This window comes from Acinetobacter sp. UBA801 (genome assembly GCA_002296655.1).
Taxonomy (GTDB): domain Bacteria; phylum Pseudomonadota; class Gammaproteobacteria; order Pseudomonadales; family Moraxellaceae; genus Acinetobacter.
On sequence record DBIN01000008.1, the window covers coordinates 1 to 57,671 of the forward strand.

Sequence of the window (57,671 nt, forward strand, 5' to 3'; positions counted from 1 at the left end):
CATTCACCCTGGCAAAAAGGCACATGCGAAAATATGAATGGTTTAATTAGGCAATATTTACCTAAAGGGATTGATTTAAATCAGGCAGATCAGCATTATTTAAATCAAGTTGCCATGTCACTGAATACTCGTCCTAGAAAAGCGTTAGATTGGCTTACACCATTAGAGAAATTTGCTCAGCTTGTTGATTATCATAAGACTTTTCAAACTCTCCCACCTCATGTTTGAATTCGCCCAGTATCCGGTTGCTATCTTTAAACTTGCAGCAGTATTTTTTGTTCTCTTGCCGCTCTTGGTAACTTCAGTTATCTTCTATATCGGGCGGAGCAACAATAAGACTTATGTAGAAATCTGGACGCTATTCATTGAGCTGGAACTGACCATGCTCTTATACAATCTAGGCTGTATTGCCATCGCAGTGGTCTTATGGAAATTTACGTTTAATCATTACACCACAGAAAATTTATTATAGGGTTTGGAACATTCCCATTACTTTAGGCATTCAAAAACATGAAATTTATGATTGCCGGATTAATCATCAGTTTGATGCACCACTTACTTGGATGTTAAGGCAAGTAAAAACTTTCGATTCAACGAGTGATCTAGATGCATTTGACAGAAAAATGGGAACCATAGAGTTTGTTTTTATTCATCAACAACCCATCAATTGGCTGAGACATAAATTCAGCCTGATGTATTTACTCAGTTTTTCCAAACAGCATCGTCATGCGATTGTTCAAATGCTTCAAGACCATTGGAATTTAAAATTCCATCGAGACTCATAAAACCAGCATCAAAAAGCCCTGCGATTGCAGGGCTTTTTAGACTCAATAAGTGCTTACTTTTTCTTTTTAGGACCAAGCAGCATTCCCATTTGACGACCTTCCATTTTTGGTGCTTGTTCAACTACACCATATTCAACTACGTCAGCTTCAACTTTTTGTAATTGAGCCAAACCTAACTGTTGGTGAGCCATTTCACGACCACGGAAGCGTAAAGTGATTTTTACCTTGTTTCCTTCTTCAAGGAATTTGATAATTGCACGTAATTTTACGTTGTAATCGCCAACATCAGTCGCAGGGCGCAGCTTGATTTCTTTCACCTGTACTTGATGCTGTTTTTTCTTCGCTTCTTTCTGCTTTTGCTTTAGATCAAACAAATGCTTGTTAAAGTCCATGATTTTGCATACTGGTGGTTCAGCATTTGCCACAATTTCCACCAAATCAAGGTCTACGCTTTCTGCTGCGCGTAATGCATCAGCCAAGCTGACAATACCTTTTTGCTCACCATTTTCGTCTACAAGACGGACTTCTTTTGCACGAATTTCATCATTCAAAGCAGGACGGTTAGATTTTCCGCCCTGTTGATTACGGTCAGGCTGTTTAATCGCTGTTACTCCACAATATACCGGCCGCGTTCTGCGACGGCTGTTTTCACTAGGTCAATGAAAGCATCAATTGACATAGTACCCAAATTTGTTCCTGAGCGAGTACGGACGTTTACCGTTCCTTCTTCCACTTCACGGTCCCCAAGTACCAATAAGTATGGAATACGCTCTAATGTACGCTCACGAATCTTAAAGCCGATTTTCTCATTTCTCAAGTCAGAAATAGCACGAATACCGTTTTCTTTAAGTTTTGCGACGACCTGTTCACTTGCAGCAGCTTGTGAGTCGGTAATATTCATAACACAAGCTTGCACTGGCGCTAACCATGGTGGCATAAAGCCTGCATAGTGCTCAATAAGTATACCAATAAATCGTTCAAAGCTGCCAAGAATTGCACGGTGCAACATTACAGGCTGATCACGATCATTGTCTTCAGTGACATAAGATGCCTCTAAACGTTCAGGCAAGTTAAAGTCACACTGAATTGTACCACATTGCCACACACGACCTAAGCAGTCTTTCAGTGAGAATTCAATTTTCGGGCCGTAGAACGCGCCTTCACCCGGTTGTAACTCCCAATCTAGACCTGCAGCATCCAGAGCATCTGCCAAAGATTTTTCTGCAATATCCCAAAGTGCATCATCTCCCACACGTTTTTCAGGACGTGTAGACAGCTTCATTTGCACCTCTTCAAAACCGAAATCTTTATAAACATCTAAAGTCAGTTTGATGAAGTCTGCAACTTCAGGCCCAATTTGCTCTTTGGTACAAAAAATGTGAGCATCGTCTTGTGTAAAGCCACGCACGCGCATAATGCCGTGCAATGAACCCGATGGCTCATTACGGTGACATGAACCAAATTCTGCCAGACGAATTGGCAAATCACGATACGACTTTAGCCCTTGGTTAAAAACTTGTACGTGACATGGGCAGTTCATTGGTTTTACTGCATAATTACGATTTTCAGAATGGGTAGTGAACATATTGTCTGCATAGTTGGCAGCATGTCCTGATTTTTCCCATAGCGTAAAATCGACCACTTGCGGGGTACGAATTTCCAAGTAACCGTGGTCTTGTTGTACTTTACGCATGTATTGCTCAAGTACTTGGTAAATCGTCCAGCCATTTGGATGCCAGAACACCATGCCTGGCGCTTCTTCCTGCATGTGGAACAAGTCCAAAGCTTTACCAATTTTACGATGGTCACGTTTTTCTGCTTCTTCTATACGTTTGATATACGCCGCGAGTTGCTTTTTATCTGCCCAAGCCGTACCATAAATACGTTGTAACTGTTCGTTTTTGGCATCACCGCGCCAGTAAGCGCCAGAAATTTTGGTGAGTTTGAACGACTTTAAGAATTTAGTGTTTGGAACGTGTGGACCGCGGCACATATCCAAATAGTCTTGGTGATAGTACAAGCCCATTTGAGTTTCGTTTGGCATGTCTGCAATCAAACGTAATTTATATTCTTCGCCACGTGCTGTGAATTCTGCAATCACCTCATCACGCGGGGTCATTTTTTTCACAACATCATAATCTTGGTCGATGAGCTTTTTCATACGCTCTTCGATTGCTGCCAAGTCATCTAACGTAAATGGGCGTGGCATCCAGATGTCATAGTAGAAACCTTCTTCAATGACAGGGCCTATCACCATTTTCGCTTCAGGGAAAAGCTGTTTTACCGCATGCCCTACTAAGTGCGCACATGAGTGACGGATAATTTCTACACCTTCTTCATCTTTAGGCGTAATAATTTGTACGGTTGCATCTTCAGTAATTAAATCGCAAGCATCGACCAAACGATCATTCACACGTCCAGCAACTGTATTTTTGGCAAGACCTGGACCGATGCTTTGAGCAACTTCCATCACAGATACGGCTTGATCAAACTGTTTTTGATCGCCATTTGGCAAAGTGATAATAGGCATAGATAAAAATCCTTAAGGAGTGATGCCCCGTACCATGGAGCATATCACCGCGAGATTATGATTAAGGGAGACCCTCAAAAGATAAAAACGGTGTATAAATAAAAAGCGCCTTAAATTTTACACGGCTTGCGTTCAGGTTTAAACCTTTGTGTACTAAAAAAGCCAAAGAATCGGTATTTCAGCTGTTTTTATTCCCTGCAGGTTACCCACAGCGTGAATTGTCCATGCTGATAGGCATACACCTCGGCAAACTGTGGTAACACCGCCTCACTCTACTGCGGGCGTAAAAACACGTAATCATCTATTTGAATGCAATGCTGTTTGGGCAATTGAATCAACCCTTGATTGCTGTTACGTCCATATAAGGCATGTGGATGACTACCCTCAGGATAAATATAATCTCCCATCCAAAAATAATTACTTTGCATATCACGCTCCCCTGTTCAATGCGCTTACTTTGACGATTGCTTGAGTTGTTTATTGAACATCACGCTGCACTCAAACTTGGAGTCGTGAAAATATGACTTAAAATGGATTAACCCATTTTTGCTGTGGATCAAGCTGCTCATGAAGTTGCGTAAAAGTAAGCGTGCACTGAATAGACCTTATGAATTCATTCTATAAGCCTTAATTTAGTCCCTACTTAAAAACAAGTGGGGGACTTAAATTTATAACTACAAATAACCAGACGTAGATTACATCGCGCCTATGAGCATGACTGAAATTAGCCAACCACTTGGCTTTAGTGAATTACGGAAATTTTGACGTGCATTTAAGCGTTGGATAGGACTCAACCCATCACTCTATAAAGCCAAATAACAAAATAAGTGATTTTTTTTATTGAGTAAAAAAGCTGCTAATTTTTACTGAAACTAATTTTTAAATATACTTACAAGTGATTCAAAATAAAAACAACAGATTTTCGACTAAAGCATAAATGCAAAGCTGCCATAAAATCCCTATCGTTTTAAGTTGGATAAAATAACGACACATATATGGAGAATAACAATGGTCAGCGCATACGATGAACTACCGCGTACCCCTGCGAACTTTGTCGCCTTGTCCCCGTTACGTTACTTAGAGCGGGCAGCTTATATTTACCCTCACCAAAACGCGATTATTCACGGTTCACGTCAAATTACCTGGCGCGAAACTTATTTGCGCTGCTGCCAATTTGCGCATCAACTTCAAAATTTAGGCATCAGCAAAAATGATACTGTTTCGGTGCTGCTCCCAAATGTTCCCGCCATGCTAGAAGCACACTTTGCCGTACCAATGTCAGGTGCAGTGCTGAATACCTTAAACACTCGTCTGGATGCTAAAACACTGGCATTTATGCTCGATCATGCAGAATCCAAAGTGCTTTTGGTGGACCCTGAATTTGCGGCTTTAGCACAAGAAGCGTTGCAGATGGTCAATCATGAAATTTACGTGATTGATGTCAGCGATGCAGAATATGAGCATGCTGCCAATGCTCTTAGCATCGGACAGATTGAATACGAAACTTGGCTGGCTGCAGGTGACCCCAATTTTGAATGGCATTTACCTCAAGATGAATGGGATGCAATTAGCCTGAACTATACTTCGGGCACGACAGGCAACCCGAAAGGCGTGGTCTATCATCATCGTGGTGCTTACATTAATGCAGCCAGCAATATTATTGCCTGCGGGATGACCCCACGTGCAACCTACCTATGGACATTGCCCCTATTCCACTGTAATGGCTGGTGCTTTGCATGGACAATGGCGGCCAACGGTGGCACCAATATCTGCTTGCGAAAAGTCGACCCTGAACTGATTTTTAAATTAATCGCAGAGCACAAAGTCGATTATTTCTGCGGTGCACCAATTGTCTTGTCGATGCTCATCAATACCCCAGAACAGAAAAAAACCCAGTTTGATCACCGTGTTGAAGTGATGGTTGCTGGTGCTGCACCACCAGCAGCAATTATTGAGGGCATGCGCAATATTGGCATTAATGTGACTCACGTTTATGGCTTAACTGAAACCTATGGCCCATCTGCATTGTGTGCTTCTCAAGCTGGTTGGAGCGACCTATCCATTCAGGAACAGTCACAATTACATTCGCGTCAAGGCGTTCCTTACCCATTGCAAGATGGCATGAAAGTTTTAGACCCTGAAACCATGCAACCCGTGCCAAAAGACGGCAAAACCATGGGCGAAATTATGTTCCGTGGCAATATCGTGATGAAAGGCTATTTGAAAAACCCAGAAGCTACCGCAGAAGCATTTGCAGGCGGTTGGTTCCATACGGGCGATTTAGCTGTCTGCCAACCTGATGGCTACGCCAAAATTACTGACCGTTCTAAAGATGTGATTATTTCAGGTGGTGAAAATATTTCTTCACTCGAAGTGGAAGAAGTGTTGTATCAACATCCTGCAGTTTTGACCGCCGCAGTGGTGGCAAAACCAGACCCACGTTGGCAAGAAGTCCCGTGTGCCTTTATTGAACTGAAAGAAGGTAAACAGGTCAGCCCTGAAGAAATTATTGCCTATTGCAGTCAACATTTAGCGCGTTTTAAAGTGCCAAAGGATGTGGTGATTACTGAAATTCCCAAAACGTCGACAGGTAAGCTACAAAAATTTGTACTGCGCGAATGGGCCAAAGAGCGTTCAGTCGGTGAGTGTGGCTAAAATTTGAAAAATCCCTACACATAACAGGCCAAATAAAAAACGACTCGGCATGAGTCGTTTTTTTGTGCAATCATCAGCTCACGCTATCTATCTTCTTAGATAAGGAACACTAATTTAGCTTTCTGACAATAAAGCGACTTGCTGCACATAGTTAAACAACTTGAGTTTAGATGCTTCAAGTTCTTCTACAGACATTTCTTGCTTCATATCACGATGGATACGCAACACATGCTGACGCAGCGTATGACGCTCAGCCGCTTTATAGGTTTTACTAAAATCATTAATTACAGGGTCGCCATCTTTAATGATTCGCTCCACCCAACGCTGTAACTGTGCGGTTTTTTTCGCACCTTGTTGCGGGGTCAAATAAGACAAAATTACGCTTTCATCTTCATTACGCAACAATTTACCAATACGCTGACACTGACGACGACGTGCTTCATGTGAAGTAATACTTTGCAATTCCAGTAAAGCATCAATTAAACGCTCTTCTACTGGAAGTTTTTGAATTTGTTTGGTGCTTAACTGCGCCAATTGTTCGCCTAGCGCAGCCATACGTTGTACGGCTTTTTTCTGTTCGGTTTTACTTGCACGCCCTTCTAAAGATTCAAAGTCATCTTCGGTAAAACGTTGCGGTCGACGTGCCACGATTAATCTGCCTCGTAAAATTTTGCTGCAAACAGTGCTTGAATATCAGATAAAGCTTTTTCTTCATCTGCACCATCAATCACCAAGCGTAAAGTAGTTCCCTTGCCTGCACCTAACATGAGCAAGGACATAATATTTTTAGCATCAACCAATTTGTCGCCTTTACCAATTTGGATTGACGAACGAAATTTAGTGGTCACTTCAATCAGCTTCCCAGATGCCCGTGCATGTAAACCTAGTTTATTAATTACGTCAACAGTTGTGTCAATCATGACCAGTGCTTCATTTCTCGGTGTAAGACTTGAATAGACCATTGTGCCTCAAGTGCTTTCTTTAGTCTATCAACGATATAGACAGAACGGTGTTGCCCACCCGTACAGCCAATTGAAATGGTAATGTAGTGGCGATGCCCTTCGGCAAACGCTGGCAACCATTTTTCTAAAAACTGCTGAATGTCATGAATCATTTCATGAGTTTGTGGACTTTGTTGCAAAAATTCCTGCACAGGTGCATCTAAGCCTGAATATTTCCTGAGCTCCAAATCCCAATGTGGATTGGGTAAATGGCGTACATCAAAGACATAATCGGCATCTAAGGGAATTCCGTGCTTATAGCCAAAGGATTGTAAAATTACAATGAGATTGTCAGTTTGCCCAAGCTTAGACAACAACACGTGTTTTAAATCATGCACACTTTTGTCGGTAGTATCAATATGCACCGAAGAGCGAAACTGAATGGGCATCAACAAGTTTTTTTCTTCTTGAATACATTCATTCAAGCTTTTAAAACGATTAGAGAGTGGATGCGGACGGCGTGATGCGCTAAAACGGGCAATCAATTCCTGATCTTGCGTGGTCAGATAAATAATATCGACTGAACCATGCTTTTGCAGTTGCTCAAATACCAAATCAAACTCTTGCAAGTCGGCACGGGTACTGCGTACATCTACCCCCAATGCCAACTGTTCCAAGTTATTTTCCTGATCCAGTTTATCCACAATTTCGGGAAGCAATGCCAAAGGTAAATTATCAATACAATAATAACCCAAATCTTCCAACACTTGTAATGCCGAAGATTTTCCAGAACCCGATTGACCTGTTACGATCAAAATACGTTTCATGGCATGCAACCCTTCTCTTGTCAGCTATGCAGAATGTTTGACCTGCAAATTATCAATTAAACGTGTATTGCCCAATTTTGCCGCAACGAACAACACTAAATCTTCACTAAACGCTTCAATTTTCTGCAGTTCTGTTGTACGCGCCTCTACATAGTCCACAACAAAGCCTGCTGCTGTCAATGTTGCTTTAATATTCGCTAACACTTGTGACAAAGTTTCACCTTGCTGTAATGCTTGTGCAGCTGTTTTTAAACTTTGATAAATTGTCGGTGCAATTTGACGCTGTTCCACACTCAAATACCCATTGCGTGAACTAAGTGCCAAACCATCAGCTGCACGTACAATTGGTATACCAATCACTTCTAGCGGAATATTCAAGTCGCGTACAAACTGACGAATGACTGCCAATTGTTGATAGTCTTTTTCACCAAAGAAAGCATAGTTTGGCTGTACCATGTTGAATAATTTGGTCACGACCACCGCAACACCATCAAAGTGTCCAGGACGCTGCAAACCACACAAGTCTGCCGTAATCTGGCTGACTGAAATATTGGTCAAACGTGGTTTGTTACCATACATTTGCTCAACTGAAGGTGCAAAAATAATGTCGCAGCCAACCTCTGCTAACAATTGACTGTCTTGGTCTAAAGTTCGTGGATAACTATCAAAGTCTTCATTAGGCCCAAATTGAATTGGATTGACAAAAATACTAACCACCACCACATCACATATTTTTTTCGCTTCGCGCACTAAAGTTAAATGCCCTTCGTGCAAATTGCCCATGGTCGGAACAAAACCAATGCTTTTTCGTGCAGCGCGTGCAGGCTGTAACGAAGCCGCTAAGCCTTGAATTGTGGTTTCAGTTTTCATATTACAACTCGACTTGGAAAGTTTGTTCACGTGCTGGGAAAGAGCCATCTTGAACTGCAGCATGATAGGCTTTAAACGCATCTAAAATGGCAGTTTCACCCGCTTGTTCTTTCATAAAATTACGCACGAATTTTGCGACACGGCCAAAAGTCAACCCCAGCATGTCTTGCACCACCAATACCTGACCGTCAGTGTCTGCGCCCGCACCAATTCCAATAACGGGAACTTCAGGGAACAAGGCAGAAATTTCTTGACCTAGCTGTGCTGGCACACATTCTAATAATAGAATCGCAGCGCCAGCTTCTACAACAGCTTTACAATCAGCAATTAGTTTATCTGCAGCTTCACGGGTACGTGCCTGTAATTTATAACCGCCAAATACATGCACCGATTGTGGCGTTAAACCTAAATGCACACAGACAGGAATACCATTACGGGTCAGTGTTGCAACGGTTTCACAGAGCCATGCACCACCTTCCATTTTGACCATTTGCGCACCCGCCTGCATCACTTCTTTCGAGCTTTGCAATGCATCATTTAAGGTGGCATAACTCATAAATGGCAAGTCAGTCAAAATAAAAGCATGTTGATTACCACGACGCACCGCCGCAGTGTGATAAGCCATATCCGCCACGCTTACAGGCAAGGTTGAGTCACGTCCCTGAATAGACATACCCAAAGAATCACCAATTAAAATCGTATCAATTTCAGCAATTTCCATTGCTTTCGCCATGCTTGCATCATAGCAAGTCAGGCAGGAGAATTTTCGACCTTCCGCTTTAAATTTTCTTAGGTCACTTAAACTAATCATGAAATATTCCTCTATGGAAAAAGCATCACGCATGCTTAATTTAAAACTTTATAGCCCTGCCCAATTGCCTGCATCCACAACAGTTAAGCTCGGATGTTCAAGCAATGGCGAGTGTTTTAATAATTGTCCTTTGACGCTTAAGTTAGCATCCAAATCTAACAGCGGGATGACGACAAAATCGCGTTCTAACACCCCCACATGCGGTACAGTCAGACGTTCATTTTGAATACTAGCATCAGCATAAATCAACAAGTCTAAATCTAGCGTACGCTCACCCCAATGACGTAAACGTACCCGACCTGACTCATGTTCAAGACGCTGCAATTCATCTAACAATGCCAGGGCTTCAAGCTCGGTATCTAAACGTACCACAGCATTCAAATAATTAGGCTGATCTTGTGGTCCCATTGGTGGGCTTTGATACAGTTTAGATGTCTGCACCTGCCCCAGTGTTGCCAGTTTTTGCACCGCTTCAGTCAAAATTTGACGCGAATCGCCTAAATTACTGCCTAAACCAATATAGGTGATGTTGCTCATTGTGTTGGCCCAAAAATCACTTGGCCTAAATCACGTTGCACACGTTTACGTTTTAAAATTGGATGATCTGCACCAATACCTGAACTGCTTGCTGTAGCAGTCAATTGCGCTCGATTTTCTTCATATTGTTTCGCTTTACGCGCACGACGACTTCGAGGCTCAGGCTCATTCACCAAGGGTTCAATCTGCATATCAGCAGCATGTGTTACTGGTGTCACATCAACAGGCTCTTGCGCTGTTTTACGGCGACTCTTGGCACGAAGTCGATTGTATTGGGCAATCGCACGTTCTTTTTCATCGGTGCTCATGAGCTGGTAGGCATCCCACCACTGTCCCATCCCTAAAGTCGAGCTATCACCTGCTTTTTCACGCAGTAATAAAAAGTCAAACCCTGCACGGAAACGTGCATGCCCAGACAATGCTTCAATTTGCTGTGGTTTCGGTTGCAATAAACGGGTTTGCATTTCCCAAACTTCACGAATAAAAGTTTCAGCAAAGCGCGGGATAATGGTACGTGTCGCCTGACGTTTCAGCACATCTAAACCAGCTTGCGCTCGCGCTTCGGCTGCCACCACACCTTTAGAAAGATAAAAGTCACAACGCTCTAAAAACGGTTGCCACAACAGCACAGCATAGAAAAATGCAGGGTTGATGGTTTTACCAATTGCAATTCGTTGATCGGTATTTTTTGCTGCACGCTCAATAAAAGAGTTGATGTCAGGCTTGATGTCGGCAAATAACTGACGCCAAATACCAAACTCAATCAACATAGGCAGGACTTTGCTTAAATGTCCCATCGTAAAGAGTTTTTGCGACTCATCATATAAACGGTGTGGTGAAACATCACGCAATAACTGCGTCATTTCAGGCGTAAAAATTTTAAGAATTTTTGGATCAATATTGAAATTTAATTTGGCAGCGAAACGCAAAGTACGCAGCATACGCACTGGGTCTTCTTCAAAACGCAAGGTTGGGTCACCCAATAAGCGCAAGTTTCTGTGCTTAATATCATCTACCGCATTGCAAAAATCGAGTACGATGCCTTTGCGTGGCTGGTAATACAATGCGTTGATTGAAAAGTCACGACGAGCAAAATCTTCCTCTATTGTACCCCAGTTATTATCGCGCAGAATCATCCCTGCGGCAGACGTCACAGCTTTTTTGGGTGGTGCTCGGAAAGTGGCTACTTCAATCAATTCACGTCCTGCATAGACATGCGCCAACTCAAAACGTCGTCCAATAATTCGGCAACGTCGTCCGAAAACTTCTTTCACTTGTGAGGGGGTAGCATTGGTTACGGCATCAAAATCCTTCGGATTTAGCCCTAACATTAAGTCACGAACTCCACCACCGACTATATAGGCTTCATAGCCTGCTTTGGTTAAAGCATCTAGAACATCTAAAATGGAAGAAGGTAATTGAGCGGTAGATAAACCACATTTTGACGCGCGCAAAGTTTGCAAAAGACGCTGTCTCCTACGTCTGAACGTAAAACAGATAAGATGTCGCTAATCATATCTCTAACACAATCAAAGGGCAATTTGATTCACACGCTAATTTTGCAATGTGCGGTGCTAAAATTCTGCTTGCAGCTACAATGCCAACTTGTGTTTATTCTTGGCAAATAAGGCAGGCCCAATCCCTTTGACTTGCTGAAGTTCTTCAATACTTTGGAATTTTCCATTTTGTTTTCGATATTCCACAATCGCTTGTGCTTTTTTCATACCCACCCCAGACAATTGCTGCAATTGTTCTAATGAAGCACTATTTAAACGCACCTGGTTTGAATGCGCACTTTGCTGGGTAGGACGCGCTAAATAATGTTCTGCGGTTGCTGAGGCTTGAGTCGCACTTAAACGCTGATCTTGCGCAGCTTGCTGCGCTTTCCATTTTAAATAATTTTGATCATAGCTGTGTCCATTCACCTGAGTAGACTTGGACTGCACATTTTGTGCTGTAGTCCATGCGCTGATACTACATAACAGCAATGCAAGCCAGTACTGCCATCCGAAAGAAAAAAAGCGAAAAGAAACTTTTAATTGCTGCGATATATTCATGTTGCTGCAAAACCTGTCATTTTAATTGTTGTTTTGCCTGCTCCCAAAGTTGATCCATTTCTTCTAAAGTCATATCTTCTATTGTTTTTTGTTGTAATTCGGCCTGATCTTCAATGTAAGCAAAGCGTGTTCTAAATTTATGAATCGTGCCCAATAATGCCATCTCACTGGACACGCCAAGTTTACGCCCAACATTGATTAAAGAAAACAAACAATCCCCAAATTCATCCACTATTTCGTCGGATTGTTGCTGCTGAATCGCATTTTGTAGTTCTTGCAATTCTTCTTCTAACTTACCATAGGCATCTTGCACAGTATGAAAGTCAAAGCCCAACTGTGCCGCATGCTGTTGAATTTGCTGTGCTTGCACCAATGCGGGTGCATGTTTCACCGCATCTAAACGGGACTTTGCTTTACCCTGTTTTTCTTGTTGTTTGATGGTTTTCCATAAGGCAGCAACATCTTCTGCGCTAAGCTGTGTAAACTGTTCTGCATGAAACACGTGTGGATGCCGACGGATCAATTTATCGCAAATGGCTTGTACCACATCCTGAAAATCAAATGCACCTTCCTCGCTATACATTTGTGCCTGAAACACCACTTGCAACAACAAATCACCTAGCTCATCACGTACATCATCCACCTTGCCTGAACGCACTGCCGCTTCAACTTCATAAGCTTCTTCAATCGCATATTGAGTCAAACTTTCTGGGGTTTGTTTTTGATCCCACGGGCATTGTTGACGTAATTGTTGCATGATGGAAAGCAATTGCTGCATGGGTTGTTCCTTATTTCAATTTATTGCACGAATGTAGCTATTTTTTTGTTATGCTCAGACAGCAAGGACGATATGCACAACAAAAATAACATCAGGGAGCAAGTTCAAATGCACAGTATCTTGATTAGTGGCGCTGCACAAGGCATTGGTGCGGCGATCGCACAATTGTTTTATCAACAAGGTTACCGTGTCGGTATTTATGATATTCATCTCGCACAAGCGCAGCAATTGGCAGAACAATTGGGTGAGCGTGCACATGCAGGTTTACTTGATGTGGCGGACTATGCCAGTTGGCAAGCTGCATTATCTGATTTTTGCCAATGGGCAGGTGAATTGAATATTTTGGTGAATAATGCTGGAATCCTCTACTCAGGCGCATTTGAGAACACCCCTATAGAAGCGCATCATCGAACTATGGCGGTGAATGTAAATGGTGTGTTGAACGGCTGTCATGCGGCTTTTCCTTATTTAAAACAAGCCAGTTTTGCGCGGGTGATTAACCTATCTTCTGCATCTGCGATTTATGGACAAGCCGATTTAATTTCTTATTCTGCTTCCAAGTTTGCAGTGCGTGGCATTACGGAAGGTTTAGATATAGAGTGGCAAAAATACGGCATTCGGGTCTTAGATGTCATGCCGCTATTTGTACAAACCGCAATGGTTAAAGATATGGATGCAGCCACCATTCAAAACATGGGTGTGCATTTATCAACAGAAGATGTTGCACAGGTGGTGTATCAACAAGCGACGGTTAAAGATTCGATTCTGACCAATACGCATCGTGCAGTCGGTTTAAAAGCCAAAACCCTGATGCAACTTTCAAGTATTAGCCCGCAATGGTTAAATCGTTTGTCGAATAGCTTGTTAGCGAAGCGGCATTAATTCTACATCTATCATATTTAGATTAAGTCACTCAAAAAAAATCCCGAATTCACATTCGGGATTTTTTAATCAAACTCGTCAAAGTTTAAGCCTTAGCCTCGCTTAAACTTCTTCTCGGCTTTCTTAAACTTCTGCACATAACGGCGACGACGTGCCGCTGTGCGTTCATCCACTTGTGACTTACGTCCTTCAAACGGGTTTTCAGAGGTCTTAAATTCAATTTTTACAGGTGTACCTTCTAGTTTATAGACTTTACGGAACACGTTTTCTAAATAGCGACGATAATCTGCAGGAGTTTTGTCTACCTTATTACCATGAATCACAATGGTTGGCGGGTTCTGTCCACCCATGTGTGCATAACGCATTTTGATGGCACGACCTTGCACTTTAGGTGGATGGTGTGCATCTGTTGCATCATTCAAAATTTGGGTCAGTTTCGCAGGTGACACTTTTAAGCGTGATGATTCATAAGCACGGTGAATTGAAGGATATAAATCGCCCACACCTGTACCATGCAAGGCAGAAATTAAATGAATTTTTGCCCATGGAATAAAGTCAAAACGACGCTCAACATCTAACTTACATTGTTTGCGATCATATTCGGACATATTGTCCCATTTGTTAATCGCAATCACCATGGCACGCCCTGCTTCAAGCGCATAACCAATTAAGTGTAAATCTTGCTCGACAATGCCATCTCGTGCATCCACCACAATCACCACCACGTGTGCATCTTTCATCGCTTGCAAGGTTTTGACAATCGAGAATTTCTCGATCATTTCATCGACCTTACCTTTACGACGCACACCTGCAGTATCAATCAAGGTGTATTTACGTTCATTGCGCTCAAACGGAATATAGACAGAGTCACGTGTCGTACCCGGCTGATCATATGCCACCACACGTTCTTCGCCCAATAAACGGTTAACCAGTGTCGATTTACCTACGTTTGGACGCCCAATAATAGCTAAACGCAAACCTGTATCTTGATCATGTGCATCTGGGTTTTCATCTTCAGGAACATCCGCCAAAACGTCTTCCAGCATTTGCTGAACGCCTCGACCATGACTAGCGGCCACTTGCAATGGCTCACCCATTCCCAATTTAAAGAATTCAACCAAAGCGGCTTCGGCATGTACGCCATCTACTTTGTTCGCCACCAAGAATACTTTTTTGCCCAAAGTACGCAATTCACGCGCAATTTGCTCGTCCGATGCTAACAAGCCTGCACGTGCATCGACCACAAAAATGATCATATCGGCTTCGTGGATGGCTGTTTTAGATTGTTCAGCCATATAAGAGTCGATGCCACCTTCACTTTCGCCAATACCGCCAGTATCAACCACAATGAAAGATTTATTTTGATAGGTTGCATCACCATATTTGCGGTCACGTGTCAGACCTGCAAAGTCGGCAACAAGTGCATCACGGCTCTTGGTAATCTGGTTAAACAGCGTTGATTTTCCGACGTTCGGACGACCAATGAGCGCAATTACGGGTTTCATAGATTAACCTTTATTCAAGATCAGTCAGTTTCAATGGTCTGTACATCCGAAACTGTGGAAGAAAGAACAGAGTATGGATGTTGGGTTCAGCGTTGCGACCACGCAAACGACAAAGAGAACATCGACCACTCTATTAAATAAAAACACGGGGCATTGATGATTCAATTACCCCGCGTAAAAATACGGACAACTATTTTAGCATAAAAGTCAGAACAAAATTAGCGGTTCTGCCAAACGCTTAATGCGCCCTTTTGCGTTGCGACATAGAGTTGATTGTCAATTACACGCAATGAACGGACTTCGCCATTGGTTTTTGAACGTCCAACCAGTTGCCCTGAGCTTGGATCAATGAGGTGTAAAACACCATCTAAATCACCGACCACCAAATATTTTCCAAACAATACAGGATTAGATAAACGACGGTTCAGTAAACTGTCATTTTCCCAAAGTAATTGCCCAGATGTGATTTCGTAAGCTGCAATTTTGCCATCTGTAGTGCTGACAAATACACCATTCCCCGCAACTTCTGGGCGTTTGGTACTGCTTGCATCTTCACTCCAAATCACTTGTTGTGAAGCCAAGTCCAATACTGTGACCTGACCTTGGTAACTTGTAGTCACCAAGAATTGACCCGCAACCACAGGGTCACCATCAATGTCATTTAAGCGTTGAATGTCTGAACGGCCTTCACTAATAGCAACACGGCGCTGCATACGTGGTACGCCTGTAACAATATCTAGCGCATACACATAGGCATTTGCTGAAGCAATCAGCACAGTACGTGAATCGAGCGCAACGGGTGCCGCCATGCCACGTAAGCTAAATTGCACGTTTGGCAAATTGTAAGTCCAAACCAATTGCCCTGTTTCGGCATTGTGTGCATATACCGTGCCGTCATTGCTGACAGTGACCACACGACCTGCCTGAATTAACGATGGCGCAAGAATTGCACCTGTTAACTTTGCAACCCACTTTTGTTCGCCTGTTTGCTGATCTAGGGCGAACAATTGTCCTTTGCTGTTGCCTGCAACCACTATTCCTTCTGCAGCATTGACACCTGCCGTTAAGCCTTGCTTAGACACTTGTTTTTGCCAAAGGCGCTGTTTGCCTTGATAGGCGGCCATTTCACCTTTAGGATCAACGGTATAAACCACCCCATTTTCTGCATCTAATTGCAGACGCAATGGATCGGCTGCTGTAGTCGATGCAACGCTTTGTGAAAACACAGGAACTAAACTTTGTGCTTGCTCAAGTTTTGGTAGTGGATTAGGCTTAACTTCTGCAACTTTAATTTTATTGGTGGAACACCCCACCAAAGCAAGGGTTAAAACGGTCAGTGCAAACGGTGTTTTATACTTTCTATTCATTAGCTCTCATCCACTTGTGTTTCTAATACTGGGCGTTCAATTTCAGGATCATCCACCAAAACACCAACACTTTCGAGTTTTATTTGTAAAATTTGACGCTCTTGTTTACGTTCCGCCAAAGTATCCCATGCACTTTGATACGCTTTTTTGGCATTTTCACGGTCATTTTTCGCGACATAAACATCGCCACGCGCTTCATCTGCAGTCGCTTTAAATGCAGGATCAGTCACCGCTGCCAAACTTTGAATAGCTTCATCGTATTTCTTTTGCGCCAACTGTGCATAAGCCAAACGCAACTTAACCAATTGCAGCAAGCCTTGGTCTTTCACTTTAGAGTTTTCAACTTTCTTTAAGGCTTTTTCTGCAGCAGCAAAATCTTGCTGATCGTAAGCGAGTTTTGCCATTAAGAATTGGGTTTGAATGGCTTGCACAGAATCTGGAGCTTCTTTCACAATTTTATCGGCAGTTGCAGACAATTGACTAAAGGCATCTGGATTGCCTTCCGCTGTACGTGCATCATCCATCAGTTGTTGCACTTTAGCTGTATTCATTTGCTGCTCTGCCAAGGTTTTTTTCTGCCAATATTGCCATCCGAAAAAGGCAATCAACGCAATTAAAATCCCGCTAATCATGGCTGAACCATATTTTTTCGCAAACGATTTTAAACTATCAAGTTGTTCGTCATCACTCAATGCGCTCATTGGATTACCCTTTTCCTTATGTTATTTGGCTTATTGTGAAGAAAATTTTTCAATGATGAAAGGTACAATTTCAGCAACAGCAACTGCAGTTTGCTCGGCAGTTGCCAAAGTTTTGACTGCCAATTGCTGTGCTTCTGCTTCGCGCTCACCAAAAATCAAGGCGTAGATTGCACCTGATTGATCGGCTTTTTTCATTTGGCTTTTCATTGAGCCTTGTGAACCTACTTTTAAGCGAATCTGGCTGCCCGCTTGTTCCAATTGGTCACGAATTTGCTCAGCTAAAACCAACGCTTTGCCTTGAGTTGTTGGGTCTGCCAACAAGAACACTTCACAATCACGTACAGCTGTATTGTCTTCAACCTGTTCAAGCAATAACAATAAACGCTCAATACCCATTGCAAAGCCCACGGCAGGTACAGACTGATCTGCTTTACCTTTCAACTGCCCCACCAAACCATCATAGCGTCCGCCTGCACAAACTGTGCCTTGCGAACCTAAATGCGTGGTTGTCCATTCAAAAACGGTTTTGTTGTAATAATCTAAACCGCGTACCAGTTTTTGATTAATCACAAACTCAATGCCAGCATCGGTTAAATATTGCTGTAATTGGGCAAAATGATTCAGGGTGTCTTCACCCATAAAATCATGCAATTTAGGTGCATTTTCTAGAATGCTTTGGGTTTTAGCATCTTTCGAGTCCAAAATACGCAATGGATTGGTACTTAAACGACGCTGTGAATCTTCATCTAAATCGGCTTTGTGCGCTTGCAAAAATTCAACCAAAGCGGCACGATAGGCTGCACGCTCATCCGACTCACCCAAGGTATTTAACTCTAAGCGAACTTTATCGGCAACGCCCATGCGTTTCCATAAACGCGCAGTCATTAAAATAAGTTCGGCATCCATATCGGGTGTGGCAACACCAAAAGTTTCGACACCAAATTGATGGAATTGACGATAACGACCTTTTTGCGGTTTTTCATAACGGAACATCGGACCGATATACCATACACGCGGTGTCGCACCACGTAGCAAATTGTGCTCTAACATGGCACGTACACAACCTGCAGTTCCTTCTGGACGTAAAGTCAAAGACTCTGGCGGATTACCCTTATCTAGGAATGTGTACATTTCTTTTTCGACGATGTCTGTGGCATCACCAATTGAACGCTTAAACAAATTGGTTTGCTCGACCATTGGCAAACGAATTTGTTGATAACCATAAGCATCCATTAAAGATGCTAAATGTTGCTCTAGACGTCTCCACGCTGGTGTTTGCGTTGGAAGAATGTCATTAAAACCTTTGATTGCAACAATTGAACTCATGTCTTACTCAGAAAAGTTTGTACGAATAATCTCTTTAGATTTAGCTTCTTCAAGCTCTGTCACACGTTGACGAACCATGCTTTCGATTTCATCAACAAGTTGGTTGGTATCAATTAAATGGCTTTTTTCACCATTTCGATATACCAACGAACGTGGACTTGCACCCACCACACCAATATCCGCCTCTTTGGCTTCACCTGGGCCATTCACTTTACATCCAATAACCGATACATCCATAGGCGTGCGGATATCTTCCAAACGCTCTTCCAAAGCCTGCATCACAGAAATCACATTAAATTCCTGACGTGAACAGCTTGGGCAAGCAATGAAGTTAATGCCGTTTGAGCGTAAGCTTAAAGATTTAAGAATATCAAAACCAATTTTGACTTCATCTTCAGGTTCTGCCGCAAGCGAAATACGCATGGTATCGCCAATGCCTTCCATGAGCAGACCACCCAAGGCAATTGCAGACTTTACGGTACCAGTACGATAAATTCCTGCTTCAGTCACGCCCAAATGTAATGGATTATCAATTTTTTGTGACAATAAACGATAAGCATCCATCGTTAAAAACACGTTCGATGCTTTGACTGAAACTTTAAATTCCTGAAAATCTAGACGGTCTAATATATCAATATGACGCATGGCAGATTCTAGCAATGCAGCCCCTGTTGGCTCACCATATTTTTTCTGAATATCTTTTTCCAGCGATCCAGCGTTCACACCAATTCGCATAGAAATGTCATGATGTTTGGCTGCAGCCACCACTTCACGAATCTTGGCTTCCGAACCAATATTGCCTGGGTTAATCCGTAAACAGTCCGCACCCGCATCGGCAACCGCCAACGCAATTTTATAATCAAAGTGAATGTCTGCCACCAACGGCACAGACACTTGCTTACGAATTTCACCAAATGCAGCTGCGGATTCCATTGTCGGTACAGAAACACGCATGATGTCTACACCTGCATCTACACAACGCTGAATTTGTGCCACAGTTGCAGCAACATCGCAGGTTTCCGTATTGGTCATACTTTGGATGCTGATGGGCGCATCCCCACCCACATAAACAGAACCCACACGAATTTTACGGGTCGGACGGCGTTGAATTGGATTTACAATCATGATATCGCTCTACCTTGCTGTATTATCGAGATAAACGGAATTCTGCTTTTCCGTTCACCGTGTATGGCGATAATGAAATCGACTCATTATTCAAACTTAATGACACAGCAGTCGCATCATCTAAGCGAATTTGAAATGGAGCTTCGCCTTGTAAATTTAACGTAGAGGCTTGACGTCCTGTCGCCAAAACATTGCCAGCAGCGTCAACAATATGCACTGAAGTTGGACGAGAAAATTGCAAATTCAGCTGATCGCCTGAAGCAAGAGCAGTCGTGCTGCCTGTCGCATTGTCTGAAATAATTTGCACATCGGATTGCAGTACTGCAATTTCAGGTTCTGCACCCTCTTGACCAGATGACATCCAGTTTTGAATTAGCGCGACCAATGCCCACAACAACAGCAATACCGCCACAATTATGGCGATACGAGTGAGCCACTTTTTATTGCGATCACGGTTAGAGCCAGGCAGTTTTCCCATAATTTTAATGGGTGAATTGTTCAAGGCGTGATTTGGCAACAACCCTGTATCGTTGGCATAAATTTCATCAAAACGCTGAATAATGACTGAAGCATCGACCTGTAAATATTTAGCATAGGTACGATAATAGCCTTTAATAAAGGTCGCTTCAGGCAAAGCGGTATATTCGTCTTGCTCTAGCGCCATCAGCGTTTTTAATGGAATTTTCAAATCTTTTGAAACATCATCCAGCTCGCGTTTTTGATTGACGCGAATTTGACGAAGGTACTCACCTGGACGTTGAACATTTCCTAATGCATGGGATACAGGCGTGGTCCCCTGTGTGGGTTGCGGTGAATTAGGATTTACTTCCATACGGCCTCAGTACTGTACTGTAATTGCAAATAACGTTGGTATTCTTGGCTATTGGGAAATAATGCACGCAGCTGGTTCACTAAAACCTGAGTTCCCAATTGATCGCCATTGGCACGTGCTAAACGAATCCCGATCCATAAGGCACGTGCACCTTGATTTGTTTGCCCCACTGCACGTACAAATTGTTCATACAGTTGTCGTGCGGGTGCAAATTGTTGTCTTAAATATAAAATTTCCGACAACTCTAACATTGAAACATAAGAATCGCGATTGGCTTGCAAGGCTTGTTTGAATGACTTTTCGGCATTCTCTATATCGCCTAGTTTCAAGTAAATACGACCTACATTTTCCAATGCTCTAAAGCGTTGATCATAACCTAGCGTTGCACCTGCAATACTGAGCTGCTCAATCGCATCATTATAGCGTTCTACTTGATATAAATACGTACCATAGTTGTTACGCGCTTGTGCATTTTTTGGGTCAGCGGCAATGGCTCGCTTAAAATAAGCATCGGCTTTTTCTAAATTCAGCTTGCTGCCTTCTTGTTGCAGCAACACGCCCATCATCATATTGGCAGCGGAATCACGTGAATCGCTTTCCAAAGCTTGATCAAGTGCGCGTTTGGCTGAATCTAAATCACCATTTTTTAAGTATTCTGCTGCCAACTGGGTACGTACTTGCACCGCTTTTTCAGGGTCTTTTTGCCCTAAGGTTGGAGCTGTGGTTTGACAAGCTGCAGCAAAAATTGCCGAAATACAAACAGTTGTAATTTGTGCGATTTTAAATACAGGCTTATTCAATGGACATCCCCTTTGCGTCTTCGTTCGATGCAAGTTACTTATCTATACAAGTCATTATCCTTGCGAGCGTATGATTTCATTTTGCGCTGCAACTTTCTTTTTCCACTGTTCGGCACGGCGGGTGCGGTCTGCCACTTGTCCGACCAATTGCCCACACGCGGCATCAATATCATCACCACGTGTCTGACGAATCGTACACACAAAACCAGCATCAGACAAAGTTTTTTGGAAAGAAATTATTCGATTTCGGCTTGAACGTCCATACGGCGCATGTGGAAATGGGTTAAATGGAATCAAATTAATCTTGCTTGGCAGGTTCTTGAGTAGTTTAATCATTTGCTGCGCATGTTCAGGATGGTCATTTACGCCATCTAACATCACATATTCAATGGTCACGTGTTTACGTGCGCTTTCGTTGCCATCTTTACCAATATAACGCTGACAAGCTGCGATTAATTGTTCCAACGGATATTTTTTATTAATAGGAACCAGTTCATCACGCAGTTGGTTATTGGTTGCATGTAAAGAAATTGCCAAAGCCACGTCAATATCTTGTGCCAATTGGTCAATTTTAGGTACAACACCCGAAGTAGATAAAGTCACACGACGCTTAGACATACCATAAGCAAAGTCGTCCAACATAATGCGCATGGAATTCAAGACGGCATCGTAATTCAGCAACGGCTCGCCCATACCCATCATCACCACGTTGGTCACTGAACGCTCACGCTCAATCACAGGCACATCTTCCATATAGGAATAGTTTGCCATCCACAACTGACCAATAATTTCGGCTTGAGTCAGGTCACGCTGAAAACCTTGTTTGCCCGTAGAACAAAATGAACAATCGAGCGCACAACCCACTTGCGATGAAATACACAGGGTTTTACGTGAGCCTGTTTTGTCTTCTGCAGGAATCAGAACGGTTTCGACCAATGAGCCTTCGCCATCACCCACACGAAACACCCACTTACGGGTACCGTCTTTAGAATAATTTTTATGCACCACTTCAGGCGCTTTAATTTCACAAATCTTTTCCAATTTTTCACGTAACTTGCCTGAAATATTGGTCATTTCGGCAAAATCTGTGACAAAAAACTGGTGAATCCATTTCATCACCTGTCCTGCACGGAACTTCTTCTCACCTAAATCTTCAAAGAATTTTTCCATTTGTGGACGTGACATGCCAAGTAGATTCACTTTCTCTGCAGTCGCAGACTGTGCAGGAGCGGACGCAGATACTTGCTGAACATCTATTGAAGATGCAGCGAGGACTTCTGTACTCATGTGTGTATACCTAAACCATGTCTAAAGATGAAAGGAGAAGCTCAAGAGGAGAGCAAAGGTTTATTCAGAAAATAAAAATCAGAGAATAAAAAACCAGATAAGCATAATAACACTTATCTGGTTTGAATACTGCGTATTAACGAGTACGTGGGCAAACTTCAGTTTGAGCAAAGAAGTAGTTTACTTCACGCTCTGCAGATGCAACTGAGTCTGAACCGTGAGCAGCGTTTTCGTCGATGCTTACAGCGAAATCTGCACGAATTGTACCTGGTGCAGCTTCTTTAGGGTTTGTTGCACCTAAAATTTCGCGGTGAGCAAGAACTGCGTTTTCACCTTCAAGAACTGACACAACTACTGGACCAGAAGTCATGAACGCAACTAGGTCACCAAAGAAACCACGTTCTTTGTGCTCTGCATAAAAGCCTTCAGCTTCAGCTTGAGAAAGGTGTTTCATTTTAGTCGCAACGATTTTAAGACCAGCTTTTTCGAAACGAGCAAAGATGTCACCGATGTGGTTTTTAGCAACTGCATCTGGTTTTACGATAGATAAAGTACGTTCAATAGCCATGATTGGCTCCTTAAGTCAATGTTGACACGAAAATTTTGCCGCATTATACCGAATAATGGGCTATTTTCTGCTTTTGATGTGTAAAAAAATTGCTTTTTTCGATATGAAGCGCATTGTGCAGGACCTTGATCGGCAAATCAATCTTGCTTCATACCGCTAAATTAACGCGCTTCATCAATCCACGCCATTTGAATGGCTTCCAAGATGCCTTCAGTCGATTTTTCAGGATCATCCTCAAATTCTGGTAAAGCACAAACCCAAGCGTGTAAATCGGTAAAACGAATCCATTGTGGATCCACATCGGGATGTGCTTCATATAATTCAATGGCAATGTCGATGCTGTCTGTCCAACGTAAACCCATGTGTATTCCCTATTCTAGTCAAGACAGCGACTACTTTAACAAATTTCGCATGGGCTGCCTGCCATTCTCCACTGAATTTTCGATTTGGTTTTATCCAGACTTATAAAACAATATTTACATAAGGCGCGGCCAAAATAATCGCACTCGCCACTGCACCGCCAATCATCGCCCCAACCGCCACATCACTCGGATAGTGCAAGCCTAAAATCATACGGGAAATGGCCACCAAAATCGTAAAAGGCAACATCAACATCAACAATACTGGCTGGATATAACCCAAAACCGTCGTGGTCATGACTGCATGCAAAGTGTGACCGGAGGGGAAGCTAAAATGATCTAAGGGACGTTCCCCCAAACGAATCACTTGGTGTACCTGATATGGGCGCGGACGGACTGTTTTTTGTTTTAAATATTTATAAATACCTGTACCAACAGAACCGCCTAATAACAGATAAATAATTTGTAAACTATAGCCAATGCCCTGCATCACCCAAGCACTTGCGAGCATGACATACCAGAACACACCGTCGCCCAAACGGCTAATGACTTTAAAAAATTGTGCCACCCGCTGAGAGTGGGAAAAATGGTTAAGATACAAACAGCCTTTTAAGTCGAGATCCAGCATTCTTATTTTTGCATTTTTAAACTTCATCAGTTCTCTCCTCTTTGGCGTATAGCTAAGATGGCATGTGTAGCTCCTTCGCCACCTGATATAACGCCTGCTCAAATTGTTGGACTGGATACTGCCAGCCAATATTTAAAGTCGCTTTGCGGGCGCGTTCGCCCATCTGTCTAAGGGTTGTAAGATTGGGAAGTCGGTGGATATGACCGACCAAGTTTTCTGGCTGACCGAGTGGACTCAACCAACCTGTTTCATTCGGTTTTATATGTAAACGTGCACAAGCATAGTCATAAGCAATGACAGGCAAGCCACTGGCCATGGCTTCTAACACGACATTGCCAAAGGTTTCGACCTGACTGGCAAAAGCAAACACATCGGCACTGGCATAGGCTTGTGCAAGTGCTGTGCCACTTAAACTACCTGTAAAAACAATATCTCCCTGAGTGTTCATAGCTTCTAAATGCTCACGGTCTGGCCCATCCCCGACAATCACCAATTTCACAGGCTGTTCAGTATTTTTTGGCATACACTGATAGGCATCAATAATAAGATTGACTTCTTTTTCAGGTGATAGACGCCCTACATACAACATCACCCGCGTGTTTTCACTGGCACCCCAGCTCGCTCTAAGTTGAGGCGAACGAAAATCTGGGGAAAAATATTCGACATCAACACCACGCCCAACCACCACCAGAGGCCCTTGCACGCCAAACTGACGCAATGATTTTTCAGTATGACTACTTGGCACACAAGTGAGCAAGGTATTGTTATGAAACCATTTTAGATAATGCTGAATGGGTTTGAGTAAAAATGCCAAATCGAAAAAACGGCTAAAATCCTGAAAAGCAGAGTGAAAACCACTCGATATTGGAATATTTTTGGACTTTGCAATTTGTAAACTAGCTAGACCCAAAGGACCTTCAGTGACGATATGCACCACATCGGGTTGAAACTCATCTAGCGCCTGCGAAACTTTAGACCACTGTGGCCAGCCGAATTGCAAATTATGATATTTAGGAATCGCTTGGGCTTTAACTAGACATTCTTTATAGGGCTGAAACTGACCATCATGCTGTTTTTGTTCAGGGCGTATGAGCAGAATTTTATGTCCAAGTGCCTGTAAGCCTTTGCACAATTGCTGCAATGAACGTGCTACACCATTAATTTCGGGTGGCCAGGTTTCTGTCACAAGGGCAATTTTTAAACGTGGGCGGACAAGGTCTGATAGATCAGAAGTAGGTTGGCTGCTTTTTTGTTTTTGATTTTGTTTGAAATAAAATTTAAACGCATCGCTGTAACGCTCTAATTTACTGCTCTGCTTTGCCAATACATTACTCATCGCCTTTCTGCTCAATTCTTATTTTATGCTCGTTAGCCTAATACAGCAGCATTGCAATAATATGATGCTTTGGTGACACGTTTGTCATTTTTTTCAATTTTAAAAAGCTAGCAACCCCCATAATTTGCTGTCATTTAGCCTAATAACACATGAAAAAAGCAAATATTCAATACCGACCTGCTCAATACATCATCTTGAGTCTGTTATAAATCAAAACATCTAAAACAGTAAGTTAACATATAACTCATCGGTATAGCGTCCTGCTGGCGTTGTCAAACTCGGCTGTTCATCTAACTGTACCGCTACACTGTATTTATGCCCTGATGCAGAAGCCTTTCCTTCAATTGGCGTATTCCACAGATTATTTTTTGCACCCATAATGCGCATACTGGTCCGTAAACGGTGAGCACCATTATTTACAAAACTGCTGCCGTGCTTGTCCCGTAAATTACGACTACTAAACTGAATGCTATAACCCCGATCACAGTGCACATTAAAACTGGTTGCCGTCTGACTACGGTATTGAGCGCTCATTTGCAATAAAGACTCACTCACCGAACCAATGGTGCAGGCCTGTGCAGGAACACAGACCCAACAGCCACACAACAACAGGCTTATTTTTTTTACGATCTCTAATCTTTTCATTTTTCTCACCCTCACTCATCATGCTGACATGCTTACTGACAAATCAAATCCATTTGCGTTGTTTGCGGAACCGTGCCAGCTTTAACTTGAGGTACTTCAAGCTGGCTATGGCAAATCTTTCCACCTTTGGTTTTGACTTTTAGCGTATAGCTGCCGGGTTTCACACCATATAAATGTACATTTCCATCACTGCCCACAGGTACAAACTCAGTGGTATCACGACTTAAATACACCTCACTTCCCTGCACAAATGTCTGCTGATCTGGCGTAAGTAAACGCAATATAATCAATCCTGTACGCTGCACAGGAAAATTCACTTTATAACCACGTTGATTCATACCAATCACTTTTTGGCTTGAATATTCAAAGCTGTCATACATGTCTAACTGGTCTTGATCAAAAGCCACGTCGTAATTGACGTAAGGTACAATATCATGCACAAATACATAGCCGTGTTGATTGGTTTTACCAACAGGCGTTAACGCACGCAGTACTTCCACATTAGGAATATCACTAACATTCACCAAAGCAAAAGCATTGTCTACATATTTGGTCATGGCCCATTTTCGGTCTAACCACACCACCGCACCCTGATAATTGGCTTGACTATAACTAAAGCGCTCGCTTTCATCGTGGCTTAAATATAAATTGCCCATCGGCATTTTCAGGGCTGTATACGCATTTACACCAATATCCCCTTCAGCTTGCTGATGGCGCACAGCAAGCGTGTAATCCACACCATTTTGAGTTAGGCTGCTTTGCGCATAACGTAACTGGGTTTGTTCTTCAAAATTATGTGAAAGCTGCGCACTGCGGCGTTGGTCAAATTGATAATTCAGCGTTAAATAGGCTCCGTCGCTATCCTGCATTTTCAAGTCTTTATAATAAGAAAACGACAGTGAAGTTTGACGTCCCAACATACGAGAAAAACCGACTGTAAGCATTTGGCTATCTGTAAAACTATTATTTGCATTTGGATGATAACGGCGCTCAAGATAATTCACATTTAAGGTGTTGATTAAAGGAATATTAAAAATACTGACATAAGCTAAATTGTCGTATTCCACTGTTTGCGTCGTATTGCTATATCCCAAACCGCGATATTCAGGACTGTAGTATTTATGACTTGCACCAAGCGCAATCCAACTTCCACTACGGCTTAGCGAAGCGCCAAAGGTATAGCCATCGCCCCAGTCACTATGACTAGAAGCTGCATGCGTATCTAACAAGGCATATTTGTTGATAGCTTGCGTCCATAACAAACCAACATTTTGCACATCCTTGCTGTAACTTAAATTAGTGCCTAAGGTCGTGCTGTCAGTAATCCCGCGTCTGAAATAAAGGTTGCCAAAAAACTCACGATAATCATCTGACACGTAGTCATAGTCATAACGCAACTTGCCTGCAGAAAAGTTATATTCATTTAACCCAGGTTTGAGTAATTGCGTGGTGACATAGACAGGAAAGGATTGCACGGTACGGTTACCCAATACATCTTCCACCACCACCTGCGCCTCACCCGACTGCTGAATATTGGCACCTGTATTTAAGCTATAGTGTCCAGGCGTAACCTGTTGTTGATATAAATTGATACCATTAATGTATAAATCGACTGTGGATGGCAGTACAGCACTCCCCCTTAAGGTGGGTACATTCCAATAAATAAAATCTGGATAACTACTAAAATTTGAACCAAAAGATACACCGCCAAATCTAAATGTATCTAATAATGGATTATAAACACTTGTGTTATCACCCAAGGTTAAACGCTGATAACGTGATGGAAACTCTATTTCAAAACTGGTATTCAAACGCAGTAGCTTATCTTGATCTTGTTCTACCTCTTTGCGATACATCATGGCATTTTTAAAAATCCAGTAATCTTTAAAAATACCAAGCTCCGCCAAGCCATTTATTTCATTGTAATTATCATAACGTGCATACAGCACATCATAATTTAAAAAGCCACCCAAGTCCGCTTTTGAGGGAATCGCATGCGTTTGGGTAAATTGTGCATCAATAAAATAGCTGGCTGGTACAGTCAGTTTAATGGCTTGCAGCGCAGCGTCTTGCACGGACTGAATTTCATTGGTGCTTACAGAACAGAACTGAGTTTGTGCGCTGTGTTTTTGTAAGCGCTCTTGCAGCAAACCCAATTGTTGCAAGACTTCACATTCCATATAACGTTGCCCGTCCTGCTGCAATACTAGACTTTCAACGACACGATCAACGCCATTTAGCCAGACACTATTTAATACCATTTCAGGCTGAGCAGCAGCGGCTTGTAATGGTATCCCCCACAGGACACTTTGCAGCGCAAAAAACAGTCGAGTTCTATGCATGATTTAGCCCTTCATTTTCAACTCAATGGCTTGCTCACTTTTATCTGTTTCAAGTTTGAGTATGTAATTTTTCAAATCACTCAGTTTGATTTGCCCCATATCAAAGCTGTGCTTTTGTTGATTCAACAAATATTTCATTTCACGAGTAGTTGCGACAGGTTGTTTTTGTTGATTCAAAATACTGATTGAAGAAATTTGCACATGCGATCCAGCATGATTTTCTATCTCTAAAAATAAATGATCATTTTGATAACGCGGGGTTGCTGTTACCTGAATGGCTTCTTGCTTACCCACAAATAAAGGAACAGAAATTGTGAATAAAAATTGTAAGGCGTCTTCTTCCACTACAGGAGCAATTTCTTTAAAAACAATGCGCCAAGTTTTTTCTTGCGCCATTTCTTCCTTCGAAAGTGGTCGGCTAAAACCTACACGAATAATTTGTTGCGTATTAGGTTGTAAAACAAAGTTTTTTGGATTAATTAAAAGGTCTTGATCTGGCTCTAGTACATCTTCACCCTGAGCATTTTGCGTCCATTTATAGGCAAACATTTCAAAGCTTTTCGGTTCTGCAAGATCGGTAGCTTCCATCGCAACCGTTGCACTGCGTTGTCGTGCTTTATCGCCCAAATACATTTGTGTAGGTGAAATCACCATGTTTGCATAAACAGCTTCTACACATAAGCAACTTGCAATCAGCATATATTTCAATAATCGTTTCATGCTTCCCCCAGCAATGTCTTATTTTGTATTTATTTAGACTAAAAAGTTGACTCCACCCATCGGCAAAGCCAACTCATTCAGATTGAGTTCAAACGTATTAGAATGACACTCGAATGTTGTAATTATCGGTATAAGTACCCGCTGGTTTAGAAATACCTACGCTGTCACTTTTAACAAAGACATTGTAAGTGTTCCAGCCATTGCTGCCTGGCGCAATATTGGTTTGCTGATCATTTAACTTAATCACAGACGATGAACCCGTACGCTTGGTTTCAACGGTTAAGCCCACGGCATGGCTACCTGATTTAGCTTCAGATTTGGTTGTTTTGCCTCCACCAACACGGTTGTCGGTATCGACTAATAAGTTGTAGTCTGCATTCGCTCCAACCAAAAATTGACCTGAAGCTTCTGCACCATCTTTTAATGAGATACTTGGTGTTTTCACTTTCAGCTCACAACGCTTAGGTACAGTCACTTGAATTGGTATACTTCCTGTGCAAGGCCCTTCGTTACATACTGGGGTTGGCTTAGGGTCTGGTTTAGGACCGTGATTGCCGCCACCACCTGCCATTGTTACCGTTGAAAAAGCGCCGAAAACCACCACAGCTGCAGCTGTTTTAATAAATTTAGACATTTCATTTCTCCATAACTCTTATAAAAAACCATTTTTTAATCATTCACTCGCTTGAGATATCGTTAGAATTATTGAAACTCAATCCTTAGCAAGCTTCTTCATTTTAGGTATTTCTCACAAAAAACCATCTATACGCGCTATTTCACACAATATTGAATAAACCTTGAATTTCAGTAAATTAGGATGATTAAAGTACTGTTTTAAATGACATCACAAAAAACTAGGGAGCAGCTCACTCCCTAAAATTTGTGACCCAAATTTTAGGGATAATAAAAAAATATATTTCTTAACTTCTAGATTAAGATTTTGTTTTTATGGAATTTTTACTTTAACTTCATTTTAACTTTTGTTACATTTTAAGTCGGTTTATTTTTAACTGAATGGTTAAATTCTCATTTTTAGTCCATTTTTTACTATACTTTTCACATATTTGATTCGCTATCTCCTATCACATTCGACAGACTGAGCGCTTTTTAACATCAAATCTCACCAATTACAGGGATTGCCTCTCGCTATAAAAAACCTATGTTTTGAGCAACTAAATTTATCGTTAAGATCAAATTTGCACATCACTAACTCAACGAAGAAATAATTGATTATTCATTTATATCGCTAACGTGAGTGATAAATCTTGCTCGATGTTTAGCGAGCTCATAAGGTAATAGCAGACAAAATAAAACCCCATTCAAGCACTGCCTGAATGGGGTCATCACACCTGAGTCAATTCTCTTCACCCAGGCACGCAAGCGTGACTCATTTAACGTAAGTCAACCAGTGTGCATATTTGTCATTCTTACCTTGAACTGCATCAAAGAAAGTTTTTTGAATTTCAGTGGTAATTGGGCCACGTGAACCACAACCAATCACACGGTCATCATATTCACGAATTGGGGTGACTTCCGCTGCTGTACCTGTAAAGAAGGCTTCATCGGCAATGTAGAATTCATCACGTGTAATACGGCGTTCAACCACCTCATAACCCAAGTCTTTAGCAATGGTGATCACTGTTTGACGCGTAATACCATCTAAAGCACCGCCTGCGATGTCTGGTGTGTGTAAAACGCCATCTCTAATTAAGAATACGTTTTCACCAGAACCTTGGCATACATAACCTTGTGGGTCCATCAACATGGCTTCATCATAGCCTGCTTGCGCGACTTCTTGGTGTGCAAGAATAGACAAGGTGTAGTTACCTGAAGCTTTGGCTTTACACATAGTCACGTTTGGATGATGGTGCGTAAATGATGAAGTTTTAACGCGAATGCCTTTAGCCATTGCCTCTTCACCCAAGTATGCCCCCCAACCCCAAGCCGCAACCGCAGCATGAATGGTGTTATTGGTTGCAGCAATACCCAGTTTTTCAGAACCAATCCAGATTAAAGGGCGTAAATAGCACGATGAAAGTTTGTTTTCACGTACCACATCAATTTGCGCCTGTTCTAGAGCTGCTTGATCAAATGGTACTTTCATTTGATAGATTTTTGCAGAGTTTAACAAACGCTTAGTATGGTCCTGAAGACGGAAAATCGCAGTTCCGTTTGGCGTTTCATAAGCGCGGACACCCTCAAACACACCCATACTGTAGTGTAAGGTATGCGTTAAGACGTGAATTTTTGCATCACGCCAGTCAACCAATTGTCCATCTTGCCAAATAAAACCATCACGATCAGCCAAATTCATGGCACACACTCCAAATGTTTATACAATAGTCATTTTAATCCAACGCAGACATTGCAGTCGGATCAATTAATCTTTGCCATAACTTGCAAACGACCTCACGGGTATCGTACCAGTCCGCAGCATTGACTTGCATGGATTGATTTGCAAGGGCTAAGCGGTGGCTTTCGGCTCGTTCACGGAGATAAGCTTGAATCAATGCTGTCGCATCGTCGCTGGATAAGCAACCTGTTTTTGCGGCATCTTCAAGGATTCTTACGTTGTCGGAATAATGGGCGAGATCAGGATTCGACCCACTCCAGGCTAATACCGCATACTGTGCCATAAATTCGATATCAACGATACCACCTGCATCCTGTTTTAAATGAAAAATTCCATCTTTTTTTTGCTCTTTAGATGAACCCAAATGATCTTTCATTTTTTGACGCATTTTCAGCACTTCGCTGCGGACATAAGCTTCGTCACGCGGCTGGGTTAAAATCTTACAACGCAACACTTCAAACTTGTCACGTAAATCTTGATCTCCCGCAATACTGCGCGCACGCACCAAAGCCTGATGCTCCCACAGCCATGCACTTTTCAGTTGATATTGCTCAAAGGCCCGTAAACTGGTCACCAATAAACCCGCATCTCCCGAAGGACGTAAACGGGTATCGACATCATAAACGCGACCATCTAAAGTTTGCGTGGTCATTAAAGATACAAATTTACGCGCTACCCGCATGGCAAATTCAAAGCCACTGATGGGTTTAATACCATCAGTATCGGCCTGTTCATCCATGTTGTGAATAAAAACTACATCTAAATCTGAGCCGTAACCCAGTTCAATGCCACCCACTTTGCCATAACCAATAATGGCAAAAGCGTTATGCTCTAAACCACAACGCTGCCCTTCACTGTCTAGTGGATAACCATGCTTTTTGACAATCATTTGATAGGCTAGTTGCAGGGCTGCATTTGCGGTCACTTCGGCAATATCAGTTAAAGCATCTGACACTTTCATTAAGTGACTTTCTGCTAGTACATCGCTCGCTGCAACGGTCAATACGTTGGATTTTTTGAATAAACGTAGCACCCGCATGAGGTCTTCGACTTCATCCAGTTCAATGCGCAACAATTGTTGGCGCAAAGAATCTTCCAAATCGCTGCGTTTTGGCAATTCAAAATCCATAGACAAAAACTCATCTAGCAACACAGGATATTGCGTCAATTCTTCACAAATCCATGGGCTGACCGTGGCCATTTTCACCAAGCGTTGTAAAGCGCCCTTACTCTCAATCAACATGACCAAATACACGGAACGACGCAGTACAGATTCAACCAATGGCATTAAACGCATTAGCGCCATCTGTGGGTTTTCCGACTGTAACACCGCCTCAATCAGGTGTGGCCAAAAGGTTTTTAAACGCTGCAAAGCTTTGGCGGTGAGTTTTTTAGTGGCATGTCCATACCAGAACTCATGCACTAAATTTTTCGCTTGGTCGTCCAATACCGCATCGAGCTGTTTTTCTAGCTGACTGTAATTTTCCAGCAAAGAATCGGGTTCATTTTCTTTAATTAAATGTTCAAACTGATAAATGACTTTGGCACGTTTTTCATTTAGGGTCTGCATAAAGCTATCCCAATCGGCAAAGCCCAAAGTATCGCTAATGCGTGCACGTAACTCAGGTTCGGTTGGTAAAGCTTGGCTTTGCTGATCATTCAAGGCTTGAATGGCATGTTCAACTCGGCGTAGGAATAAATAAGCATCTTCCAAATCAAGTACGGCTTGCGGTTCTAGCAATTCGGCTTCGCCCAAATGGCGCAAACTCACCAAACACTGGCGATCTTGTAATTCTAGTTTTGAACCACCGTAAATTAGCTGAAAAACCTGCACAATAAATTCAACTTCACGAATTCCACCTGCGCCCAATTTAATATTGTCTTCGATATTACGGCGCTGCACTTCGCGTTCAATCATAGCTTTCATTTCGCGCATAGCTTCGAAGGCGGTGTAATCGACATACTTGCGGAATACGAAAGGTCGGGTCATTTGCAGTAATTCATGACCTTCTTGCCCGCCTGTGATAATACGTGCCTTAATCCAAGCATAGCGTTCCCATTCACGTCCATGCTGACTTAAATATTTTTCCAATGCCACGTGGCTAATTGCCAATGCTGAACCATCGCCCCACGGACGTAAACGCATATCGACACGAAAAACAAAACCATCGGCGGTGATATGATCTAATAGATAGATCAGTTTTTGTCCCCATAAGATGCAGAATTGCTGCACTTCAATACACTTGCGTCCATTGGTTTCACCTTGTTCATCAAAGGCAAAAATCAGGTCGATGTCGCTGGATAAATTCAATTCCTGCGCACCATGCTTGCCCATGGCGACCACAATCAGGTCTTGGACTTTGCCGTTATATCCCATCGGTTCGCCATGCTTGGCAACCAACGGAATCCGCGCAAAATCTTTGGCAACTTGCACACAAATATCGGCAAAGTCTGAAAGTTCCTGCGTCAACGTCACCACATCGGTGAGTTGGTTGGCATCTTGCCAAATCCAGCGAAACATTAAACGCGCGCGTAAAATTCGCAGGGTTTTCATCCACAAGGTTTCATCTTGAATGTCTTGTAAAGTCGAAATTACCAGTTGATGAATATAGTCTGCGCTCAGCGGTTTTAGAAATTGGTCAATTGCATAATCCTGCTGTAACAGGCTTTCGTGATTTGCCAAGACTTGTTCTGCATATTGACTGGCATGTAACGTTTTTTGCAATTGTTCCGCATTCATTTTTAAGACCTAAAACCCAGTTTTATTTTGAAATATTGTCAACTCATCTATTTATAGCAGCAGATGCGCCAAAGAAGAAAATAAAATTACAGCAATCTGCAAAATACCTCTTGCTTAAAATGCAGCGATAAAAAAACCGAAGTCTAAACTTCGGTTCTATCTGCTTGATGCAATGCTTATTCAGCATCTAGCATTAATTCTGCACTCATACCCACGGTGTTAAAACCTGCATCGACATACAGAATTTCACCGGTAATACCATTGGCCCATGGTGAGCAGAGGAATAGTGCAGCATTACCGACATCTTCAATGGTCACGTTGCGTTTTAAAGGTGCAACTTTTTCATTCAGGTCTAACATTTTACGAAACGATTTAATACCTGAAGCTGCAAGCGTACGAATTGGTCCTGCAGAAATTGCATTTACACGAATACCTTCAGCACCCAAACTTGAAGCCAAGTAACGTACACCCGCTTCTAAAGATGCTTTTGCCATACCCATGACGTTGTAGTTTGGCATCACGCGCTCAGAACCTTGATACGTCAAAGTCAATAAGCAACCTTGGCGTGCTTGTAATAATGGTTTTGCAGCACGTGCCATCGCAATAAAGCTATAAGCACTAATATCATGCGCAACTTTGAAACCATCACGATCTGTAACATCGGTAAAGTCACCGTCTAAAGTATGCGCAGGTGCAAAACCAATCGAGTGAACCAAACCATCCAAACCATCCCAGTGCTTTGCCAAGTCAGCAAAAGCTTGCTCAATTTCTGCATCTACACCTACATCGCAAGGCAATACAATGCTTGAGCCAAATTGTGCAGCGAAGTCATCAACACGTTTTTTGAGTTTTTCATTCGGATAAGTAAATGCTAATTCTGCACCTTCACGATGCAATGCTTCTGCAATACCAAATGCGATAGATAATTTACTTGCAATACCAGCAATTAAAAAACGCTTACCCGCCAAAAGACCTTGTGCCATGTGAAACTCACCTTGATATATTTCGCAGTATCATGCCAATTCTGAACGCATAGTGAAATTGCATAATGCGACTTTTTTTGCAGATTATGTAAAAACTCAATGGCGTTTCAATTGAGTGGTAGATGAAATCACAGGATTGATCTGCAAGTGGTGACGTACAATCTTAGTTAAAAACCTGCCCTACCACTTGGCATAATGCTGTTCAAGCAAGCCGTATTCGTTTAACAAAATAATTTCGGTGCCATTTTGTTGAATAGTACCGCTAATTTTGGCTTGCCATTGGCTAAACTGACTGCCGACTAGACGCAAATTCAAGTTTTCATAACGGCGCCAACCAGTACTAACAGTTAAATTCAAGCGATGATCCAGTGAACGAATACTCCACGAACCATCATCTTCAAGTTGGAATAACACATCTGTTAATGGATACAGCACCCCATTAATCCACAAACAGTTTTCATTGCCAAAACTTTCATTCACTCCAGACGCCAGATTCAAGCCTACACGACGGTTTTCGGTATCCCAGAAGTTACACGACAACCAAAACCATGCCGTTTCAGGACGTAAAAACCCGCAGGTGTCATCTAAAGAAGCAAAGGTGCGCTCATGGAATTGAATGGTTTGTCCGGTTTTATTGACAAAATAGCCTTCACAGCCGAGCGTGGTCAGTTTTTGGGTGTAAGTCCAACCATTAATACCCGTTGGGCTACACATACTCAGCGGGTCTGTGCCTGCACAAAATATCCGCGCACTGAGTTTTATTTCACCGTATTTGGTCACGCGGATATAACGCACACCATTGGCATGTTGAATTTCAATTTGAAATGGCGATTTTTCAAAAAAACTTTGATTAAATAACGGTTGCTCATCTAAAACAGTATTACGCGATAATAAATTAATCGCATTCCATTCCTGTACTTCTCCCGTCATGTGATTATAAATATAGACAAAACCGTGCCCTGCCCAAGCAATATCGGCAATCGCAAGCCCAATGGTATAGTGTTCGTGTTGAATACTACAAAATTTAAACTTTTTATATTTTAATCGCTTACGCCAACCTGACAATACCTCACCATACGGTGATTTATATTGGTAAGCCTGATAATCAATTTTTTTGGGAAGTTCACTAAAGCGTCCATAATGCGGTTGTCCATTCGCCTGAATTAAATCCATTGAAGACATTCCCTGTTGTCTAAAAACAATTCATCTTTGGTCGTATTATGCCTACAAATGCATGTACAAAAAACCCGCAGCTTATGATTTTGTTCAAAAAACTATAAAAACATAGATTGTTTTACCATTTTAAGGCCTGAGCGCTTACTAAATATACAAAACATAAATTAATCTATTTCTGCCTCAATATTCTGAATACTTTTAAGCATCAGCCTTCAAAGTCAGATAGGTATTTTCCCAGCGATTGCCTGAAAATGACCCTTCAACCAATTGCACATAGCGACCATGCACCTGATCTATCGCAATACAATCATCCACTTCTAATACCCGATCGGTATGTTGTTTTTGCCAGTGCTGAGCAAAATAGGCTTTACCACGCTGTTTTGCCACCATTGGGTTTTGCGCCACCACCAAAACATAACGATGTAACTCACCAAACTCTCGCGGATCATATCCACCTAAATTAATTAAATACAGTCGGTTTTCTACCTGATTCGGCTGCGCATCGGTAAATTTTAAATAGTAAGATTTGCCTTCAAACGCAACACCATTAATTTGCGCCCATGCATCAATATGCAAACCTTTCGGCTCTGCAAACCAAGCCTGCTTAAGTTGCGGATAGATCTGTTCCAAAGAATCGCCTACTGCAAGTACCACATCATGCACTTCGGTATTGGCTCGCGCATGACACCCACCTAACATCACGATAAATAAACTGGGCATATCCGGCTCCTACGCAAATATCCTAAGCTTGATGGCTTTTAGGGTTGATGATTTTTAAGCTTGATCATTTAAAGTAGCGAGAATTTTTTAATTCTCCAAATAAAAAATCGTGCCGAATTGCTTCAGCACGATTGAATTGAAATACAGCATGCTTTATTTCAAGCAGCTTGCGATTTACATATCCACCATTTCCACGCCATCAATGCGGGCAACAGTCATTAGGTCCTTATCACCACGACCTGAAACGGTTGCAATAATAATTTGGTCTTTATCCATCGTTGGTGCAAGCTTGCTCACATAAGCCATAGCATGCGAGCTTTCCAAAGCAGGAATAATCCCTTCAATACGGGTTAAATCACGGAAACCTTGCAAGGCTTCTTGGTCATTGATTGGCACATAATTAACACGGTGCATATCTTTCAGGAAGCTGTGCTCTGGCCCTACCCCTGGATAATCCAGACCTGCAGAAATAGAGTGGGTTTCGATGATCTGACCTTGTGCATCCGACATTAAATAAGTACGGTTGCCGTGTAATACGCCTACGTGTCCTGCATTCAATGGTGCAGAGTGTTTGCCTGTTTCAATGCCCAAACCTGCAGCTTCGACACCGTACATTTTCACTTCGGCATCGTTCAGGAATGGATAGAACAAGCCCATCGCATTGGAACCACCACCAACACACGCCACAAGTGCGTCAGGTAAACGACCTGCCTGCTCCTGAATTTGACGACGTGCTTCACGACCAATAATTGACTGGAAATCACGTACCAATTGTGGATATGGGTGTGGGCCAGCGACTGTACCAATCACGTAATATGTAGAGTCAACATTGGTGACCCAGTCACGCATGGCTTCGTTCATGGCATCTTTTAAGGTTTTTGAGCCACTTTCTACAGGTACAACAGTTGCACCAAGTAAACGCATACGGTACACGTTCATGGCCTGACGCTTGACGTCTTCTGCACCCATGAACACCACACATTCCAAGCCTAAACGAGCGGCAATGGTCGCGGTTGCTACACCGTGCTGACCGGCACCTGTTTCGGCAATAATGCGTTTTTTGCCAGACAGTTTTGCCAACAGTGCCTGACCAATGGTGTTATTCACTTTATGTGAGCCAGTATGGTTCAAATCTTCACGTTTTAAGTAAATTTGCGCCCCCCCCAACTCTTTTGACCATCGCTCAGCATAATACAAAGGACTAGGACGACCTACATAGTAGGCGAGATCGCGGTCGAATTCTGCCAAAAACTGCGGATCATCTTTCATGCGGAAATACAATTTTTCTAAATCTTGTAAAGCCGCCATCAGCGTTTCTGACACAAAACGTCCGCCATGGATACCAAAATGCCCTTTTGCATCTGGGAATTGGGTATAGTCAATCACTGAGTTATTGTGATTTGTACTTTGCTGATCCACGTTGGACTCCTTGCATGAAGTTTTCTATGAGTTGTTGGTCTTTAATACCTTTTGCAGACTCAACTCCGCCACTGACATCAACGGCATAGGCTTGAGTCGTCTGAATTGCATCTTCAATATTTTCAGGGTTTAAACCACCCGCCAAAATTAAAGGAATATCGAGTTTGGGGAATTTTGACCAGTCAAAACTGTGTCCTGTTCCACCTTTGAGTTCAGGATGCCACGCGTCTAATAATACTGCGCTTGCACCTGCTTGTTGATAGCTTTTTATCGCATCTAACACATTTAAATCAGGTTTGACCTGAATGGCTTTGTACCATCGACGTCCAACTTGCTGTGCTATTTGCTGACATTGCAAGGGTGTTTCATCACCATGAAATTGCAGAATATCTAAAGGTACTTGTTTCAGTACAGCGGCTATTTCTTCTGCCGTTGCATTGACAAATAAACCAACCACTTGCACATAAGCGGGAATGTGTTGCAGCAAGCCTTGTGCTTGCTCAATGCTCACATTGCGTGGACTTGGAGGATAAAACACCAAGCCAATTGCATCTGCACCCGCATGCACAACACTGTTTATATCTTGAATTCGCGTGATTCCGCAAATTTTGGCACGGGTACGCATCGTTTTGGACTCTAATCCTGATTTTCAATCTTCATTTTGCTGATCTTGCTGTGCGTGACTTTTAAATTGTCTGTTCACACTCACAGAATCAGATATTGGGGCGAATCATTGTAATGCAATTTTAAGGGGTTGAGTGAAGTTCAGGCGGATTATTCTGCATTTCCGTTGTTTAAATGGCATACAGACTTTATACTTCGCGCAAATGCAACGAGTTCTAGCTTTGAGCTTTAGGGAAGTTGGTGAAAGTCCAACACTGCCCCCGCAACGGTAACCATGAAACGTATATCAATTTAAATCTTATGATTTACACCACTGTATGAACAATATGGGAAGGTGGATATATAGCGAAGCAATCATAAATTAGAAGATGCTTGGCACATTGAAGTCCGGAGACCTGCTTGTTGTGCCCTTAACTCAATCATTCACGTGGGGTGAATGTATGGAGCAAAGTCATGTCTACTCTTTTTCAGCCTACTGCTTTAGTGGGCGCAATTGCGCTTGCAATGGGTTTTTCAACTTCAGTTTTTGCTGCAGAATCGCAAGATCAGCGTGTGGTGAATGCTGCTTTAGATACGCTTGTTGTTACGGCAACTCGTTCTGAAGAAAAAATTGGTAATGTGCCTGCGCGGATTAATATTATTGAGCCAAAAATTTTGGAACAGTCGCCAATTGCTGAATTACCTCATTTGCTTATGAGTGATGCATCTATTGATATGATGCAATATGGTGGGTATGGTCAAACGGCTTCAATTTTTACTAGAGGGACAAACTCAACTCATACTTTAGTACTTCGCGATGGGGTTCGCCTCAATACAGGGTCTGCTGGCTCTGCCTCCCTTTCATTTATTGATACTACCGACATTAAACAAATTGAAGTACTCAAAGGTCCTGCGTCTGTTCTTTATGGTACAGATGCTATTGGTGGTGTCGTGCAACTCATTTCAAAGACTCCTGAAAAAACAAGTGCTTTTATTACAGGAGAAATAGGTGAAAATAATACTTATAAAGCTGTTTTAGGTGCTGACTTGGCTGAAAATGGTTTTTATGCACAAGTTCGTGGTCAGCATTTAGAATCAGACGGCACTCAAGTTACCGATTTTAAAAATTCGAATGCTAAAACCGGTGCCTATGATCAAGAAGGCTTTAGTGCAAAATTTGGTATTGAACAAAAGCAATATGCTGCATCTATAGACTATTCACAAAATGAAGGCACTTCAGTCTATACAGATGGTATTTTCAACCCTTCTTATACTCAATTACTAGATTTAATCAATAAGTCCCAAGACTTTAAAAACGAAATCATTAATTTAAAAGGTCGTATAAATATCAACGATACAATTTCAGTCAATGCTCGTGTATCGCAGTTTAAAGATAACCTTTCTCAAAATGAAACTGCTGATTTTATTCATAATAAAACACAAGAAGCAGAATTATATTCTAAATGGCAATTTACCCCTCATCAAAATATGATGGCTGGTGTGTCACATCGAAATACTAAAACTGATTTACTTTCGCTAGGTTGGAATACAGTTCAATATGATAAAGATGCTAGTAGCACAGGATATTTTATCCAGCATCAATATCAGAACAATCATTTGAATACTCAGGTGGGTCTTCGTGTTGAGGATAATGAAGCTTTTGGTACACATACCGTAGGTCAGGTTGCAGCACGATATCAAATTCTCCCAGCCACAAGTATTTATACCAATATTGGAACAGCTTTCCGTGCTCCAACAAATAATGATCTTTATGCGATTGGTTGGGGAGCAAATCCTGAACTCAAACCAGAAGAAAGCATTTCTTATGAAATTGGTCTAGATCAAAAAATTACAGATAGTCTTACAGTGGGATTATCTGCGTATCGTAACGAAGTTAAAGACTTAATTACTTATATAACTGATCCAGTAACATATAAAGGTCAATTATTAAATGTTAAAAAAGCGACTTTTACTGGTGGTGAGTTCAATTTAAACTGGGCACAAGATGATTTAGTTTTAGATCTTTCTTATGCTTATGTTCAGCCAAAAGATAAAAGCAATGATACAGATTTAAGCCGTCGACCACGTCAAAGTTTGACACTCACTACAGGTTTACAAAACGAGATGTATGGTATTAGTGCATCACTTTCAGCTAAATCTAGACCTAAAAATAGCACTATATCAGGATATGCCACTGTTGATGTAAATGCATTCTGGAATGTAAATCCTAACGTTAAATTATTCACGAATATTCAGAATATTGGTGATGTTGAATACAAAACGACATCCTATGGTAGCGGATACTATTATGTGAATGGTGGCCGCCTAGCTTCAGCAGGCGTAACTTTCCGCTACTAAAACCCGCATAACAACAAAAACTTTAAAACAGCGCAGTTTATGGATAATGTAATGACCGACATTATCCTTTTTTTCATTTCAACCTAAGGAAAAGTTATGGGCCACCGTTTAAGCAAAATCTACACCCGAACAGGCGACTCAGGCACAACAGGACTGGGCGATGGCTCACGTGTCGCCAAAGACGACTTACGCATTCATGCACTGGGCGATGTCGATGAACTCAATGCCTGCATTGGCGTATTGCGCTCACAAATTACACATAGCAACATTCAAGACAAAAACACTTGGGACAAATCGCTTAGCCTGATTCAGCACTGGCTATTCGATTTAGGCGGTGAAGTCTGTATCCCCAATTACCATCTCGTACAACCACTTGCGATTGAGTTCCTAGAACAAGACATTGACCGCATGAATGAAAGCCTGCCAATGCTCAAAGAATTTATTCTGCCTGCAGGTACATTGGCATGCAGTTATGCACATCAAGCCCGTGCCGTATGCCGCCGTGCAGAACGCAGTTTAATGACCGTCCACAACCGTGATCAAAATATTCAAGCACCGTCTTTGCAATTACTAAATCGACTGTCTGACTGGCTATTTGTCGCATCGCGCAGCTTGCAACGCGCCGAAGGTGGCAGCGAAGTACTTTGGCAAAAAAATATCAATGACAGCATTAGTAACTGACATCGGAAACTAAAATAAAGTCCTGATTTTACATCTAAAAAATCACAGCAGATGGTGCTTGAATTTTCACACCATCTGACCAAAATAAGAGTTGTCATCCCTCTGTCACGTCGTACTTGCAAAATGAAAGCAAACTTTCAATTCATGAGCACATTATGCGCATAATTGGTCATCGTGGTGCGCGTGGCGAAGCGCCTGAAAACACGCTTGGTGGTTTTGAATATATTCAAAATATTGGCATTCGTGCAGTAGAGTTTGATGTACGTCAACTCAAAGACAATGCTTTGGTGGTCATGCATGATGATCAATTCATTCGCACCACAGGACAAGACAAAGCACTGTATGAATGTAGTCTGGAAGATTTAAACCATTACAATCATGCGGTGATGTGGTCAAATTGGAATAAAGTTGAAACCACACCCCTACTCAATCAAACCATGACCATTATTCAAAATTTTGATCATATTGAAGTCGAAGTTAAAGCAGTCAACTCGCATGCCGATGCTGAAAAAATTACCCAAAGTTTAGAGCAACATTTGAAGGGTTTTGAACACAACGCCATCATCACCAGTTTTGATACAAAAATTCATTGGGCCTTGCAACAACAAAAATCACGCTTTAAACGTGGTTTATTGGTTGAAGATAATTTGCAATATCAAGCGATTGACCAGGCTTTAGCATTAGGCTGTTGCCAAATTGGTTGGATGAATGAACTCGCAACCAATGCACTCATTCAGGCCACACAACAAGCCCAGCTGAATATCAGTGTTTGGACAGTCAACCAAATTGAACGTGCCAAACAGCTTAAAGATTTGGGTGTTCAGGGTTTAATTACCGATTATCCTAAACTGATGATGCAACACTTGTAAGCGGCACAACCTCAAATATTTTGATGGATAAATAATTGATTTATTGTGCTTGTTTGGCTGCCGAATACCATAACTCCGTAAAATCTCGCAGAAGCCATTATATTCTGTTACCACCCAGTACAATACAACTGTACAATAATGCTGTGATCGTGAATACGCTCATGCTAATATGCGAAAAAATTAATCCCCATAAAACTTAATACTATGATTTCAATCTACAGATCGGTCATAACGTTGTAACGGATTAAGGTCCATTTATACCTCCCAAGGTTCTAGGAGTGCTGTTGGAGATGAATGCTCCCCTACCTCAAGCCCCAATTAACTGGGTCGCTGTGTTTGCTCTGGTGGTTTTACCCATTGTAGCTGTTATCGCGATTCCGTTATATGCGTATCACCATGATTTTAGCCTTGCCGCTTGGATCAGTATGTTTGTATTACTTGGCGTAAGTAGCTTGGGTATTACAGCAGGTTATCACCGCTTATGGGCACACCGTGCTTATGAAGCTACCCTTCCCTTGAAAATCATTTTAATGATTATGGGAACATTTGCCGTTCAGAACAGTATTCTGTATTGGGGTTCAGGTCACCGTACCCATCACCGTCATGTCGATGACGTCGAAAAAGACCCATATTCAATTAATAACGGCTTTTGGTATGCGCACATGGGCTGGATGTTACGTGACTATCCTGCCGCAGAGCCAAACTTTAAAAATGCGCCAGATTTGTTAAATGACAAATTGGTGATGTTCCAGCACAAATATTATGTGCCAATGGTAATTGCAGTTCATGTTGGCATTTTAGTGCCAATTGGCTGGGCTGTTGGTGATATGTGGGGTGTGTTGCTATTGGGCGGTTTAATGCGTCTGATTTTAAGCCACCATGTTACCTTCTTTATTAACTCGCTGTGCCACATGTGGGGTTCACGTCCTTATACTGACGAAAACACCGCGCGTGATAACTTCTGGTTAGCCATTGCCACTTGGGGCGAGGGTTATCATAACTATCACCATATTTTCCAATACGATTATCGTAATGGCGTAAAATGGTGGCAATATGACCCAACCAAATGGTTAATTTGGACATGCTCGAAGTTGGGCTTAGCGAAAAACTTACGCCGTATTCCAAGCTTTAATATTAAAAAAGCAGAATTGGCGATGCGTTTTAAATATGCAGAGCAAGACTTGGCGGTCTATGGACACAATGTAAATGATGACATTGGCCAAGTTAAAAGCCGTATTTCGCAAGAATATGATGCCTTTACTCAGACTCTGAACGATTGGGCAAAGTTAAAAGAGCAAGAAATTCAGGCGAAAAAAGCATCAGTAGCTGAAAAAATCCACCAAATGGATGACAAATTAAAAGTTGAATTCCAATTGGTTGAACAGCGTCTTTCACACCATCGTGAAACCTTGAACTTACTCATGCGTAACCTGAAAAAAAATCCTGTATCTGAATAAACCTCCATTCTTATACACTGCAGAAAGCCCTGACCTGTTCAGGGCTTTCTGCATTTTTAGACTACAGTTTTAAAGCCTAAGTTTGCTATAGTGAAACTCACTTTGTACCAAAGCTCTCTCACTATGCAATTTAATCCACGTTATCCGACTCTACCCGCCCGTCTTTATCACATGCAGCAGCCTTTACCTTTAAAAGGTGCAAAAGCAGGACACTTTAATGCTGCATTGGCAAAAGAACTGCAATGGACAGCCGAAGAACAACAGCACTGGATTGAAATTTGCAGTGGACAAAACACTTTTCAAGAATTTCCTGCTTTGGCGATGGTCTATGCAGGACATCAATTTGGACAGTGGGCAGGTCAATTGGGAGATGGACGCGGTTTACTCATTGCGCAAGTTTTGGACACACAACAACGTACCATTGACCTGCATTTAAAAGGTGCGGGGGCAACACCTTATTCTCGTATGGGCGATGGACGTGCAGTATTACGTTCCGTGATTCGTGAATATTTGGCAGGGCATGCTTTAAATGCACTGGGTGTCCCTTCAAGCAATGCGGTGGGATTCACTTCATCTACACAAGGCGTACAACGTGAAAAACTAGAACTGGGCGCCATGTTATTACGCACCTCTGACTGTCATATTCGTTTAGGTCATTTCGAATGGATCAATCAGTATCAACCTGAACTACTGCCTGAATTTGTGCAAAAATGTATTGAGTGGCACTATCCAGAATGCTTGGCAGCCGAACAGCCTGTACTCGCCTTTGCTACGAAAGTCATTCAACGTACCGCTGTCATGATTGCAAAGTGGCAACTGGTCGGTTTTGCGCATGGCGTGATGAACACCGACAATTTAAATATCACAGGTTCAACACTCGATTTCGGTCCTTATGGCTTTATGGAGCGTTTTCGTCCCAACTGGATCAACAATCATTCGGACTATCAAGGACGTTATACCTACCAACAACAACCCAGCGTAGCACACTGGAATTTATGGGTCTGGTTAAATAATTTAATTCCACTTGAGCAAAACCCAGATCAGAAAGAACACTGGAAACAAGCACTGGCAGCATGCTTAGAACATTTTGAACCCACTTTTTTGGAGCATTATAAACTCGGTTTATGTGAAAAAATGGGACTGCCAAGCTTCCATAAAGACAGTTTTGACTGCGCAACCAACTTCTTACGTATTTTGCAAAGTGAGCAACTGGATTACACCCAAAGTTTTATCCGTCTACAAAATAAACAATACACAGAAATATTGGATGATTGTTTGGATCGTCGTCAGTGGGAAAGCTTTTTGGCGCAGTATTTACAAATTCGTGAACATCAGGATACCGATGCCTTAGATATTGCTATGCAGCAAGTCAACCCTCAGTATATTTTGCGCAATCACATGGCACAAAAGGCGATTGAGCAAGCAGAGCGTGATGATTTTTCAGAAGTTGAGCGTTTATTTAACTTGCTCAGCCAACCCTATATTCAGCAAACAGCATTGGAAAAACCTGAAGATTTAGCACCTTTACCAAGTGATGTGCCAGAAGTGATGGTGAGTTGCTCATCTTAATAGCCTTGTTGCACAAATGCCTAACACTATGATTTTATTAAAACCTAAAGAAACCTTTAAAAATTAGTATCTTGCAAAATATTTATGCAACAAAGCCATTGTCCTGCTAAGCAATTGATTGTACAAACTACAAAATTTAGCTGCGATGTGAAATGACAAATATTTTATCTAGCCCATCTCTCTGTATTAAAGATGGACTAGATTAATTTTTTCTACTCATCAGGATATTCAAAACGATAACCTACACCATACACAGCCTGAATCCACTCATGTCGATTACCTGTTTCGGCAGCGTCAGAAATTTTACGGCGCAAGTTTTTAATGTGGCTATCGATCACCCGATCTGCCACTTCAAAACTGTCAGGGTTAATATGATCTAACAATTGCGCACGTGAATACACCTGCCCAACATGCTCTAAAAACAATTCCAATAAACGGAATTCGGTTGGGGTCAAATTCAAGGTTTTTTGCTGATACCAAATACGCTGCTGCGCTTTATCCATACGGAACAAAGACGGATCTTCGGGCTCAGCCTTACGTTCTAAACGGCGCAACACTGCCTGTACACGCGCGACCAGCTCTTTCGGGCTAAAAGGCTTACATACATAATCATCTGCGCCCATGTTTAGACCCAGCACCCGATCAATTTCTTCTGTTCGTGCCGTGACCATAATAATAGGCACATCGGACTGTTCACGCACTTTGCGGCAAATGGTCAAACCATCCATACGCGGTACCATCAAATCCAAAATCATCAGGCTCGGTTTACGCTGCAAAAAGCTGTCATAGGCTTCTTGCCCATCATGAAACATACTGACTTCAAAACCAGCAGCTTCTAAATAATCTCGCACCAATTGGGCAAGTTCAATTTCATCTTCAACCAGCAAGATATGTTTCATGCACGATTCCTTAAAGTCCATTAAGATTTAATTTTTGGAAAACTTAATTTGCAGCGTAAACCACCCAACGGTGAATGAGCAAAACTTAGCTCTCCGCCCAATGCTTTGGCAATTTTGACCGATAAAGCCAGACCTAAACCTGTCCCGCCTGTGGCACGTGTACGCGAATCATCGGCACGATAAAAACGCTCACCCAAACGTGCCAATTGTTCATCATTTAAGCCAAACGGGCTGTCATCTACATACACCGTCCATTCGGTTGGGTTTTGACTGGTGTGAATATGCACCTGCCCACCTGCTTCGGTATAGCGAATACTATTACTGAGCAAGTTGAGCATAATTTGTTTAAAGCGGTCTATATCCAATTGTAATTGCGTGCCTTCACCCGACACGATCAAGTCCAACTGTGCCTGTTCAAATTTCGGCTTAAAGCTTTCGATTTCCTGCTCAATCACTTGCCATGGATCAATGCTCGAGAAATAGCATTTCAGCTGCATGGCTTCGGCTTGCGCCAAGTCCGATAAATCCTGTGTGAGTTTTTTCAGACTATTGACCTGATGCATCATCGCAGCCAAATGGTCTGGTGTGGCTTTGCGGATACCATCTTGCATGGCTTCAATTTGCGCCTGCAACACCGCCAATGGAGTTTTTAATTCATGTGAAGTATCTGCCACCCACTGACGACGTGAAGTTTCATGTTGATCTAAAATCACCGCCAAATGATTCAATTCGGTAGATAAATCACCCAACTCATCATTACGATTGACCTTGACCTGATGCTGATAATTGCCTTTGGTTAATTCACGTGTACCATTTAATAAGCGCTGAATTGGCTTTTTAAAATAGGTCGCCAATAACAACGCAGCAACCAAGCTCGCCAAAATACTTAAAACATAAACCAATAATAAATAGCGAGTTTGTTTACTAAAAAAGTTAATACTTAAAGCATCTTCCTGATCTAACACAGGTTTTAAGCCCAGATAACCCACGATTTTTTCACCGACCATAATTGGACGATAGGAAATTTGAGTTTCAGCAGGCTCTCCCACTACAAATTGCCGCTGGGCATCATATAAAGATAAGCGTGAACTCAAGCCTAAACGGTCAGGCATCGAAATAAATTGTTTTTTTCCAGATGATTCTGTCGTGTTTTGGTGTCCTTCATTTTTACGATCAGGACGGAAAGCATTCTGATTGGCACTCAAAGGAAACACTAAACCTTCAAATGGCTGAAATTGTGAAGGTAAATTCAGCTCTAACCAGCGAAGTTCTTCCGCATTGGCTTGTCGTTTGCCTGGCTCAGGCTCGACTACACTTGAGTTTACATTGGCCAGGGTGTGTTCCTGAAAATAGCGCTGCTGCAAAGCAATGTCATACTGACGACGTAACCACCACCGAGATAAACGGTCATAATCATCAGGCGCAGCTTCACCTTCAATTTGGAGAATTTGCGCCTGAATGGCATTGCCCCAGTCATGGTACACCGCATACACTTCTGCCAAGTTTTGAGTGAGCAAGTCCAGCTTTTGCATTTCTACGTCGGCCACGTATTTACTGAAGTTACGCTGCATATTGACATGCAATACCCCCAAACTAACCGTGGTGATTAGCAAGGTCGTCAGTAGCACTGTTAAGAACAGGCGTAATGCGATGGGTATACGGCGAATTTTCAAAAGCGCAATCTCAGCTTTTTTTGTCGATTTTGAGCATTGTAACCAACAGTGCTAGAAAAAACTCTCCATTGTTTCTACATCTTTATTATTTAATCTTTAATCATCCAAAATCACATGCTCTTGTATGGGGGGAGTTTAAAATGAATAAGATGACAAAAATTGCTTTAGCCACTGCCAGCGTTTTATCTGTAGGTGCGCTGACTGCCTGTCAATCTACCCAAGCACCAAAAGATACGAAGCAGTCACAACATATGCATGATCATTATCAAAAAGACCGTCACATGACAGCTGAACAACGCAAACAGTTTGAAAAAATGCGTACTGAACGCAAACAGGTCATGCAAGACATTAAAAAAGCCTGCGATGGCAAAGCGGTGGGTTCAGCAGTCCAAATTAAAGCAGGTGGGCAAACACTAGAAGGCACATGTGCGATTTCATTTAAACCGAACCGTGATGAAATGAAACGTGGTGAACATCGCCCAATGCGTGGTGATCAAGCCGATCGTGGTGAATTCCGTGGCATGCATATGCAGCGTGGCGAACCACTAACCGATGCGAAACGTGCTGAGTTAACCCAGAAATACGATCAACGTTTAGCTGAACGTCAAGCGCGTCAACAAGCTGCGACCAAAGCCTGCCAAGGTCAAACCGATGGTAAAGCCGTTCAAATAAAAGTGGGTACGCAGACGATGGATGGTAAATGTATCGTTCACTTCCAGCCTAAAGCACCTGTTTCAGCACCAGATAAGGCTGCTTAAGCCACTCTAAAAAGCATAAATAGATAAAAAAGGCGCAAATGGCGCCTTTTTTATTGGACATATCTCTTTACGGTTTTGACTATTTGTATCATTTCAAATTCAGCAAAACTATTTACACTCAAACAACTTAGCCATTTCAAGGTAAAAATCTTTGACTTTGCAGTCACTAAGAAATGCTATTCAGATGCTTGTACCGAATTAGAAGATGTTGCACGATTACAACCATTCCAACAGGTCATGTCTGAGAAGGCATGCTTTGAAATCCATTTAAAATATAACGCTGGTCAAACCAGTATTGAGGAAACCGATATGCCACAATACAAAGCGCCTTTACGTGATATGCAATTCGTTTTGCATGAATTATTAAATGCTGAAGAACACTATGCAAAATTACCTGCATTCCAAGAAAACGTAAGCCGTGAATTGGTTGACCAATATTTGGAAGCAGCAGCTGATTTCTGTGAAAACGAATTATCTCCGTTAAACCAAGTAGGTGACCGTGAAGGATGTACTTGGAATGATGGCGTGGTGACAACACCAACGGGCTTTAAAGAAGCGTATCAAAAATATATCGAACTCGGTTTCCCATCGCTTTCAGCTGAAGAACAATACGGCGGTCAAGGTCTACCTGTTTCTCTAGGAAACGTGATTTCAGAAATGGTAGGTACAGCAAACTGGGCATGGGGCATGTACCCAGGTCTTTCTCATGGTGCTGTACGTACTTTAGAACACCACGGTTCAGACGAACAAAAAGCAACCTATCTGCCAAAGCTTGTTTCAGGTGAGTGGACAGGTACCATGTGTTTAACCGAATCTCATGCAGGTTCTGACTTAGGTATTATCCGTACTAAAGCTGAACCTCAGCCCGACGGAAGCTATGCAATCTCGGGCGAGAAAATCTTTATCTCTGCTGGTGAACATGACATGGCAGAAAATATCGTGCACATCGTATTGGCACGTTTACCTGGTGCACCTAAAGGAACTAAAGGTATTTCTCTGTTCATCGTTCCTAAGTTCAACCTGAATGCAGATGGTTCTTTAGGGGAGCGTAATGGTGTACGTTGTGGTTCAATCGAACATAAAATGGGGATTCATGGTAACGCGACTTGTGTGATCAACTTTGATAACGCGAAAGGCTTCCTAATTGGCCCTGAAAACCGTGGTCTAAACTGCATGTTTACGTTCATGAACACTGCACGTATTGGTACTGCAATTCAAGGTTTGTCTGCATCTGAAGGTTCATTCCAAGGTGCATTGGCTTATGCTAAAGACCGTTTGGCAATGCGTTCACTTTCTGGTCCGAAAGCTCCTGAAAAAGAAGCAGATCCAATTATTGTGCATCCTGCTGTACGCAATATGCTATTGACTCAAAAAGCGTTTGCTGAAGGTGGTCGCGCACTAGTGTACCTGTTGTCTCTACACGCAGATATCGTTGAACAAGGTGCAACTGAAGAAGAACGTAAATTCTCTGACAATATCTTGTCTTTATTGACGCCTATTGCAAAAGCATTCTTAACTGAAACAGGTTCTGAATCTGCAAAACATGGTGTGCAAGTCTTCGGCGGTCATGGCTTCATTTCTGAGCATGGCATGGAACAAATTGTGCGTGATACACGTATTTCATGCTTGTACGAAGGTACAACTGAAATTCAAGCAATCGATTTGTTAGGTCGTAAAGTTTTGGGTACACAAGGTGCAATGTTGAAAGACTTCACCAAAATCATCCATAAATTTGCAGAAGCCAACAAAGACAACGCAGCAATGCAAGAATTTGTTGAACCGCTCGCAGCGCTCAATAAAGAATGGGGCGATTTGACCATGCAAATTGGTATGCGTGCAATGCAAAACCCTGAGGAAGTAGGTGCTGCAGCAGTAGACTACATGTACTTCTCTGGTTATGTAACACTAGCTTACCTATGGGCACGCATGGCATTGGTCGCTCAAGAAGCACTTGCAGCAGGCACCACCGATGTAGACTTCTACAATGCTAAAGTGACGACTGCACGTTTCTACTTCAAGAAAATCTTGCCACGTGTTCGCTCACACGTAGACGTGATTGCAACAGGTGTAGAGCCACTATTTGCATTAGATGCTGAACACTTTGCTTTCTAAGCGAAAATTGAAACTCGCTAAATATTGAACATATTTAGCGGGATATTCAAAATGTTGTACTCTTGAGTACAGAAATTGAGAAAGGACGGTCATAGCATTGACAGTCCTTTTTCTTTATAAATAAAGCATTCTTTCGCTTTAGTCGCCTACAACATTCACAATTGTAGATTACACTGAACTCAACGAATCAAGATTCAAACAATAAACAGGTGAACTCACATGCCAATTTATAATGCCCCACTTGCCGATATGAAATTCATCTTAAATGATGTATTCAATGCAGAACAATTCTGGCAAAACAATGAAAACCTCGCTCACCTTGATGCTGCAACGGCTGAAGCAATTTTGGAAGAAATGGCAAAATTTGCCCAAAATGTGACGTTGCCGATTAACCGTAGCGGTGATGAAGAAGGCGCGACCTATAACAATGGCGAAGTCACCACACCTGCTGGATTTAAAGAAGCATTTAAACAATATGCCGAAGGCGGCTGGATTGGTTTAGGCGCAGATGAAGAATGGGGTGGTCAAGGCATGCCAAAAATGCTGACAGTATTGTCAGATGAAATGCTGTTTGCCACCAACCCATCCTTCATGTTGTATCCACTGCTATCTGTCGGTGCAGGCATGGCGTTAAGCAGTTATGCATCACAAGAACAGAAAGAAACCTATTTACCTAAAATTTACTCAGGTGAGTGGTCAGGTACCATGTGTTTGACTGAACCACATGCAGGAACAGACCTTGGGATTATTAAAACCAAAGCAGAACCAAACGCAGACGGTACGTACAACATCACAGGGACTAAAATCTTTATTACAGGTGGTGATCACGACCTCGCAGAAAACATCATTCACTTAGTTTTAGCGAAAACACCAGACGCTCCTGCAGGTTCACGCGGTATTTCTTTATTCATCGTGCCAAAATTCTTGGTGAATGAAGATGGTTCATTGGGTGAGCGCAACCCAGTAGGTCCAGGCTCAATCGAACACAAAATGGGCATTAAAGCCTCTGCGACTTGTGTGATGAACTTTGACGGTGCGAAGGGTTTCTTGGTCGGTAAAGAAAATGAAGGTCTTGCAGCCATGTTCGTGATGATGAACTATGAACGTTTATCAATGGGTATCCAAGGTCTTGGTGCTTCTGAATTTGCTTACCAAAATGCGGCTCAATATGCGACTGATCGTTTACAAGGTCGTAGTGCTTCTGGTGTTAAATCTCCAAGCAAACCTGCGGATAGTATTTTGGTACATGGTGATGTTCGTCGCATGTTGCTCAATGCCCGTGCCAATAATGAAGCATCTCGTGCATTTGCAGTTTACGTGGGTCAGCAACTGGATATCACTAAATTCTCTACCGATGCAGAAGCTGTGAAAAAAGCCAATGACCGTGTAGCGTTATTAACACCAATTGCAAAAGCTTACCTCACAGATACTGCATTCCAAGCCACTTTAGATGCGCAAATGGTATTTGGTGGTCACGGTTATATTCGTGAATGGGGCATGGAACAATGTGTACGTGACTTACGTATTGCGCAAATCTATGAAGGCACCAACGGCGTACAATCACAAGACTTGATTGGTCGTAAAACCATTAAATGCAATGGTGAATTTATTGCAGAATACATTGCAGAAATCCGTGATTTTGCCAATGGTTTAGATGCAGACCTGAACTTCATTAAAGATGCAACTTTGGATGCAGCGACCGAAGTCGAATCTGTGACCCAATACGTTTTAAATGCAGCCAAAGAAAATGTAGATTTCCCGAATGCAGCAGCGGTAGATTATTTACATGCGGTAGGTTTGCTCAGCTTCTCATATATGTTTGCGCGCATTGCGAATGCCGCTAAGCAAAAAGATGGCGAGTTCTATCAAAACAAATTGTCATTGGCACTCTACTTTGTACAACGTGTTTTACCAGAACTTGCATTACGCATTACCAAAGTAAAAGCGGGTGCAGAAGTGATTATGGACTTCAGCGAAGATTACTTCACTAATCAAGCTTAACTCGATTACCTCTAAAAAACGCCTGCATTGTCAGGCGTTTTTTATACCTCTTATTTTTACTATGTTTACGCAGCTTTTCCTGTAATTGTGCACAGTTTTTGCATGAGTTTTATCATTCATCAACATCATCAGGAGGAGCAAATGAAAGCACAACATTCCAAAGTAGAAAAAATAGAAACCCTCCTCGACCGACTTGGCAACCTGGCCGTTGAAAGTTTTCACTATATTGCCCTGTTCATCATTGGCTGTATGGTGATCTGGTCAGCTGGTCATACCGTAATCGACATTCTGACCGTTAAACAATATGCCACGATTGATGATATTTTATTGCTATTCATTTATTTAGAACTTGGTGCCATGGTTGGAATTTACTTTAAAACCAATCACATGCCAGTACGCTTTCTGATTTATATTGCCATTACCGCCCTAACCCGACTGCTCATTTCCGATATTCAACATGATCATAAGGCGGATATGGACTTGGTGATTATTACGGGTTCAATTCTAATTCTGGCCTTTGCAATTCTGGTAGTGCGTTTTGCATCGTGGAATTATCCATCGGTCATTCGAGATAAACACAGTGAAAAACCATTGCCACCGGGCAAGACGCCACGCCCAGAAGATGATGAGTTGGCCTAAACTAAAATTGCTTAATTCACTCAAAGCCACTCAAACTTCTGCTATAAAAAAGCGCGTCAGGATAAACCATGACGCGCTGATTTTTGAAGATTCACCTAATGATGCATTTGGCTAAAATACTTTTCTTTATCACTTGAACATTTAAGATGATCTAACGATTTGCCACCAATACATAACGCCCATGTTCAAAAACCCAATACATGCCTCGTGGCGGAGCGGGTAAACCCAAGTGCTGCCAGTCGGTCACTACACGATAGGTCGAACTTTCAATATGAGCAGTGCTCGGTTCACCATTCACCCAACTATAGCTTTGGTGGTTATATTGCACCGTGCTTGGTGCATTGTATTGAATATTAATACCACTCCGAATAGTTGGCTGCCCCCACTGCGGTGCAGGACGTGGGTGATGCTGCGGGTAATGTCGTGGATAGTACTGCGGTTGAGGATGCTGTGAATAATATGGTCGATGTTGTGGATATGCAGGATGATGCTGATAACGCTGAGTATCGACACCTGTATAGCCTGCCCAACGATTCGTTTCTGCAAATGCTGGCAGCGTAGCACCCATAAGTAGCATGCCACTTAATGCAGTTAAAATTGCTACTTTCATATCCAACACTCCTCTGGTTATCATTTAATTTTAACCTCAAATTAAGGATAAACAATGAATAAAAAAACAGCAATTTTATTCATTCCAACTCCGCTCTTACAGAAACAAAGCTGCAGCATACCTGTTTCATTTTCACATTATGCTAAGATACATTTTTTTTGAAATTGGATGAAACCTCGTGCCTGAATTAAATTTTGACCGCCTTCATCAGTTTTTCTGTAAAGTTCCAAGTGTGCAGCAAGCCCGTGTGGATTCTTATGGTTCAGACGGTCAGCATGCATGGTGGTTTAAATTTCAAATAGATGTAGAACACCCACTGGCATGGCAAACCGTACAAGAATTGGGGCATGTCCTGAATTATATTTCTAGAGATGAGCGTTTACCGACCCAATTCTTGCCTGTATCTCCACCGCCATATATGAATGGTGAAGCCAAAGATTTTTTATCGTGGGTGATTCAATGTAACCATCCAGAATTTAGCCCAGATGTGGTCTGTGACTGGTTAGAAGCGCGTTTACCCAATCCTGTAGATGATGAAACACAATGGAAAATCAAAACCGATATTGCTGAGTTAGATCAGCTGAGTGATAAAGATTTGGATGAAATGGTGCCGCCAAATCCTAAAAAATAATTTTTAGAGCTTCATTGTCATTTTCTAAAAATCCCTCTTGAAACAAGAGGGATTTTGCTAGAAATATTACATCTGACCAAAAACTTAAAGTCAGAATGTCGATAAACCACTCCACTCCATAAAGCGATACAGCGTATATTTCCACTTCGACTCATCGGCATACACAGCATAATCCACACTCATATTTTTACCCTCAAGGTTCGACCATGCGGTATTAAAATAGTGTTGAGCATCCTGAAAGACGGGGTCTTGCATCTGTCCAACCACACGCAAGTTGGTTTCTAAATTATAGTTTTTTAAATTACGTGCCGTGAAATTGGCGGAACCTAAAATCAATTCGGCCTGTGTTGCATTCGATTTCATCAGCATTTTATTGTGGCATTGCTCGCCTCGGGTATTACACCAACGTATCTTCACCCCTGCAGCATGCAATTCTGCTGCTACAGGTCGGTTTGGAATGCCATTTTTTTCACGTCCGAAGGCATCTTTATTCGGGTCCAGCAATACTCGCACCTGTACGCCACGTTGCTGTGCAGCAATCAGTGCCTGAATGATCTGTCGTTCAGACAGATAGAACATCGCCAAATCAAGATGTTCTTGCGCTTTTGCCTGCCGAATCAGTGTCAAACTGGCCTCTAGAATGGCTTGTTCAGTGATGACTTGCACTTGAGGATAAGACGAGTCTGCCTCAAATTCCCCCACAACCACCCCAGACAGATTGCCCTGCGACATACGCGCGACGGCTTGTTCTGTTTTCAACACATCTACTGCAGTATTGCCCGTCACCAATAAAGCGCTGTTGGAATGACGTGAACTGCCATCATGAGGATTAAACGACGTAACCAACGCTTTCCAGCCTTCAGCGGTATCGACTACCATGGTTTTACGGTGATTAGCTTTAAAATTAAACAAGCTGAAATAACTGCGCAGGGTAATTTTATCTTTGCCAAAAGGACTGGGTAGCCAACCCTTTTCGGCATTATTCGGAATGCCCTGACAGCAGAGATACCAAAACCCCGACCACAGCGGATTCGATGCGCGCAGCGGGGTTAAATCTGTTTCAATCACATCAATGCCTGCTTGACGCAATTGACGATAATGCTCAGGTGCAATACCGCCATATACTGAGTTAATTGGGTCTGTAATGACCTTAATTTCAATATTTGGCTGCATCTGACGTTTATGAATTAAAGCAGCGGTGAGTTGCTGTGTCAGTGGCTGATGCTGCTGTTTAGATGTTCCCACTTCAGGATTAAACAAGAACATATCCAATACAATGGTGCTTTGTGCTGCGTCAATCAGCCCTAAAATTTCATTAAAAATTTGATGCTGTTGTTGCTGAACACCTTGCTCATCAATATAGGTCTGATCGGCAATAAATTTAATAGGCGCATGACGTAATTTTCCGGTGTAATTCAGACCATCTGGTAACGGTTTAAGACTGTGGTAAATAGCCGAGGACAAATAACCTAAAGCCAGAAAACTTATAATAAGTCCCACATACGCCCGAGGCGACCAATTCAATTTTTGATGAATTCGCTGAAAGATACGCATAACAAAAAACCTAGTCCGATGCGCTCAGACTAGGTTTAATTGTTTGGTTTTTCAAGAGGATTTCTGTGTTTTCACGCAGACATCCTGCTCAAAGCAAATTGAATTTTAGAAGCCAAATTCCACGCCAACTGTAAAGTTACGACCCAATTGTGGAATATTCGACAAAAATGATGCATGTGAATACACTTCATCATCGAGCAAGTTGTTGGCTTTAAAATACACACGGTAATCTTGTTTATTGGCATAATTACCCGCATAAGCCACACCGACATTGACCATATTATAGCCTGCTGTTTCTTGCTCATAAGCAGCAACCTTGTCTTGTTTGAATACACGATAGTATTCCGCCATACCCGACCAGCCATCGGCAAAGTTGGCATCTACTTTAGTTCCCAAACGACCTGCAGGTACACGTGGTGCATTTTGATTGTCAATTTCACCACGCACATAATCACCAAACACACTGAGTTTATAATCGGGACTAATCTGATAACCTAGCTTGGCTTCTGTACCATAAAACTTGGCTTTGTCTTGAGTATATTCAAGTTCTAAGAATCCTTCCTCATTTCTCGCCCCTTGAGCCTGTCCATAAATATAGTTGTCAAACCAGTTATGGTAAACATGCAGCGAATAATCTAATTTGTCGGCTTCA

53 protein-coding genes and 1 riboswitch (1 of these 54 running past the window's edge) are annotated in these 57,671 nt (G+C 42.1%); of the genes, 13 read left to right on the forward strand and 40 right to left on the reverse strand.

Annotated features, from left to right (window positions below; all coding sequences use genetic code 11):
• Positions 1 to 228: transposase (locus tag B2W49_RS00800; RefSeq protein WP_414630566.1), on the forward strand; the 228-nt coding region annotated here is incomplete at its 5' end.
• 610 nt (positions 229 to 838) lie between these two features.
• On the opposite strand, the gene infC is transcribed toward B2W49_RS00800, so the two are convergent.
• The 3 genes from infC to B2W49_RS00815 form a co-directional block, all read right to left on the reverse strand.
• Positions 839 to 1,387 (reverse strand): translation initiation factor IF-3, encoded by a 549-nt coding sequence (infC, locus tag B2W49_RS00805; protein WP_074964463.1) that lies wholly within the window; start codon positions 1,385 to 1,387, stop codon positions 839 to 841.
• A gap of 5 nt (positions 1,388 to 1,392) precedes the next feature.
• Positions 1,393 to 3,315 (reverse strand): threonine--tRNA ligase, encoded by a 1,923-nt coding sequence (gene thrS, locus B2W49_RS00810; protein WP_291333646.1) that lies wholly within the window; start codon positions 3,313 to 3,315, stop codon positions 1,393 to 1,395.
• A 272-nt stretch (positions 3,316 to 3,587) separates the two neighbouring features.
• Entirely contained in the window at positions 3,588 to 3,743 is a 156-nt protein-coding gene (locus tag B2W49_RS00815) for a hypothetical protein (RefSeq protein WP_291333648.1), read from the reverse strand.
• Positions 3,744 to 4,323: 580 nt separating this feature from the next.
• On the opposite strand from B2W49_RS00815, the gene B2W49_RS00820 reads away from it, so the two are divergent.
• Positions 4,324 to 5,970: an acyl-CoA synthetase gene (locus B2W49_RS00820; RefSeq protein ID WP_291333650.1), complete on the forward strand. Its 1,647-nt coding sequence runs from the start codon at positions 4,324 to 4,326 to the stop codon at positions 5,968 to 5,970.
• A gap of 114 nt (positions 5,971 to 6,084) precedes the next feature.
• Here B2W49_RS00820 and yjgA read toward each other — a convergent pair whose 3' ends face one another.
• The 9 genes from yjgA to mazG all read right to left on the reverse strand — a co-directional run bounded on the left by yjgA (position 6,085) and on the right by mazG (position 12,791).
• On the reverse strand, positions 6,085 to 6,618 hold the full coding sequence (gene yjgA / locus B2W49_RS00825) for a ribosome biogenesis factor YjgA (RefSeq protein WP_291333652.1): 534 nt from the start codon (positions 6,616 to 6,618) through the stop codon (positions 6,085 to 6,087).
• Between the two features lie 2 nt (positions 6,619 to 6,620).
• On the reverse strand, positions 6,621 to 6,890 hold the full coding sequence (locus B2W49_RS00830; protein ID WP_026438354.1) for an HPr family phosphocarrier protein: 270 nt from the start codon (positions 6,888 to 6,890) through the stop codon (positions 6,621 to 6,623).
• On the reverse strand, positions 6,887 to 7,738 hold the full coding sequence (rapZ, locus tag B2W49_RS00835; protein ID WP_291333669.1) for an RNase adapter RapZ: 852 nt from the start codon (positions 7,736 to 7,738) through the stop codon (positions 6,887 to 6,889). The genes B2W49_RS00830 and rapZ overlap by 4 nt, the downstream gene beginning before the upstream one ends.
• Before the next feature lie 24 nt (positions 7,739 to 7,762).
• Positions 7,763 to 8,608, reverse strand: coding sequence for a pantoate--beta-alanine ligase (gene panC / locus B2W49_RS00840; protein WP_291333671.1), 846 nt, complete (start codon positions 8,606 to 8,608; stop codon positions 7,763 to 7,765).
• Between the two features lies 1 nt (position 8,609).
• On the reverse strand, positions 8,610 to 9,419 hold the full coding sequence (gene panB, locus B2W49_RS00845; RefSeq protein ID WP_291333672.1) for a 3-methyl-2-oxobutanoate hydroxymethyltransferase: 810 nt from the start codon (positions 9,417 to 9,419) through the stop codon (positions 8,610 to 8,612).
• A 48-nt stretch (positions 9,420 to 9,467) separates the two neighbouring features.
• Positions 9,468 to 9,956 carry a 2-amino-4-hydroxy-6-hydroxymethyldihydropteridine diphosphokinase gene (gene folK / locus B2W49_RS00850; RefSeq protein ID WP_291333674.1) on the reverse strand — a complete coding sequence of 163 codons (489 nt, stop codon included), beginning with the start codon at positions 9,954 to 9,956 and terminating at the stop codon, positions 9,468 to 9,470.
• Positions 9,953 to 11,419, reverse strand: coding sequence for a polynucleotide adenylyltransferase PcnB (gene pcnB, locus B2W49_RS00855; RefSeq protein WP_291333676.1), 1,467 nt, complete (start codon positions 11,417 to 11,419; stop codon positions 9,953 to 9,955). The genes folK and pcnB overlap by 4 nt, the downstream gene beginning before the upstream one ends.
• Positions 11,420 to 11,548: 129 nt before the next feature.
• Positions 11,549 to 12,013, reverse strand: coding sequence for a ComEA family DNA-binding protein (locus B2W49_RS00860; protein WP_291333678.1), 465 nt, complete (start codon positions 12,011 to 12,013; stop codon positions 11,549 to 11,551).
• 16 nt (positions 12,014 to 12,029) lie between these two features.
• Complete coding sequence (mazG, locus tag B2W49_RS00865) at positions 12,030 to 12,791, reverse strand: nucleoside triphosphate pyrophosphohydrolase (protein ID WP_291333680.1); 762 nt, start codon at positions 12,789 to 12,791, stop codon at positions 12,030 to 12,032.
• 108 nt (positions 12,792 to 12,899) lie between these two features.
• On the opposite strand from mazG, the gene B2W49_RS00870 reads away from it, so the two are divergent.
• Complete coding sequence (locus tag B2W49_RS00870) at positions 12,900 to 13,673, forward strand: SDR family oxidoreductase (protein WP_291333682.1); 774 nt, start codon at positions 12,900 to 12,902, stop codon at positions 13,671 to 13,673.
• Positions 13,674 to 13,765: 92 nt separating this feature from the next.
• Here B2W49_RS00870 and der read toward each other — a convergent pair whose 3' ends face one another.
• The 23 genes from der to B2W49_RS00985 form a co-directional block, all read right to left on the reverse strand.
• A complete protein-coding gene (gene der, locus B2W49_RS00875; RefSeq protein WP_291333684.1) occupies positions 13,766 to 15,178 on the reverse strand; it encodes a ribosome biogenesis GTPase Der in 1,413 nt (470 codons plus the stop codon).
• Between the two features lie 218 nt (positions 15,179 to 15,396).
• Entirely contained in the window at positions 15,397 to 16,545 is a 1,149-nt protein-coding gene (bamB, locus tag B2W49_RS00880; protein ID WP_291333686.1) for an outer membrane protein assembly factor BamB, read from the reverse strand.
• Entirely contained in the window at positions 16,545 to 17,246 is a 702-nt protein-coding gene (locus B2W49_RS00885; RefSeq protein ID WP_291333688.1) for a YfgM family protein, read from the reverse strand. Before B2W49_RS00885 ends, bamB begins: the two co-directional genes overlap by 1 nt.
• 30 nt (positions 17,247 to 17,276) lie before the next feature.
• Positions 17,277 to 18,572: a histidine--tRNA ligase gene (hisS, locus tag B2W49_RS00890; RefSeq protein WP_291333690.1), complete on the reverse strand. Its 1,296-nt coding sequence runs from the start codon at positions 18,570 to 18,572 to the stop codon at positions 17,277 to 17,279.
• A 3-nt stretch (positions 18,573 to 18,575) separates the two neighbouring features.
• Positions 18,576 to 19,697, reverse strand: a complete 1,122-nt coding sequence (gene ispG / locus B2W49_RS00895) for a flavodoxin-dependent (E)-4-hydroxy-3-methylbut-2-enyl-diphosphate synthase (RefSeq protein ID WP_291333692.1) — start codon at positions 19,695 to 19,697, stop codon at positions 18,576 to 18,578.
• A gap of 22 nt (positions 19,698 to 19,719) precedes the next feature.
• The gene (locus B2W49_RS00900) at positions 19,720 to 20,529 is read right to left on the reverse strand and encodes a helix-turn-helix domain-containing protein (protein ID WP_291333694.1); all 810 of its coding nucleotides are present in this window, start codon (positions 20,527 to 20,529) and stop codon (positions 19,720 to 19,722) included.
• Positions 20,520 to 21,308 carry a type IV pilus biogenesis/stability protein PilW gene (pilW, locus tag B2W49_RS00905; protein ID WP_414630567.1) on the reverse strand — a complete coding sequence of 263 codons (789 nt, stop codon included), beginning with the start codon at positions 21,306 to 21,308 and terminating at the stop codon, positions 20,520 to 20,522. Before pilW ends, B2W49_RS00900 begins: the two co-directional genes overlap by 10 nt.
• Positions 21,309 to 21,383: 75 nt before the next feature.
• Positions 21,384 to 22,616: a 23S rRNA (adenine(2503)-C(2))-methyltransferase RlmN gene (gene rlmN / locus B2W49_RS00910; RefSeq protein WP_291333698.1), complete on the reverse strand. Its 1,233-nt coding sequence runs from the start codon at positions 22,614 to 22,616 to the stop codon at positions 21,384 to 21,386.
• Between the two features lie 136 nt (positions 22,617 to 22,752).
• Positions 22,753 to 23,184 carry a nucleoside-diphosphate kinase gene (ndk, locus tag B2W49_RS00915; protein ID WP_004975092.1) on the reverse strand — a complete coding sequence of 144 codons (432 nt, stop codon included), beginning with the start codon at positions 23,182 to 23,184 and terminating at the stop codon, positions 22,753 to 22,755.
• 161 nt (positions 23,185 to 23,345) lie between these two features.
• Complete coding sequence (gene iscX / locus B2W49_RS00920; RefSeq protein WP_019836293.1) at positions 23,346 to 23,546, reverse strand: Fe-S cluster assembly protein IscX; 201 nt, start codon at positions 23,544 to 23,546, stop codon at positions 23,346 to 23,348.
• A gap of 100 nt (positions 23,547 to 23,646) precedes the next feature.
• On the reverse strand, positions 23,647 to 24,198 hold the full coding sequence (locus B2W49_RS00925; protein WP_291333705.1) for a phosphatase PAP2 family protein: 552 nt from the start codon (positions 24,196 to 24,198) through the stop codon (positions 23,647 to 23,649).
• 25 nt (positions 24,199 to 24,223) lie between these two features.
• Complete coding sequence (locus B2W49_RS00930) at positions 24,224 to 25,507, reverse strand: glycosyltransferase family 4 protein (protein ID WP_291333706.1); 1,284 nt, start codon at positions 25,505 to 25,507, stop codon at positions 24,224 to 24,226.
• Between the two features lie 219 nt (positions 25,508 to 25,726).
• Positions 25,727 to 26,152, reverse strand: coding sequence for a hypothetical protein (locus tag B2W49_RS00935; protein ID WP_291333708.1), 426 nt, complete (start codon positions 26,150 to 26,152; stop codon positions 25,727 to 25,729).
• Between the two features lie 32 nt (positions 26,153 to 26,184).
• The gene (locus B2W49_RS00940; protein ID WP_291333710.1) at positions 26,185 to 28,494 is read right to left on the reverse strand and encodes a fimbria/pilus outer membrane usher protein; all 2,310 of its coding nucleotides are present in this window, start codon (positions 28,492 to 28,494) and stop codon (positions 26,185 to 26,187) included.
• A 3-nt stretch (positions 28,495 to 28,497) separates the two neighbouring features.
• Positions 28,498 to 29,214 carry a fimbrial biogenesis chaperone gene (locus B2W49_RS00945; protein WP_291333712.1) on the reverse strand — a complete coding sequence of 239 codons (717 nt, stop codon included), beginning with the start codon at positions 29,212 to 29,214 and terminating at the stop codon, positions 28,498 to 28,500.
• 97 nt (positions 29,215 to 29,311) lie between these two features.
• Complete coding sequence (locus B2W49_RS00950; protein WP_291333715.1) at positions 29,312 to 29,848, reverse strand: hypothetical protein; 537 nt, start codon at positions 29,846 to 29,848, stop codon at positions 29,312 to 29,314.
• A gap of 753 nt (positions 29,849 to 30,601) precedes the next feature.
• Positions 30,602 to 31,528: a branched-chain amino acid transaminase gene (locus B2W49_RS00955; protein ID WP_291333716.1), complete on the reverse strand. Its 927-nt coding sequence runs from the start codon at positions 31,526 to 31,528 to the stop codon at positions 30,602 to 30,604.
• A gap of 34 nt (positions 31,529 to 31,562) precedes the next feature.
• The gene (gene glnE / locus B2W49_RS00960) at positions 31,563 to 34,307 is read right to left on the reverse strand and encodes a bifunctional [glutamate--ammonia ligase]-adenylyl-L-tyrosine phosphorylase/[glutamate--ammonia-ligase] adenylyltransferase (RefSeq protein WP_291333719.1); all 2,745 of its coding nucleotides are present in this window, start codon (positions 34,305 to 34,307) and stop codon (positions 31,563 to 31,565) included.
• A 176-nt stretch (positions 34,308 to 34,483) separates the two neighbouring features.
• On the reverse strand, positions 34,484 to 35,290 hold the full coding sequence (locus B2W49_RS00965; protein ID WP_019836285.1) for an enoyl-ACP reductase FabI: 807 nt from the start codon (positions 35,288 to 35,290) through the stop codon (positions 34,484 to 34,486).
• A 180-nt stretch (positions 35,291 to 35,470) separates the two neighbouring features.
• On the reverse strand, positions 35,471 to 36,463 hold the full coding sequence (locus B2W49_RS00970; RefSeq protein ID WP_291333723.1) for a DUF2804 domain-containing protein: 993 nt from the start codon (positions 36,461 to 36,463) through the stop codon (positions 35,471 to 35,473).
• Between the two features lie 201 nt (positions 36,464 to 36,664).
• Positions 36,665 to 37,186, reverse strand: a complete 522-nt coding sequence (locus B2W49_RS00975; RefSeq protein WP_291333726.1) for a DUF1543 domain-containing protein — start codon at positions 37,184 to 37,186, stop codon at positions 36,665 to 36,667.
• Positions 37,187 to 37,360: 174 nt separating this feature from the next.
• A complete protein-coding gene (trpB, locus tag B2W49_RS00980; protein ID WP_291333727.1) occupies positions 37,361 to 38,605 on the reverse strand; it encodes a tryptophan synthase subunit beta in 1,245 nt (414 codons plus the stop codon).
• Positions 38,577 to 39,230 (reverse strand): phosphoribosylanthranilate isomerase, encoded by a 654-nt coding sequence (locus B2W49_RS00985; protein WP_004975062.1) that lies wholly within the window; start codon positions 39,228 to 39,230, stop codon positions 38,577 to 38,579. The genes trpB and B2W49_RS00985 overlap by 29 nt, the downstream gene beginning before the upstream one ends.
• A gap of 192 nt (positions 39,231 to 39,422) precedes the next feature.
• A riboswitch (cobalamin riboswitch) is annotated at positions 39,423 to 39,646 on the forward strand.
• Between the two features lie 36 nt (positions 39,647 to 39,682).
• On the opposite strand from B2W49_RS00985, the gene B2W49_RS00990 reads away from it, so the two are divergent.
• The 5 genes from B2W49_RS00990 (at position 39,683) to B2W49_RS01010 (ending at position 46,142) form a co-directional block, all read left to right on the forward strand.
• Positions 39,683 to 41,566, forward strand: a complete 1,884-nt coding sequence (locus B2W49_RS00990; RefSeq protein WP_291333730.1) for a TonB-dependent receptor plug domain-containing protein — start codon at positions 39,683 to 39,685, stop codon at positions 41,564 to 41,566.
• A 96-nt stretch (positions 41,567 to 41,662) separates the two neighbouring features.
• Positions 41,663 to 42,247, forward strand: a complete 585-nt coding sequence (locus B2W49_RS00995) for a cob(I)yrinic acid a,c-diamide adenosyltransferase (RefSeq protein ID WP_168418570.1) — start codon at positions 41,663 to 41,665, stop codon at positions 42,245 to 42,247.
• A 155-nt stretch (positions 42,248 to 42,402) separates the two neighbouring features.
• The gene (locus B2W49_RS01000; protein WP_291333734.1) at positions 42,403 to 43,116 is read left to right on the forward strand and encodes a glycerophosphodiester phosphodiesterase; all 714 of its coding nucleotides are present in this window, start codon (positions 42,403 to 42,405) and stop codon (positions 43,114 to 43,116) included.
• A gap of 290 nt (positions 43,117 to 43,406) precedes the next feature.
• Positions 43,407 to 44,573, forward strand: a complete 1,167-nt coding sequence (locus B2W49_RS01005; protein WP_291333736.1) for an acyl-CoA desaturase — start codon at positions 43,407 to 43,409, stop codon at positions 44,571 to 44,573.
• A 123-nt stretch (positions 44,574 to 44,696) separates the two neighbouring features.
• The gene (locus B2W49_RS01010) at positions 44,697 to 46,142 is read left to right on the forward strand and encodes a protein adenylyltransferase SelO (RefSeq protein ID WP_291333738.1); all 1,446 of its coding nucleotides are present in this window, start codon (positions 44,697 to 44,699) and stop codon (positions 46,140 to 46,142) included.
• Positions 46,143 to 46,354: 212 nt separating this feature from the next.
• Here the strand turns inward: B2W49_RS01010 and B2W49_RS01015 are convergent, their stop codons facing one another.
• On the reverse strand, positions 46,355 to 47,041 hold the full coding sequence (locus B2W49_RS01015) for a response regulator (protein WP_291333740.1): 687 nt from the start codon (positions 47,039 to 47,041) through the stop codon (positions 46,355 to 46,357).
• A gap of 20 nt (positions 47,042 to 47,061) precedes the next feature.
• Positions 47,062 to 48,714: a sensor histidine kinase efflux regulator BaeS gene (baeS, locus tag B2W49_RS01020; RefSeq protein ID WP_291333742.1), complete on the reverse strand. Its 1,653-nt coding sequence runs from the start codon at positions 48,712 to 48,714 to the stop codon at positions 47,062 to 47,064.
• A gap of 140 nt (positions 48,715 to 48,854) precedes the next feature.
• Here baeS and B2W49_RS01025 point away from each other — a divergent pair, with 140 nt between their 5' ends.
• The 4 genes from B2W49_RS01025 (at position 48,855) to B2W49_RS01040 (ending at position 54,224) form a co-directional block, all read left to right on the forward strand.
• Positions 48,855 to 49,472, forward strand: coding sequence for a hypothetical protein (locus tag B2W49_RS01025; protein ID WP_291333744.1), 618 nt, complete (start codon positions 48,855 to 48,857; stop codon positions 49,470 to 49,472).
• A gap of 309 nt (positions 49,473 to 49,781) precedes the next feature.
• A complete protein-coding gene (locus B2W49_RS01030) occupies positions 49,782 to 51,584 on the forward strand; it encodes an acyl-CoA dehydrogenase C-terminal domain-containing protein (RefSeq protein ID WP_291333768.1) in 1,803 nt (600 codons plus the stop codon).
• Positions 51,585 to 51,803: 219 nt separating this feature from the next.
• A complete protein-coding gene (locus tag B2W49_RS01035; protein WP_291333746.1) occupies positions 51,804 to 53,585 on the forward strand; it encodes an acyl-CoA dehydrogenase C-terminal domain-containing protein in 1,782 nt (593 codons plus the stop codon).
• A gap of 141 nt (positions 53,586 to 53,726) precedes the next feature.
• Entirely contained in the window at positions 53,727 to 54,224 is a 498-nt protein-coding gene (locus B2W49_RS01040; RefSeq protein WP_291333749.1) for a phosphate-starvation-inducible protein PsiE, read from the forward strand.
• 151 nt (positions 54,225 to 54,375) lie between these two features.
• Here B2W49_RS01040 and B2W49_RS01045 read toward each other — a convergent pair whose 3' ends face one another.
• Positions 54,376 to 54,834, reverse strand: coding sequence for an RcnB family protein (locus B2W49_RS01045; RefSeq protein ID WP_291333751.1), 459 nt, complete (start codon positions 54,832 to 54,834; stop codon positions 54,376 to 54,378).
• Positions 54,835 to 55,012: 178 nt separating this feature from the next.
• Here B2W49_RS01045 and B2W49_RS01050 point away from each other — a divergent pair, with 178 nt between their 5' ends.
• The gene (locus B2W49_RS01050; RefSeq protein ID WP_291333753.1) at positions 55,013 to 55,465 is read left to right on the forward strand and encodes a hypothetical protein; all 453 of its coding nucleotides are present in this window, start codon (positions 55,013 to 55,015) and stop codon (positions 55,463 to 55,465) included.
• Between the two features lie 90 nt (positions 55,466 to 55,555).
• Here B2W49_RS01050 and B2W49_RS01055 read toward each other — a convergent pair whose 3' ends face one another.
• Both B2W49_RS01055 and znuD read right to left on the reverse strand, forming a co-directional pair.
• On the reverse strand, positions 55,556 to 57,019 hold the full coding sequence (locus B2W49_RS01055; protein ID WP_291333755.1) for a phospholipase D family protein: 1,464 nt from the start codon (positions 57,017 to 57,019) through the stop codon (positions 55,556 to 55,558).
• 105 nt (positions 57,020 to 57,124) lie between these two features.
• Positions 57,125 to 57,671, reverse strand: partial view of a zinc piracy TonB-dependent receptor ZnuD gene (gene znuD / locus B2W49_RS01060; RefSeq protein ID WP_291333756.1) — the 3' end only. The gene runs 1,574 nt beyond the window's last position; 547 of the gene's 2,121 nt are visible here — the last part of the coding sequence; its start codon lies beyond the right edge, outside the window — the gene reads right to left on this strand; it ends in the stop codon at positions 57,125 to 57,127.

Coding starts and splice junctions, on each gene's coding strand:
- B2W49_RS01000 (WP_291333734.1), top strand. CDS start 42,403: ATGCGCATAATTGGTCATCGTGGTGCGCGTGGCGAAGCGCCTGAAAAC.
- rlmN (WP_291333698.1), bottom strand. CDS start 22,616: ATGAGTACAGAAGTCCTCGCTGCATCTTCAATAGATGTTCAGCAAGTA.
- B2W49_RS00900 (WP_291333694.1), bottom strand. CDS start 20,529: ATGGAAGTAAATCCTAATTCACCGCAACCCACACAGGGGACCACGCCT.
- glnE (WP_291333719.1), bottom strand. CDS start 34,307: ATGAATGCGGAACAATTGCAAAAAACGTTACATGCCAGTCAATATGCA.
- B2W49_RS01015 (WP_291333740.1), bottom strand. CDS start 47,041: ATGAAACATATCTTGCTGGTTGAAGATGAAATTGAACTTGCCCAATTG.
- rapZ (WP_291333669.1), bottom strand. CDS start 7,738: ATGAAACGTATTTTGATCGTAACAGGTCAATCGGGTTCTGGAAAATCT.
- B2W49_RS00975 (WP_291333726.1), bottom strand. CDS start 37,186: ATGCCCAGTTTATTTATCGTGATGTTAGGTGGGTGTCATGCGCGAGCC.
- B2W49_RS01045 (WP_291333751.1), bottom strand. CDS start 54,834: ATGAAAGTAGCAATTTTAACTGCATTAAGTGGCATGCTACTTATGGGT.
- B2W49_RS00995 (WP_168418570.1), top strand. CDS start 41,663: ATGGGCCACCGTTTAAGCAAAATCTACACCCGAACAGGCGACTCAGGC.
- mazG (WP_291333680.1), bottom strand. CDS start 12,791: ATGCAGCAATTGCTTTCCATCATGCAACAATTACGTCAACAATGCCCG.
- B2W49_RS00955 (WP_291333716.1), bottom strand. CDS start 31,528: ATGAATTTGGCTGATCGTGATGGTTTTATTTGGCAAGATGGACAATTG.
- B2W49_RS01005 (WP_291333736.1), top strand. CDS start 43,407: ATGAATGCTCCCCTACCTCAAGCCCCAATTAACTGGGTCGCTGTGTTT.
- B2W49_RS00860 (WP_291333678.1), bottom strand. CDS start 12,013: ATGAATATATCGCAGCAATTAAAAGTTTCTTTTCGCTTTTTTTCTTTC.
- B2W49_RS00820 (WP_291333650.1), top strand. CDS start 4,324: ATGGTCAGCGCATACGATGAACTACCGCGTACCCCTGCGAACTTTGTC.
- iscX (WP_019836293.1), bottom strand. CDS start 23,546: ATGGGTTTACGTTGGACAGACAGCATCGACATTGCCATTGAATTATAT.
- B2W49_RS00870 (WP_291333682.1), top strand. CDS start 12,900: ATGCACAGTATCTTGATTAGTGGCGCTGCACAAGGCATTGGTGCGGCG.
- B2W49_RS00935 (WP_291333708.1), bottom strand. CDS start 26,152: ATGAAAAGATTAGAGATCGTAAAAAAAATAAGCCTGTTGTTGTGTGGC.
- ispG (WP_291333692.1), bottom strand. CDS start 19,697: ATGATTGTAAATCCAATTCAACGCCGTCCGACCCGTAAAATTCGTGTG.
- B2W49_RS01035 (WP_291333746.1), top strand. CDS start 51,804: ATGCCAATTTATAATGCCCCACTTGCCGATATGAAATTCATCTTAAAT.
- B2W49_RS00830 (WP_026438354.1), bottom strand. CDS start 6,890: ATGATTGACACAACTGTTGACGTAATTAATAAACTAGGTTTACATGCA.
- B2W49_RS00925 (WP_291333705.1), bottom strand. CDS start 24,198: ATGAAGTTTAAAAATGCAAAAATAAGAATGCTGGATCTCGACTTAAAA.
- thrS (WP_291333646.1), bottom strand. CDS start 3,315: ATGCCTATTATCACTTTGCCAAATGGCGATCAAAAACAGTTTGATCAA.
- B2W49_RS01030 (WP_291333768.1), top strand. CDS start 49,782: ATGCCACAATACAAAGCGCCTTTACGTGATATGCAATTCGTTTTGCAT.
- ndk (WP_004975092.1), bottom strand. CDS start 23,184: ATGGCTATTGAACGTACTTTATCTATCGTAAAACCAGATGCAGTTGCT.
- B2W49_RS00965 (WP_019836285.1), bottom strand. CDS start 35,290: ATGGCACAAGGTCTTTTGGCGGGTAAGCGTTTTTTAATTGCTGGTATT.
- B2W49_RS01025 (WP_291333744.1), top strand. CDS start 48,855: ATGAATAAGATGACAAAAATTGCTTTAGCCACTGCCAGCGTTTTATCT.
- B2W49_RS01055 (WP_291333755.1), bottom strand. CDS start 57,019: ATGCGTATCTTTCAGCGAATTCATCAAAAATTGAATTGGTCGCCTCGG.
- der (WP_291333684.1), bottom strand. CDS start 15,178: ATGAAACCCGTAATTGCGCTCATTGGTCGTCCGAACGTCGGAAAATCA.
- bamB (WP_291333686.1), bottom strand. CDS start 16,545: ATGAATAGAAAGTATAAAACACCGTTTGCACTGACCGTTTTAACCCTT.
- B2W49_RS00985 (WP_004975062.1), bottom strand. CDS start 39,230: ATGCGTACCCGTGCCAAAATTTGCGGAATCACGCGAATTCAAGATATA.
- B2W49_RS00930 (WP_291333706.1), bottom strand. CDS start 25,507: ATGAGTAATGTATTGGCAAAGCAGAGCAGTAAATTAGAGCGTTACAGC.
- folK (WP_291333674.1), bottom strand. CDS start 9,956: ATGAGCAACATCACCTATATTGGTTTAGGCAGTAATTTAGGCGATTCG.
- hisS (WP_291333690.1), bottom strand. CDS start 18,572: ATGAGTTCAATTGTTGCAATCAAAGGTTTTAATGACATTCTTCCAACG.
- B2W49_RS00945 (WP_291333712.1), bottom strand. CDS start 29,214: ATGAAACGATTATTGAAATATATGCTGATTGCAAGTTGCTTATGTGTA.
- B2W49_RS00950 (WP_291333715.1), bottom strand. CDS start 29,848: ATGTCTAAATTTATTAAAACAGCTGCAGCTGTGGTGGTTTTCGGCGCT.
- B2W49_RS01010 (WP_291333738.1), top strand. CDS start 44,697: ATGCAATTTAATCCACGTTATCCGACTCTACCCGCCCGTCTTTATCAC.
- panC (WP_291333671.1), bottom strand. CDS start 8,608: ATGAAAACTGAAACCACAATTCAAGGCTTAGCGGCTTCGTTACAGCCT.
- B2W49_RS00940 (WP_291333710.1), bottom strand. CDS start 28,494: ATGCATAGAACTCGACTGTTTTTTGCGCTGCAAAGTGTCCTGTGGGGG.
- B2W49_RS01040 (WP_291333749.1), top strand. CDS start 53,727: ATGAAAGCACAACATTCCAAAGTAGAAAAAATAGAAACCCTCCTCGAC.
- panB (WP_291333672.1), bottom strand. CDS start 9,419: ATGATTAGTTTAAGTGACCTAAGAAAATTTAAAGCGGAAGGTCGAAAA.
- B2W49_RS00815 (WP_291333648.1), bottom strand. CDS start 3,743: ATGCAAAGTAATTATTTTTGGATGGGAGATTATATTTATCCTGAGGGT.
- B2W49_RS00970 (WP_291333723.1), bottom strand. CDS start 36,463: ATGGATTTAATTCAGGCGAATGGACAACCGCATTATGGACGCTTTAGT.
- B2W49_RS00990 (WP_291333730.1), top strand. CDS start 39,683: ATGTCTACTCTTTTTCAGCCTACTGCTTTAGTGGGCGCAATTGCGCTT.
- B2W49_RS00885 (WP_291333688.1), bottom strand. CDS start 17,246: ATGAGCGCATTGAGTGATGACGAACAACTTGATAGTTTAAAATCGTTT.